Origin of the sequence: Burkholderia lata, from assembly GCF_902499025.1 — a bacterium.
In the GTDB taxonomy this organism is placed as follows: Bacteria; Pseudomonadota; Gammaproteobacteria; order Burkholderiales; family Burkholderiaceae; genus Burkholderia; species Burkholderia lata_C.
Genome location: NZ_CABVPW010000004.1, coordinates 114067 through 171039, shown reverse-complemented (window position 1 = coordinate 171039; position 56973 = coordinate 114067). Strand labels below are relative to the sequence as shown.

The window sequence follows — 56973 nt, the reverse complement described above, 5'->3', positions numbered from 1 at the left end:
GGTGGCGCCCCTTCGGCGCCGCAGCGACGCTGTCGGGCAGCCATTCGGCCCCCACCGTGGCCTGGGCGCCGACCGGCGGACGGATCGGGATGATCTGCTTTACCGCCGATGCGGCGCGGGCGCTGTTCGGCATCGCACTGCCGGACATCCACGACCGCGTACTCGACGCGCACGCGTGCCTCGGCCACGACTGGCACCCGCTGCTCGATGGCCTGCTCGGCGCGGACCGCGATGCCGACGTGCTGGCGGCCATCGACCGTCATCTCGCACCGCGCTGGCAGGCGCTGCGGCCCGCGACACCGCTGGCGTCCCTTCGCAACGCAGGACGCAGCTGGGTCGAACGCCTCGCGCTGCAAGCGCGCGAATGGCGGCACACCCACAGCCCGCGGCAGGTCGAACGGCGAATCAAGACCTACAGCGGCCGATCGCTGCGCGAATGGCAAACGCTCGTCCGGACGGAAAGCGCGTTCTTCGCGGCGCGCGACCGGTTCGAAGCCGGCGCCGCGTTCAACTGGGCCACGCTGGCGCTGGACGAAGGGTTCGCCGACCAGGCGCACCTGAGCCGCGAGGTCAAGCGCATTACGGGTTTCTCGCCGAGCGAATTCACGCAACGTTTCATCGAGGACGAGTCGTTCTGGATGTATCGGCTGTGGGTGTGACGCACGGCGGCGCCACGGCGCCGGTCGCGCGAATGGGGCATACATTCCAATAGTAGAATGTTAGACATTGCGCCCAACCCCGCCGCCGCCCGCATCATTCCAGGAGCCCGTGATTGAACCCGTCGTCGTCGCCAGAACGCAAAGGGGTCGCCCTTTATGCGCGGATTGCCAGCCTGCTGCGCGGACGCATCCACCAGGGCGAATGGAAGCGCGGCGACCAGTTGCCGCCGATTCCCGAGCTGTGCGCGTTCTATCAGGCGGGCACGATCACCGTGCGCCAGGCGCTGGCCGAACTGAGTGCCGAAGGGCTCGTGAGCAGCGCGCGCGGCCGCGGCACGTTCGTCACGGCCGAGGTCGTCTCGCCGGCGGATAACCCGGCGCTGCGTGCCGCGATCAACGATCCGCTGCAACTCGCGCCCGGCCAGACCCTGCGCGTGCTGCTGCGCGAAGCCGTGACCGAATTGCCCGCCGCGCTACAGACCGGCCAGCCGATGCGCGCCGCCTACATGCGGATCCGCACGCTTCATCTGCACGACGGCACGCCTTACGGCGTGATGGACAGCTATGTCGCGCGCGAAACCTACGACCGGTTTCCGAAAGGCAGCGACGCGCGGCACAAGGTCGGCTATCTCGTCCGTCAATACAACCGTCTGCCGCTCGCGAAGGCCCGCCAGGAAATCACGGCCGCCTATGCGGACCAGGAAACGGCCGACCTGCTCGCGTCGGACGGCGCCGACTGCAGCATGGCCGACATGCTGATTCGCATGCGCCGCTGGTGGAGCGACGATGACGGCTGCATCGTCCACGCCGGGCTCTATCTCTATCGCGCCGACCGTTTCGTGCTCGACATCATGCACGATCTCGACGGCGACGACCGCAGTACCGACCTGGTCCCGTCGCCACGCACGGGCACCCGGAAAGGCGCGCGCAAGCCGGCGGCCTGACCCGACCACCGCGTCGTCACGCCGACACGCCGCCATCGTCGTCGCACATCGCACCGTAGACCCAATGCCGCAGGTCGCGACGAATCCGGTACGTCGTCGACGGCAGCAGTTGCGTCATGAACACGACGATCAGCTCCTCGACCGGGTCGATCCAGAAGGCCGTGCTGGCGCCGCCACCCCAGAAGTAATCGCCGACGCTGCCCGGCTGCATCGTCGCGGCCAGATCCTGCGTCACCGCGAAGCCGAGCCCGAAACCGAGCCCCGGATACACGGCCTCGCTGAACGTGGAGCGCGACATCCGGTCGAGAGTCTGGCCGCCCGGCAGATGATTCATCGTCATCAGTTCGACGGTCTTCGGGCTCAGGATCCGGTGCCCGTCGATCGAACCGCGATTCAGCAGCATCCGGCAGAAGCGCAGGTAATCGCCGGCCGTCGACACGAGCCCGCTGCCGCCCGATGCCAGCGCCGGCGGCCGGCGAAACGCGCTGGCCGCCGGGTCGTCCTGCAACACGAGAGCGCCATCGGCACCCGGGCGATAGCACGCGCACAGGCGCTCGGCCTGCTCGTCGGGTACGAAGAAACCGGTGTCGGGCATGCCGATCGGATCGAACAGCGCCTGCTTCAGGTAGTCGGCGAACGGCTGCCCGGAGATCTTCTCGACGAGGTAGCCGAGCACGTGCGTCGCGACCGAATAATTCCATTCGTCGCCCGGCGAGTAGTCGAGCGGCAGCCGGGCCAGATCCGCGATCATGCCGTCGAGACCGCCCGGGTTGCCCGGTTCGCCGAGCGCGAGTTCACGGTACGCGGCATCGACGTTCGTGCGGGCCTGGAAGAAATACGACAATCCGGCCGTATGGCGCAGCAGATCGACCATCAGCATCTCGCGCGTGACCGGCCGGGTCTGGAACCCGCCGAGGCTCCGCGCGCCGGCCACCGCAACGCCCAGCTCCTTCCATGCCGGAATCACGCTCGACACGGGATCGTCGAGCGCGACCAGCCCCTGCTCGACCAGCGTCATGAACGCGACGCTCGTGATCGGCTTGGTCATCGAATAGATGCGGAAAATCGCATCCTCGCGCATCGGCTTCGCCCGCTCGACGTCCATCGATCCGACGACGTTCACGTGCGCCAGCTCGCCACGGCGATGGATCATCGTCACCGCCCCCGGCAAGCGCCCGGACGCCACATACCGCTCGTTCAGCCGCGTGTCGAGCGCCTTCAGCCGCTGCGACGACAAACCCGGATGTGCCACCTTGGTCATGCCCCTGCTCCTGTTTCCACTTCGGTCTCGACACGCCGGAACCCGCGTCACGGTGCTCCATTAAGTGCGCTTGCCCGGCTTAAACATTCTAAAAATAGAACTATATCATTTTGCAGGGCGCTCGAACCACCGCGACTGATCGGCGACTCACGACGTACTCGATGCACGCCGGTTGCCCGATTCGGGACGCGCGGGCATGATGTCGCGAACCCTTGCGGCGGCCCTGTGAACGGCTCACCGCAACGCGCCGTCGATCGCGCCGGCCGGGATCCGCTTCGCACACGGCTGCCTCTGCCCACCTCCGCCCGCCCATGTCATTACGCGCATTCAGAACGCTGGTCGCCATCGCCCGATACCGGACGTTCGCGCGCGCCGGCGAAGCCATCGGCCTCACCCAATCGGCGGTGAGCCTGCAGATCAAGACGCTGGAAAGCGAATACAACGTGCAGTTGTTCGATCGCTCGCGCCGGCAGCCGGTGCTCACCGAGGCCGGCAACATCCTGCTTGCGCAGGCCGAGCAGGTGCTCGCGATGGTCGACCGGATTCCGGATGCGCTCAGCGACGAGAAGAAGCTGGTCGGGCGCCTGCGGATCGGCGCGATCCAGACGGCGCTGTCCGGCCCGCTGCCCGACGCGCTGCTCGCGCTGCGCGCGGCGCACCCGGGGCTGCGCGTGCACGTGTCGGCCGGGATGTCGGCCGAACTGGCGAACCGCGTCGCGGCCGGCGAACTCGATGCGGCGATCACGACAAGCCCGGTGCGCCCGCATCCGGCGGAGCTGACGTGGACCACGCTGTACGAGGATCGCTTCTGGCTGCTTACGCCGCCGGACCATGCGGAACGCGACGCGGTCACGCTGCTCGACGCACTGCCGTTCATCCGCTTCGATGCGCAGGCATGGGCCGGCCGCATGATCGCCGCCGAGCTGCGCCGCATCGGCGTGCGCGTGCGCGAGGAGATGGTGCTGGACAGCGCGGAAACGATCGCGCGGATGGTCGCGAGAGGGCTCGGCGCGGCGATCGTCGCGCTCCCCGATGCGACGCTCGCGCGCCTGCCGCCCGTCACGCGTTTGCCGTTCGGGCAGCCGCAGATGGGGCGCGCGGTCGTCCTGCTCGAACACCAGTCGCGTCCGGCCGAACGTTTCGCGCGCGCGCTGGCAGCCGAAGTCACCGCTTCATCAATGAGAATTTCTCATTGAACGCCCGATAATTAACAATTATTCCTGTTGCTTGCGCGTGTTAACTTGGCGGCATCGTCACTCTTTCGATTGCGTGTCGCCATGTTGCCCGCCGGATGGATTCCCGCCTCGTTCCGCTGCTTTGCGAGCCAGCCGCTCTCGGCGGCCCGCACCGCCCGCACGGCTCACGTGAAGGCACGCCGATGATCGGCCCGATCCTGCTCGCGCTGGCGCCGGTCGCGCTGCTGGTCGCGTTCGGCCACGGCCTGCGACGCACGGGCTTCATTGCCGACGCGTTCTGGCCGCAGGCCGAACGGTTGTGCTACTACGTGCTGCTGCCCGCGTTGTTCGCGGACGGCCTCGCGAACGCGCGGCTGCAATCGCTGCCCGTTTTACCGCTCGCGGCAGCGCTGGTCGGTTCGACCGCACTCGCCGCGGCGCTTCTCCTGCTGGTCCGCCGGTTCGTGCGGGTCGACGGTGCGGGCTTCACGTCGGTGTTCCAGGGCGCCGTGCGCTTCAACAACTATGTCGGCACCGCGCTCGCGGCCGGGCTGTTCGGCGCACAAGGCATCGCGCTCGCAGCCGTGTGCGTCGCGGCGATCGTCCCGACCGTCAACCTGATGTGCGTGCTCGTGTTCGCGCGCTACGGCGACACGCGGCTCGGCGCGGCGGCGCTCGCGCGCCAGATCCTGTCGAATCCGCTCGTCGTCGCGTGCGCGCTCGGGATCGCGATGCAAGCCGGCGGTGTGGCGTTCCCGGCGGCCGTCGCGCCGGCCGTGCGCGCGCTTGGCGTCGCGTCGATGCCGCTCGGCCTGCTGTGCGTGGGCGCGGCGCTGAGGTTCGATGCGGCGCGTGCGTGGCTGCAGCCGGTGTGCGTCGCGTCGGCGTTCAAGTTCATGGCGATGCCGCTGATCACGCTCGCCGCCGGCCGCCTGTTCGGGCTCGGCGACGCGGCGCTGACGGTCGCGCTGCTGTTCCAGGCGCTGCCGACGTCGTCGGCGTCGTACATCATGGCGCGCCAGCTCGGCGGCGATGCGCCGCTGATGGCCGGCATCACCGCGTTCCAGACGATCGCCGCGGCACTCGCGATGCCCGTCGTGCTGACCGCGCTCGCGTCGGCGCCCGTGTTTCGCTGACGACGCAGCGCCCGATCCGATCCCCCTGAATCCAGCCTGCACGCCGGCCATCGCGCGATTTGCCGTCGCCGGCCGCGCGCGTTCGCTCATGCGTTGCCGCAGGCGCTCACCGAGAAACCCCGACACATGAACGCTCCCGCCCCGCCCGCCGCCATCGTCGCCCCCCGGCCGCACGCGACCCTCTACGTGAAGCTCACGCTCGTCGCGCTGTTCTGGGGCGGGACGTTCATCGCGGGCCGGATCCTGGCCGCGACGATGTCCGCGACCGCCGCGGCCACCGGCCGCTTCGCGATCGCCGCGCTGCTGCTGGTCGTGCTGACGTGGAAGATCGAAGGCGGGCTGCCGAAGCTGAGCGGCCGCCAGATCCTGACGACCTTCGGGCTCGGCGCGACCGGCATCTTCCTGTACAACGTGTGCTTTTTCGCGGCGCTCGCGCGGATGCCGGCGGGCCGCACCGCGCTGTTCGTCGCGCTGAATCCCGTCGCCACCGCCGTGCTGCTGTCGATCGTCGTGCGCGGGGAACGCCTGTCGCTGTCGCGCTGGGCCGGCATCGCGGTCGCGCTGTTCGGCGCGCTGGTCGTGATCAGCCGCGGCGAATTGCTGCGGGTGCTGACCGATCTCGGCAACACGTTCGGCGCGGGCGAACGCTTCATGCTGTGCGCGGTGCTGAGCTGGGCCGCCTATACGGTGATCGGCCGGCGCGCGCTCGACGGGCTGTCGCCGCTGGCGGCCACGACGTATGCGGCGCTGTGGGGCCTCGCACTGCTGATCGTCGCGCACCTGTTCGGCTCGCCCGCCGGCAACGACACGCCGCTGACGTGGCAGGCCGTCGCGTCGATGCTGTATCTGGGCGCGATCGGCACGGTGGTCGCGTTCGTCTGGTATTCGCAGGGGATCCGCGAACTCGGGCCGGCCCGCGCGGCCGTGTTCACCAACCTGGTGCCCGTGTTCGGCGTGCTGCTGTCGGTCGTGCTGCTCGGCGAGCCGTTGTCGCCGTCGATGCTGGCCGGCGGTGCGCTCGTGATCGCGGGCGTCGCGTTGACCAATCGGGCGAGGCGCTGACGCACGGGCATGCGCAACGCGCCCTTCGGGGACGGATGCTTAATACCGGTGCGAAGCATGGCGGCGATCGCCATGCCGTTGCGTGACGCATACGCGCGGCCGATACGCCCCCGATGTTCTCGCAGCCCCGCCAAAAACCGCCTATCGTGAATGGAGCGCTCCGTTCGCCGCCATTCGACCCTGCGTCGCTCGCACCTGCGGCGACGGCACCGCGTTCCGGCACCATTCATCGCGATCCTGGCGCACGCTCGCCCGTGCACGATCGCGGCCGCCCACCGGGTTACAGGAGGCCCTCATGAAAGCCGCGCTGCTCGTCAGCTCCGCCCTGCTCGCCATTGCATCCGCTTCGGCGTCGGCTCAAGGCTCGATCACGAAAGTCGAAAACGGCGCGCTCGTCGCCGCGAACGGGATGACCGTCTACGCATTCGACCACGACAAGCCCAACGCCGGCACCAGCGCCTGCACGGGCCAATGCGAATCCTTCTGGCCGCCCTACAAGGCCAGCGCGACCGATGTCCCGGTCGGCCCCTACACGATCGTCAAGCGCGATGACGGCAGCCCGCAATGGGCGTACAAGGGCAAGCCGCTGTACTTCTTCTCGAAGGACATGAAACAGGGCGACCGCAACGGCGACAACTTCAAGAACATGTGGCACGTGGTGGCACCGTAAGCGTTCTTCTGCCTTCCGCCCCATCCGCGCAGACATGAAAAAGCCCGCTCCGATCGTCGATCGAAGCGGGCCTTTGCGCGTCATGCCGGCCGCATGCAGCCGGAACAAACGTCAGCGGTTCGACGGGAAGCTGAACACCGTCCCTTCTCGCACGCCGGCCGACGGCCAGCGCTGCGTGATCGTCTTGCGCTTCGTGTAGAAGCGCACGGCGTCCGGGCCGTACGCGTGCAGGTCGCCGAACAGCGAGCGCTTCCAGCCGCCGAACGAGTGGTACGCGACCGGCACCGGCAGTGGCACGTTGATACCGACCATGCCGATCTGGATGTTATCGCCGAAGTAGCGCGCGGCCTCGCCGTCGCGCGTGAACAGGCACGTGCCATTGCCGTACTCGTGCGCGTCGATCAGTGCCATCGCCTCGTCGAGCGACTTCAGCCGGATCACGCCGAGCACGGGCCCGAAGATCTCGTGCTGGTAGATCGGCATGCCGGCCTTCACGTTGTCGAACAGGCACGGGCCGAGGTAATAGCCGCCGTCGTGGCCGTCGACCTTCACGCTGCGGCCGTCGACGACGAGCGTCGCGCCCGCTTCCACGCCTGCTTCGACGAAGCCCGTCACCTTCTCGAAATGCTGCTGCGTGACGAGCGGGCCCATGTCGACGCCCGCGCCGTTGCCCGGGCCGACCTTCATCTTCTCGATCTCGGCCTTCAGGCCCGCGACGACCTTGTCGCCCGTCTCGTCGCCGATCGCGACGACCAGCGGAATCGCCATGCAGCGCTCGCCGCACGAGCCGTATGCGGCGCCCATCAGCGCGTTCACCGCGTTGCCGATGTCGGCGTCCGGCATCACGACCGCGAAGTTCTTCGCGCCGCCGAGCGCCTGCACGCGCTTGCCGTGCGCGCAGCCGGTCGAGTAGATGTATTCGGCGATCGGCGTCGAGCCGACGAAGCTCACCGCCTTCACGCGCGAGTCGGTCAGCAAGGTGTCGACCGCTTCCTTGTCGCCGTTCACGACGTTCAGCACGCCCGGCGGCAGGCCGGCTTCGAGCGCGAGCTCGGCCATGCGCAACGTAGACGACGGCGTGCGCTCCGACGGCTTCAGCACGAACGTGTTGCCGCACGCGACGGCCATCGGCCACATCCACAGCGGCACCATCACCGGGAAGTTGAACGGCGTGATGCCGGCCGCGACGCCGAGCGCCTGGAACTCGCTCCACGAATCGATCGCGGGGCCGACGTTCTTGCTGTGCTCGCCCTTCAGCAGCTCGGGCACGTAGGTCGCGTATTCGACGTTCTCGATCCCGCGCTGCAGTTCGCCCATCGCATCGGCGAGCACCTTGCCGTGCTCGGCCGTGATCAGCGCGCACAGCTCGTCGGCGTGCTCCTCGAGCAGCGTCTTGAGGCGGCTCATCACGCGGGCGCGCTTCAGCGGCGGCGTGTTGCGCCAGGCCGGGAACGCGGCCTGCGCGGACGCGATCGCGGCTTCGACGGTCAGCTTGTCGGCAAGCGCGACGCTCTTGTGCGATTCGCCGGTGGCCGGGTCGAACACCGGCTGGACGCGACTGCCGCCGTCGACGCGCTTGCCGTCGATCAGGTGGCCGACGGTGGAGGTTACGTTGCTGTCGTGTTTCATTGTTCAGGCTCTTTCGTGAATTCGGTTATCGCTCGGGGCAGGCCACGGCTCAGTCCACTTCGTTCAGTGCATCGGACAGCGCGTTGACCAGGTTGTCGATCTCGCGCTTCTCCGAAATGAACGGGGGCGCCAGCTGGATCGTGTCGCCGCCGTAGCGCACGTAGAAACCCTTCGCCCAGCAACGCATCGCGATCTCGTACGGGCGCCGTGCCGGCTCGCCCGGCAGCGCGGCGATCGTCAGACCGGCAGCCAGCCCGTAGTTGCGGATGTCGGTGATGTGGCGCTGGCCTTTCAGCCCATGCACCGCGGCTTCGAAATGCGGCGCGAGATCACGCACGCGGGCCACCGCGTCTTCCTTCACCAGCAGGTCGAGCGCCGCGACGCCGGCCGCGCATGCCACCGGATGCGCCGAATACGTGTAGCCGTGCGGGAACTCGAGCATGTACTCGGGGCCGCCCGCGGCCATGAACGTGTCGTAGATTTCCTTCGTCGCGATCACGCCGCCGAGCGGCTGCACGCCGTTCGTCACCTGCTTCGCGAAGTTCATGATGTCCGGCACCACGCCGAACGCGTCGGCGCCCGTCATCGCACCGGCACGGCCGAAGCCCGTGATGACTTCGTCGAAAATCAGCAGGATGTCGTGCGCGGTACAGATGTCGCGCAGGCGCTTCAGATAGCCCTTCGGCGGCACGACCACGCCCGCCGAACCGGAGAACGGCTCGACGATCACGGCCGCGATGTTCGATGCGTCGTGCAGCGCGATCAGCTCGAGCAGGCGGTCGGCCAGCTCGGCGCCGTGCTCGGGCATTCCGCGCGAGAACTTGTTCTCGGCGAGTTGCGTGTGCGGCAGGAAATCGGCGTCGAGGCCCTGGCCGAACAGCTTGCGGTTCGGTCCGATCCCGCCGACCGAGATGCCGCCGAAGTTCACGCCGTGATAGCCCTTCTCGCGGCCGATCAGGCGCGTCTTCGTGCCCTTGCCCTTCGCGCGCCAGTAAGCGCGGGCCAGCTTCAGCGACGTATCGGCCGCTTCCGAGCCCGAACCCGTGAAGAACACGTAGTCGAGGCCGGCCGGCGTCAGGTCCTTGATCTTGTTCGCGAGTTCGAACGACTTCGGATGGCCGAACTGGAATGCCGGCGCGTAGTCGAGCTGCGCGACCTGGCGGCTCACGGCTTCGACGATTTCCGTGCGGCCATGACCGAGGCCCGTGCACCAGAGGCCCGACAGGCCGTCGAAGATCTTGCGGCCTTCGCCGTCCGTGTAATACGCGCCCTTGCCCGACACGATCATGCGCGGGTCGGCCTTGAACTGGCGGTTGGCCGTGAACGGCATCCAGTGCGCGTCGAGCCATGCGGCGTCGGTGCGGAGGTTGGTTTCGTCCTGCTGGGCGGTGGTGATGTCGGTCATGTCGGTCGGCGCGGCGCGCCCCTCCTCCTTGTGATGATGTTGCACATTGTCGGGACGCCAATTAGTCTTTTGAATATCGCAATATCAATGTTCACTTGCTCAACTATGCAAGCAAAGAAACCGAAGAGCCGCGCGCTGCTCGGGCAGCTCAGCGACATGGATCTCCGCCTGCTGCGGGTCTTCAAGGGCGTCGTGCAGTGCGGCGGGATGGCGGCAGCCGAACTGGAACTGAATATCGGCATTTCGACGATCAGCCGGCACGTGAAGGATCTGGAAACGCGCCTCGGCCTCGTACTGTGCCGGCGCGGCCGCGCGGGCTTCACGCTGACGCCCGAAGGCCAGACGGTCTATGAGGAGACATTGCGGCTGCTCGCGTCGATGGAAGCATTTCGCAGCAGGATCGACGGCATTCACGATCGGATGGGCGGCGAACTGCACATCGCGGTTTTCGACAAGACGGCCACCAATGCGAACGCGCGGCTCGGCGACGCGATCCGCCAGTTCGCCGACGAAGCGCCCGACGTCGCGCTGAACCTGCATGTCGCGTCGATCAACGAGGTCGAGCGCGGGATCATCGACGGCAGCTATCAGGTCGGGATCATTCCCGCGCACCGCAACTCGGGCAGCCTCGTGTATTCAGAGCTGTTCGACGAACGGATGCTGCTCTACTGCGGCCGCCAGCACCCGCTTTACGATGCGCCGCACGGCAAGCTCACGTGGACGACGATCCGCAACCATGCGTTCGCGGGCCTCGGCTTCCATTCGCCGAACATGGAACTGAGCCACCGCGCGAAGCTCACGCGCAGCGCGACCGCGTCGGACCAGGAGTCGATCGCGACGCTGATCCTGTCCGGCCGCTATCTCGGCTTCCTGCCCGACCACTACGCGGAAAGCTTCGAAAACAAGGGGCTGATGCAGCCGATCGCGCCGCAGCGGTTTAACTACCGGTGCCGGTTCGTGAGCCTGTTGCGGCGCTCGCCGCGGCCGTCGCGGGCCGCGCTGCTGTTTCAGTCGTGTCTCGAAGCCGCGCACGCGGCGGCACGGCCGGCGGCGTAACGATTGTCGCGGCTAAGTGGCTGAGTGGCTGGGTGCTTGGGTGCTTGGGTGCTTGGGTGCTTGGGTGCTTGGGTGCTTGGGTGCTCGGGTGCTCGGGTGCTCGGGTGCTCGGGTGCTCGGGTGCTCGAGCAGCCTGCGCCGGTGTCACAGCCGCTCAGGCCCCGTCGCCCATCCCCGGCTGCGCACGCATCCGCTTCATGAAATGCGTTGCGACGAGCGCCGCGGCAAAACCCGATATCGCGCCGACGCCGAGCGCCCAGCGCGGGCCGAGATGGTTCGCCACCCAGCCTGCCACCGGCGCGCCGATCGGCGTGCCGCCGAGCGCCACCGCGAGACGCAGCGCCATCACGCGGCCGCGCATCGCCGGCTCGGTCGACAGTTGCACCAGGCTGTTGGTCGAGTTCATGAAGGTGATCGCGGCGATCCCGGTCAGCACGAGCGCGGCGCCGAACAGCCAGTAGCCCGGCGCCAGCGCGGCCAGCGTACAGCCGAGCCCGAACAGCGCCGCGCCGATCCACAAATGCCGGAAGCGCGGCCGGTCGCGGCGCGCCGCCAGCAACGCCCCGGTAATCGTGCCGACGGCCATCATCGACGACAGCACGCCGAAGCCACGCGCGTCGACATGAAACACGCTGGCGGCCATCGTCGAGATGAACAACTGGAAATTAAGCCCGAACGTGCCGATCAGGAACAGCATCACGAGGATCGCTTTCAGGTCCGGGCGCTGCCACACGTAACGGAACCCGTCGAGCAGGCTGCCGCGCGTGCGGTCGGCCCGCGCGTGGGCACGCAGCTCGTCGGCGCGCAGCATCGACAGCGACGCCAGCACCGCGACGAAGCTGAGCCCGTTGAGCAGGAACGCCCAGCCGGTGCCGACCGACGCGATGATGAAGCCGGCCGCTGCCGGCCCGATCATCCGCGCCGCGTTGAACGACGTCGAATTAAGCGCGACGGCATTCGCCAGTTCCCGATCGGCGACCAGCTCGGCAACGAACGTCTGCCGCACCGGCGCATCGAACGCCGACGCGCAACCGAACAGGAACGCGAACAGATACACGTGCCACAGCTGCGCGACGCCTGTCACCGTCAGCAGCCCCAGCAAGAGCGCGAGCCCGCCCATCAGCGCCTGTGTCGCCATCAGCAGCTTGCGCTGGTCGAAACGGTCGGCCGCGTAGCCCGTCCACGGCAACAGCAGAAGCTGCGGGCCGAACTGCAGCGACATCACGATACCGACGGCCGACGCGTCGTGATGCGTGAGCTGCGTCAGGACGAGCCAGTCCTGCGCGGTGCGCTGGATCCACGTGCCGATGTTGGACACCAACGAACCGATCGCCCACACGCGATAGTTGAAGCTGCGAAGCGAGCGGAAGACGCCCGCCGCCGGCACGCTCATGGCCGCTCCCGGTCGGGCTCGTTGCCGCCGTGCAGCGCGCCGAAATGCCGCGCGACGAACAGGCCGAGCACGAGGATGCCGAGGCCGAACGCCGCCGCGTCGGCCGTGACCCGGAGGTCGAAATCGCCGACCCGGCACACCAGCACATAGGCAATCACGAGGTTCGCGACGCCCCACACGACATTCACGGTGGACGACGACAACCCGCGCCCGGGCGGATTCGCAAACGGGGTCTGGAACGGCTCGCCGCGCAACCCGCTGACGAGATGCGGCACGACGTTCGCGAGAAATGCGCCGCCGAAGAAATACGACACGAGATGCGGGAGGTTCATGTTCGGGCTGTCCTTTCGGCTAACGGGTCGATGCGGGTGACGGACGCGGCGGTTCCTGGAATTCGGCGAGCCGCTGCAGCAGCTTCACGGCCGACGCGAGCTCGGCCTGTTCGCGCTCCGACAGTTGCGCGTGCAACGCGCGGAACAGCCAGTCGTCCTTGGCCGCGCGGTTGGCCTGCAGCACCTTGCGGAAACCGGGCGTGAGCGCGATCAGCGTCTGCCGGCCGTCGGAGGGATCGGGCTCGCCGCTGACGGCGCCCAGCGTCTCGAGTGTCGCGACCGTCACGCGCATCGACTGCGGGCGCACGCTTTCGGCACGCGCGAGCGCCGACACGGTCGCCGGGCCGTCGCGGTCGAGCCGCAACAGCACCGACTTCTGCGATGACGTGAGGTCGTTCGGGTGGATCTGCTCCCGCATCCGCCGCATCAGTTTTCCGACCGAGATGCGGAGTTCGCCGGCGAGACCGGCCAGTGGGAGCGCTTCGGAGGGAGGCAATGGCGTGTTCATGAATTCAAGATAGCATATATACAGTCAAACTGTACAGTTTGGCTGCATATTTCAAGCTGTAAGGATCGCCTCGCCGCATGCGCTCGGGCCATCATGAAACGTCCCGTTCGGCTGCGCGACCCGGCTCTGCGATAATGCAGGCTCCCCATTTCCGCTCCGCCTCCCGCCATGACGCAGCCGTCCGCCCCGCTCTCCACCGACCTGCCGCCGATCTCGTGCCTGCCCGGCGACGCGCTGCCGTGGCTGCCGATGAGCGCCGACCTGCCGGGGCTCGCGATCAAGTACCTGCACATCAATGCGGCCGAGGACACGCTGACCGCGCTGCTGAAGATGCCGGCCGGCGGCACGCTGCCGCGCCACCGTCACGACGGCGAGGTGTTCGTCCATACGTTGCAGGGGGCGTGGCGCTACCGCGAATACGACTGGGTCGCGCACGCCGGCTCGACGGTGCTCGAACCGGCCGGCTCGGTGCATACGCCGGAAACGCTCGGCGCGCCCGGTGAGGACGTGATCACGCTCAACGTGATGCGCGGCGATCTCGTGCTGCTCGACGACGACGGCCGCGAGACCGCGCGCGAGAACTGCCGCGTCGCGCTGCTGCGCCAGCGCAAGCATGCACGCACGGCGCCGGACGACGCCGCGCCGTTCGTCACGCGCTGAATGCCGGGTGGCCGCGGGGATCGAACGGATCGCTCGTCACCACCGTAACTATTGTCAGGACGGGAACAACAGGCTGATGCCGATGCCGACGACGGTTCAGCCCGTTTCCCGCTCATCCGCCCGCGCGTCGCGCCGCATCGCCTGCGGCGGCACGCCGAAACCGCGCACGAACGCCTCGCGCATATGCCGGCGGTCGCGAAAGCCGTTTTCCTTGGCAATCACGTCCAGCGAATGGCGGCTCTGCTCGATCATCAGCCGCGCAGACTCCAGCCGCAGCCGCTCGATCGCCTTCGCCGGCGACTGCCCCGTTTCGAGCGTGAACACGCGGCTGAACTGGCGCGGACTCAGGTGGACGGCTTCCGCGAGATCCTCGACGGTCAGCGCGCGGCCGAGATGCTGCCGCGCGTAGTTCAGCGCGTTCTGGATCCGGTCGGACTTCGGCGCGAGCTCCAGCATTTCCGAATGCTGCGACTGGCCGCCGGCCCGCCGCTGGTTCATCACGAGCTTGTGGGCGACCGATCGGGCCGCATCGGCGCCCAGATCCTTTTCGACCATCGCGAGCGCGAGGTCGAGGCCGGCCGTCATCCCGGCCGACGTCCAGATCGGGCCGTCGACGATGTAGATCCGGTCCTCCTCGACCCGTATCTCCGGATAGCACCGCTGCATGTCGCGGCCATACGCCCAGTGCGTCGTCGCACGGCGCTGCGCGAGCAGCCCGGCTTCGGCCAGCACGAACGCACCCGTGCAGATACCGGCAATCCGCCGCGCGCGCGCATTGGTGCGGCGCAGGAACGCGACGACGTCGGCCGGCGCCGGCGACGCGATCGGATCGTTGACGCCCGCGACGATCCACGTATCGACGGCGATCCGCCCGCGCAGCGCGCGCGTGGCAACCGGCAGCCCGAGTGACGAGCGCACGTCGCCGCCGTCGACCGAATAGTTGTCCATCACGTAGAACGGCTCGCTCATGCCCATGTTCGCGTACTCGAACACCGACTGCGCGGCGAGCGCCATGATCTGGAAGCCGTCGCTGATCAGAAAGCCGATGCGGTGCATGTGCGTTCTCCCGTCCCGGGCGCGTAGGTCGGCCCGATGTCCTGAATCATACCCATCTACGTCATTTGTGTCGCAGCGTTTCGAGACCAGAATGGCTTCACGCCATCCGGCCATTTCCATCGAAACGGAGCACATCATGACGCAAGCACATCGCGGTACCGCCCTCATTACCGGCGCCTCGTCGGGCATCGGCGCCATCTACGCCGATCGCCTCGCGCGCCGCGGCTACGACCTGATCCTGGTCGCGCGCAGCCGCGACCGGCTCGCCGCCCTCGCCGACCGCATCACGAACGACACGCAGCGCAGCGTCGAGATCACCGACGCCGACCTCAACGACCGCGCCGCGCTCGCCACCGTCGAGGCGAAGCTGAAGCAGGATGCGAGCATCACGCTGCTCGTGAACAACGCGGGCATCGGCACGCATGCGCCGCTGCTCGACAGCGACGTCGACGCAATGACGCGGATGATCGACCTGAACGTGACCGCGCTCACGCGCCTCACCTATGCGGCGGTACCCGGTTTCGTCGCACGCGGCCTCGGCGCGGTGATCAACATTTCGTCGATCGTCGCGATCTCGCCGGAAACGCTGAACGGCGTATACGGCGGCAGCAAGGCGTTCGTGCTCGCGTTCAGCCAGTCGCTGCATCATGAACTCGCCGACAAGGGCGTGCAGGTGCAGGCCGTGCTGCCGGGCGCGACCGCCACCGATTTCTGGCAGACGGGCGGCCTGCCGCTCGAGCACCTGCCGAAGGAAATCGTGATGCCGGCGCCGGACATGGTCGACGCGGCGCTGGTCGGCTTCGATCGTGGCGAACTCGTGACGATCCCGTCACTGCACGCGGGCGACGAATGGGCCGCTTACGAGGCCGCGCGCCGCACGATGGCCCCGCACCTGTCGGCCGACACGCCCGCGCCGCGCTACGCGACGGTACGCTGAGCACGCGGCATCCCGCAGGTCGAAAGCGACGAGCGCGCCGAACCCCGGGATGTGCTGCGGAACACGGCGATACGCGGCGAATCGCCGGCACGCATCCCAGGTTCCGCGGCACGTTTCCGGGCACGTGCCGAACGGTCGATTTGTCTGCGGGAACCCGCACCGGATTATTTCCCGGCCGGCGTAAATGTCGCGCGCCGACCGACGATTCCGGTTCGCTTGCCACGCATTCCGCGCAACAGTAAGCTCTGCGATTGCAGTCCCCAAGCGACCTCGTTCGACCGGTATTCGTCCGATCACGAGGGCAATCGTCCGATGCGGAATTCGACCATGCGGGTCCGTATGTTCATCACCGAGACCGGCGACGCGCCGGCCTCCGCACGCGGTTCGGCCGACCGTCAGCCCGCGCTCCCACCCCTGCCGGAACTGGCCACCGTCTGCCGTGTCGCGCGAGCGCATTTCGGCGCCGCCGGCGCGTTCATCGCGCGCGCCGATGCCGACGCGCCGCGCATGCTGGCCGTCGACGGCGACCTGCCCGACCCGCTGCCCGCCGATTGCCTGCCGCCCCACGCCGAGCCGGATCCGGCTGCCGATGCCCGGTTCGCCGTGCACGGCGCGCACCGCAACGGACAACGCAACGACGGCCCGCCTCACGCGCTGCGGGTGGTCGCGACCAGCGAGCTGGCCGCGCCCGATGGCGCGATCCTCGGCACGCTGTGCGTCGTGGACGATAAAACCCCGGCGCTCGATGCCACGCAACACACACTGCTGCGCGACCTCGCCACGCTCGCCGCCGGCACGCTTGCCCGTGCGATCGAAGCCACCGCGTTGCGCGAACGGCTCGGCATCGTCGAGGAACACAGCACGCTGACCACGCTCGCACTCACCGAAAGCGGCACCGGCGTATGGGATCGCAACGTGGAAACCGGCGAGATCCATTACTCGCCGGCCTGGAAGGCGATGCTCGGCTATGCGCCGCACGAGCTCAGCACCCGGATCGAGGATGCGTACGAACGGCTGCATCCGGACGACATCGACGACGTGAAGGCGGCGATGCTCGCGCACTTCGAGCGGCGCACCGACTCCTACGCGGTCGAGCACCGCATCCGCTGCAAGGACGGTTCGTACAAATGGATCTGCAGCCGCGGCAAGGTGATTACCCGCGACGGCACCGGCCGTGCGCTGCGGATGGTCGGCACGACCACCGATATCACCGCGCTGCGCGAGCTCGCCGCGCGGTTGCGCGACTCGGCCGCGCTCGTCACGAATCTCACCGACCAGGTTCCCGGGCTCGTGTTCCAGCTGCAGCAGGCGCCCGACGGGCGCCGCTTCTTTTCCTACGCGAGCGCGGGTGTCGGCGACATCTACGAACTGACGCCCGAGCAGATCGCACACGGCGCGGAGGCGGTCGAGACGCGGATCCATCCGGCCGACCTGGTCGCCTATCGGCTGTCGCTGCACGACTCGTCGGTGCGACTGACGCCGTGGCGCCTCGAATATCGCGTGCTGCTGCCCGGCCAGGGCCTGCGCTGGCGCGAAGGCGACGCACGCCCGCAGCGCACGGCCGACGGCGGCACGGTATGGCACGGCTTCATCACCGATGCGACCGACCGCAAGCACATCGAGGCCGAACTGCACCGGATGGCCACGACCGACCACCTGACGCAGCTGTCGAACCGTCATGCGTTCATGCGGCAAAGCGAAGCCGCGCTGCGCGCCGTGCGCACGACCGGCCAGGCCGCCGCGGTGCTGATGCTCGATCTCGATCACTTCAAGGCGCTGAACGACCGCTGGGGCCACCCGGTCGGCGACCGCGCGCTCCGCCATTTCGCGCGACTGCTGCTTGCGGAAACCGGGCCGGACGGCATCGTCGGCCGGGTCGGCGGCGAGGAATTCGCGATCGTGCTGCCGGGCGCGGATCTCGACCAAGCACTGGCATTCGCGCAGCGCGTGCAACAACGCGCGATGCAGGCGCGGCTCACGCACGAGGATCAGCAGGTCACGCTGACCGTCAGCATCGGCATCGACGCGATGCGGGCGTCGGATTTCGGCGCGTACCAGCCGCTGTCGCGCGCCGACAAGGCGCTCTATCTCGCGAAGGAGCGCGGCCGCAACCGGATCGAGGTGTTTCGGGCGTAGATTTCGGGCAGACGACGTCCGCTCCTCGCCGAGCTTCCCGCCGCCCCCCGTTGCGCGACATATTCGGGACTGATCGTGTAGGCTAGCGCTCCTGCCCCTACACGCCCCGACTTGCCATGGACACTGCCCAACGAACCGCGCGCATCGCGTCAGGTCTTCTCGTCGTCGCGCTCGTCGAGCTGCTGGCGCTTCTGATCGGCTACGGGTTCGCCAGTTCGATGGACGATCCGTACATGGGCGTTCGCGTGCTCATCACCGCGCTCTTCTGGGCGGCCGGCCTGTCGCTCGTCGGCGTCATCGCGGCTGTCGCCTACCTGTTGATCGACCTGCAGGCGCGCGGCGGCAAGATCTACGGCGCGCTGGCGCTGCACGGCCTGCTCGTCCTGCCCGGGCTGTTTCTGTACTTCCACTGATTCGCGCCGCAGCCGCCCGCGTCACGCCGATTCCGCACGCGGCACCGCCCGCACACCCAGCAGCATCGCGACCGCGCACGCGGCCAGCAGCGCCGCGATCATCAGCATCGCCGGGTCCATGCTGCCGGTTCTGGTGCGGATCAGCCCGACGAGCCAGGGCGTGATCATCCCGCTCGACACGCCGATGCTGCTGATCAGCGTGATCCCGCCCGCCGCGCCCGCGCCGGAGAAATACGCGGACGGCACCGCCCAGAACACCGGATGCGCGGCGAAGATCAGCATCGCCGCGACCGACAGCAGCGCCATCATCGCGACGATGCTCGGCAGGTGCAGCGTCAGCAGCACGAGCGCCACCGCGCCGCCGAACGCGCATGCGGCGAAGTGCCAGCGCCGTTCGCGCTTGCGATCGGAACGCCGCGCGATCGCGATCAGGCCGGCCGCGCCGATCGCGTTCGGCACGACCGACAACAGGCTGATCTGCACGACGTCGTGAATGCCGAATTCGCGGATCATCAGCGGCATCCAGAACAGCAGCATCAGGAGTGCGGTGGTCAGCGAGAAATAGATGAACGCGAACAGGTACGTGCGCGGCTCGGCCAGCACCTGCCGCAGCGAATGCGGCGCCGGCGTCTCGGCACCGGAGTGGTCGGCGGCCAGGTCGGCCGCGAGCCGCTGGCGGTCGGCGTCGGACAGCCAGTTCGCCTGCTCCGGACGATCGCACAGCCAGAACCACGCGATCACGCCGAGCAGGATCGCGGGCGCGCCTTCGATCGCAAACATCCATTGCCAGCCGTGCAGCCCGAGCACGCCCGACATCCCGCGCATCAGCCAGCCCGACAGCAGCCCGCCGACCATCCCCGCCACCGCGACGCCCGCGTAGAAGATCGACAGCACCGACGCGCGCCGCCGTGCCGGATACCAGTACGTCAGGTAGAACACCACGCCCGGAAAGAACCAGGCCTCGAACAGCCCGAGCAGGAAGCGCAGCACGTAGAAATGCTTCGCGCTGTCGACGGTGATCATCGCGACCGACACCGCGCCCCACAGGAACATGATCCGCGCGAAGGTGCGGCGCGCGCCGAAGCGGCGCAGCAGCGCATTGCTCGGTACCTCGAACAGCACGTAGCCGACGAAGAACAGCACCGCGCCGAGGCTGTACATCGCGTCGGTCAGGCCGAGGTCCTGCCGCATCTGCAACTGTGCGAAGCCGATGTTGCTGCGATCGAGGATCGACACGATGTAGCAGACGAACAGGAACGGCACGATCCGCGCGCCGATGCGCCGGTACAGCGCATCGGCGTCGGTTGAAGCGACGCCGGACGCGACGGCACGCGCGGCGTCCGCTTGAAGAGGGGCTGACATCGATCGTCTCCTCGATGGATTCGGGTACCGGGCGAACACGTGACGCCGGTCGCCGCCGCCCGCGAGCGGCGCCCGGCCGTTGCGCGTTCAGTCGCGCGGCGCGGCTTCGCCTTTCACGCCGAGCATCAACGCGACCCCGCTCGCCACCAGCAGCGCGGCCAGCAGATACACGGCGAGATCCATGCTGCCGGTGCGCGTGCGGATCATCCCGATCACCCACGGGCTGACGATGCCGCTCGTGATCCCGATGCTGCTGATCAGCGCGATCCCGGCCGCGGCCGCGTTGCCCGACAGGTAGCGGGTCGGCACGGCCCAGAAGATCGGCAGCGCGGCAAAGATCAGCGTCGCCGCGACCGACAGGCAGGCGAGCATCGCCGCGAAGCTGTGCAGGTGCAGCGTCAGCGCCGCGAGCGCGAGCCCGCCGCCGATCGTGCAGCACGCGAAGTGCTTGCGGCGCTCGCCGGTGCGGTCCGAACGGCGCGCGATCAGGATCAGCCCCACCGCACCGATCGCGTTCGGCACGACCGTGTACAGGCTCACGGCCACGACGTCGGTCACGCCGAAGTCGCGGATCATCAGCGGCATCCAGAAGTTGAGCGTCAGCGACGCACAGGTCAGCGAGAAATAGATGAACGCGAACAGGTACACGCGCGGGTTCGCCAGTGCGGCGACGAGGCTGCGCCCATCGTGTGCGTTGCCGTGGCCACGGCCGTCGGCGCACAGCGCGGCGACCCGCGCCTTTTCATCGGACGTGAGCCACGTGGCGTCCTGCGGCCGGTCGACCAGGAACGTGAATGCGCCGAACGCGAGCAGGATCGCCGGCGCGCCTTCGATCGCGAACATCCACTGCCAGCCGTGCATCCCGAGCACGCCGCTCATGTCGCGCATGATCCAGCCCGACATCAGGCCGCCGAGCACGCCGGCCACCGCGACGCCCGCGAAGAACACCGAGATCGCGGCCGCGCGCCGGTTCGCGGGGAACCAGTAGGTCAGGTACAGCACGATGCCGGGAAAGAAGCCGGCTTCGAACACGCCGAGCAGGAAGCGCAGCACGTAGAAATGCGACGGCTGCGACACGAACATCATCCCGGTCGACGCGATGCCCCACAGCAGCATGATTCGCGTGAAGGTGCGGCGTGCGCCGAAGCGCGCGAGCAGCAGGTTGCTCGGCACTTCGCAGAACACGTAGCCGACGTAGAACACCGCGGCGCCGAGGCCGTACATCGCATCGCTGAAGCCGAGATCGTGCTTCATCTGCAACTGCGCGAAGCCGATGTTGATGCGGTCGAGAAACGAGATGACGTAGCAGAGGAACAGGAACGGCACGATCCGCCAGGCGATCTTGCGGAACAGCAGCGCGTCGTCCGTGGCGGCCGACGCGCTCGCGTGCGCGAGCGTCGCTTCGGCGGGAAGCGATTGAGGCATGTCTCTCTCCAAACAGGCTGCGCGATTCGAGCGCGCAGCCGTCTCCGAGGGCGTACGTGCGCCCTGCTTTTTTGTGAGATCGGATACGGCAGACGGAAAGACGGCGGAGCGCCGCGGCCAGTCGCCGCTTCAGAAAAAAAGCGGAGCGCCCTGTCGGACACCCCGCCTGTGCAAGCCGCTCAGTCCTGCAGCGCGGCCCACATTTCCTTGTCGCGCTGCGCGGTCCAGATGCGCGGATGCGTGATGCCGCTCGCTTCGTCGAACGCACGCGACACGTCGAACGGCAAGCAGTGCTCGTAGATGAACACGTGGCCGAACTTCGGATCCATCGCTTCGCGCGTGAGCGCCATCGACGCCTTCAGGTCGAGCTTCTGCTCGACGGCCTTGCGACCCTGTGCGAGCAGCGTCGTGACGAAATCCTTCGTGTAGTCGAGGCCCTTGTTCACCTCGGCCGGGTTCAGCAACGCCGGGCCGCGGCCCGGCACGAGCTTCTCGGCGCCGAGCGCGCGCAGCGCCTCGAGCGTGGACGGCCACTGCTCGAGCTGCGCATCGCCGCAGTAGCACGCGGCGTCGTATTCGACGAGGTCGCCCGAGAACAGCACTTTCTGCGACGGCAGCCACACGATCGTGTCGCCCTTCGTGTGGCCCGAGCCGACGTGCATGATCTTCACTTCGAGCTTGCCGAGGAACAGCGTGATTTCGCGCTCAAACACGAGCGTCGGCCAGGTCAGGCCCGGCACCGTCTCGACCCCGGCGAACAGGCGCGGGAAACGCTCGATCTCCGACTTCATGTCGGCCTCGCCGCGCTCGACGATCATCTCGTACGTGCCGCGGCTCGCGATCACGTGCTGCGCACCTTCGTCGAAATACGCGGACGCGCCGAGCACGCGCACCGCGTGGTAATGCGACAGCACGACGTGCTTGATCGGCTTGTCGGTCACGCTGCGGATCTTCGCGATCAGGTCCTGCGCCATCGCCGGCGTCGCGGTCGTGTCGACGATCAGCACGCTGTCGTCGCCGATGATCACGCCCGAGTTCGGGTCGCCTTCGGCGGTGTACGCGTACGCGTTCTCGGACAGCTTCGTCCAGGTGACTTTCTTCTCTTCCAGATCGGCTTGGGAGGCGAATGCTTTGGCCATGTTGCGTTCCGTGGCTGCGAGCCATGTGTTGAGGGGAATGAGCGGATCATCTTCCCGCGACCATTATTTGTCAATGACAAAGTCACTTGCTATTGTTTAATGCGGGTAAACCTGCGGGCTGGCGCGATAAATGGCGTCGGATACCATGCGGGGTTTCGTCAACGGAAGAATCATCGCGTGCAGAACCACGAAGTCAGCGCAGACGACGCGTCGCCCAAGGCGCAGCGCGGAATCCAGAGCGTCGAGGTCGGCGGCCGCCTGCTCGACGCGCTCGCGCGCCGGCGCAAGCCGCTCGGCCTGTCGGAGCTGGCCGCGGCGGCCGACCTGTCGACCGCGCAGGCGCACACCTATCTCGTCAGCCTGACGCGGCTCGCGCTCGTGAAGCGCGACGCGATCACCGGTAACTACGAGCCGGGCCCGTTGTCGCTGCGGCTCGGGCTGATGTCGATCGAGCGCCAGCCCGCCTATCGCGCGGCGCTGCCGCACGCGGCGCGGCTCGCGGAAGCGGTCGGCCTGAGCGTTGCGCTGTCGGTGCCGGGCGCGCTCGGGCCGACGATCGTGCGCATCGAGCACGGCGGCTATCCGCTGCACGTGAACCTGCATGTGGGCTCGGTGATGTCGCTCGACACGACGGCCACCGGCCGCGTGTTCCGCGCGTTCGGCGACCCCGCGCAACTCGACGCGATGGCGGCCAGCCAGGCCGGCGCGGGCGACACGCTCGCGGGCGCCGAGCAGCCCGTGCCGGACGCCGGCCTGCCGCCGGCCGAACTCGACGCGATCCGCACGCGCGGTATCGAGCGCGGCGTCGACCTGCCGAGCCCCGGCGTCAGCGCGATGTGCGTGCCGGTGTTCGACGCCGACGGCAAGCTGCAGCTCGCGTTGACAGTGATCGGTTCGACGGGCTCGATCGACGTCGACTGGGACGGCCCGATCGCGGCGGCATTGCGCGACGCGGCTCGTCAGGCCACTGCATCGCTCGGCGCGGCGCACGACGCCCCGCCGCCCGCGGCCAGCCTGGCCACGTCCACCCCGCGCGTACCGCCCGCACTGGCCGACGATGCGAAGACGCAGCGCGGGATCAATGCGCTCGACAGCACCGGCGAGCTGCTGCTCGCGCTGGTGTCGGCGGGCCGCGCGCTGCCGCTGCGCGATCTCGCGGCAGCCGCCGGCATGCCGGCCGCGAAGGCCTTTCCGCATCTCGTCAGCCTGCAGAAGATCGGCCTGCTGAGCCGCGACGACGCGGGCTGCTTCGGCGGCGGCCCGCTCGGGCAGGCGCTCGGCCTGATCGCGATGCAGCGTGTGTCGCCGACCCGCGATGCGGAAGCCGAGATCGTCGCGCTGGCCGGCGCGACCGACATGAGCGTGGCGGCCGCGACGCTGGGGCCGCTCGGCCCGACCGTGATCCGCCTCGAGGAATCGGCGCGGCCGCAGCACGTGAGCCTGCAGGTCGGCACGGTGATGTCGCTCGTCAATACGGCGATCGGACGGATCTTCGCGGCCGGCATGTCCGACGACGTGCTGGCCGACCTGCTCGCCAACGAGCCCGTGCGCCTCGCGGGCCGCGCTGCCGCGCCGGCCGACGACGCCTTCCGCGCACGGCTCGCGACGATCCGCGCGGATGAACTCGATTTCGCATTCGACGCGCCGGTGCCGGGCATCGGGACGGTCGCCGCGCCCGTGTTCGATCACACCGGCAGCATCCGGCTCGTGATCGCGATCATCGGTTCGTCGCGCGGCTTCCCGCGCGGGCCGGACAGCGACCTTGCGCAAGCGTTGCTCGCCGCGACGCGACGGCTGTCGTGGCGGTTCGGGTGGATCGGCGGGTAAGCCACCGCCCGTTTCCGCCAATCTCCCCACCGCGCGAATCCCCTCTCTTGTCCCATGCGAGGCCGTGCCGGCGCGGCCTCGTCACGCCTATGGGTCACGCAAAGCCATCCGATATTCCTGTTGCGAAGCAGCAACATAAATTGTCAGTAATTCTCATATAACGAAATCGCATTTCACAAAGCGGATGGGTTTCGCTATGATTAGGGTTATCCCTAACTCGCCACCTATATGGGGCTTCGTCATGCAAACGTCTAACATTTCCGACCGTTCCACCGAATCCGCTGGCTGGCTCGCACGTATGGGCGAGCTGATTGCAGAAGCTTGGGCACTCCACCTCGAGAACTGCGAAGTCATCGCTGAAGCACACGCACGCCTGCCGCACTAAGCGGCGCGACCGGCCGCCAGCCGCGCTGGCCGCACAATGCCCTGCCTGATCCGCTTGCCCGGACGCGCGCCATGAGGCCGCAGCGTCGGGCAACGGGTTGCATGGCAAGTCACTGGAAACAGGCCGGGTAGTCCCGTGGAATGCGCTCCCCGTATCGGACGCGCGTTGAAGTCGCTCTGAAGTTGCTTTAAAGCCGATGCCGGCGCCGATCAACATCGGCGCGGTTTTGTCTGCCGGTTGCCCGGGCGGGCAGCCGTTATCTCGCCGGCGCGCGAGTACGCCGGATCGTCACGGACGGAAGATTCATCCGTCTTGCCGGCCCAGGCGCCGAACCGCGCTCTGTACGCCTTGCCCCTCGCCCGATTGCCGGCTTTCTCCGCGCAAACGCGCAATCACATGCGCCGTCGCTTCAACGACGGCCGCGTGCTCATCCCCGCCCTCATCACACCTGAATCGACGGCACATCCTTCATGCAGCGCAGCGCGAACATCGAGCGGCTGTGGCGGATGCTCGAGATCTTGTACAGCTTTTCACGCAGGAACCGCTCGTAGCCGGCCGTGCCGTCCACCGCGACCTTGATCCAGTAGTCGTACTCGCCCGACACGAGATAGGCCTCGAGCACTTCGGGCAGTGCAGCGAGTTCCTCGCCGAAGCGGGCAAGCGCGTCGTCCTCGTGGCGATCGAGCGTGACTTCGAGGATCACGATGTCCGCATAACCCAGCTTCCGCTGGTTGACGAGCGCGACGTAACCGTCGATGTAGCCGTCCACCTCGAGCTGCCGCGTGCGGTTCCAGCACGCGGTGGTCGACATGCCGATCTGTTCGGCCAGTTCGGCGTTCGACAGACGCGCATTTTTCTGCAGTGCACCGAGGATCTTGCGGTCCTGGCTGTCGAGCGTTTTCGGCGAGCGTTCACGTGTGGCCATGGCAGGAAGAATCTTCTACTGAAAACCGGGATTCTATCTGAACGACATTCCGGATTTGTGTCGGTTTGTGTGGAAATGCGGAAGCCTTTTAATCCGGCCCCTTGATATATTTTTACCCATGCCAGCTGTCCGGCACGCTCCCCGCGACAACCCCTTCGCACCGGGACGCACGGCCGCAATCACGAGTTGCGGTGCCGGCCAGCAGGCATGCGATTCCCCGCCGCCCGCGCGCCTATCCGGCCGCGCGGCCTCGGCGCCCCTGATCCTGTTCCTGCCCTACCCGTCATGTCGTTCAGGCTTTACCTCTCGTTTCTCGCTGCTTCCGCCGTTCTCGTCTACGCTCCCGGACCCGTCAACCTGCTCACGATGAACCAGGCGCTACGCGCCGGCTGGCGCCGCGCGCTGCCGTGCGTCTGGGGCGGCACGCTCGCCGTGCTGCTGCAACTCGCGCTGACCGCGCTGTGCCTGAATTCCCTCGTGCATCTCGACGAGCGCGCACTGACCGTGCTGCGCTGGGCGGGCGCTGCCTACCTCGTCTGGCTCGGCTGCAAGCAATGGCTCAGCCGCGCGCCGGCCGGCGCACCTGCGGCCTCGACCGGGCCGGCCGGGGCAACCACGCCGGACACCGACTCCCACCGCGCGCTGTTCTGGCGCGGCCTGGCGACCTCGGGCCTGAATCCGAAGACGCTGCTGTTCTTCCCGTCGTTCTTTCCGCAATTCATCAGCCCCAGTGCCGACTGGAGCCTGAATCAGCAGTACCTGCTGCTCGCGGCGACGTTCGCGGTGCTGTTCGCAGGCGGCGTCGCGTCGATGGCGCTGTTCTCGCACCGGCTGAGCCGCGCGCTGCAGCGGCCCGCACGGATGCGCGTGATGAATCGCGTGACGGGCGGACTGCTCGTCGGGATGGGCGCGATCATGGTCGGCTGGAACTGAAAACGACCGGGCGGCCGGCATCATCGCGGCCGCCGCCAAAGTGCGTCGAAAAAGCAGCCGAATGCCGAATGCTTTAGGGTAGCGGCTGTTTCGTTGGACATGCCCGGCCAGCCGGGCCACTGGATGAAGCCCCACACTACCCGCCTGCGGCGCCTGTTCGCGCCGATCGGCCTGCATTGGTACCTCGCTCTCCTCCTCGCGCTCGATGCGCTCATGGTGCTGCGCCCCGTCGTCGAACATGCAAGGCTCGGCGTGCATCGCGCGTGGCTCGCCGATGCGCTGAACCTCGTCGGCAACGCCGGGCTCGTCGTGTTGCCGCAAGTGGTCGTCGCGGCCGGCCTTGCGACGATGGCCGTCGGCATCGTGCTGCGCGCCCGCGTCGCGTGGGTGCTGTCGATCCTGCTGCTGGTCGCGGCCGCCGCGATCAGCGTGCTCGGCGGCTATCGCAGCCACGCGGTGTTCGTCTACACGGCCGTGCTGGCCGTCGCGCTGCTGTACTACTGGCGGCACTTCGACCGCGCGAGCGTCGCCGCGAGCAGCCTGTTCGCGTTGCTGAGCATCGTGTCGCTGCTGATCTACGCGACCTTCGGCGTGCTGTATCTCGGCGACGAATTCACGCCGCCCGTCCACGATCTCGCCACGGCCGTCTATTTCTCGATCGTGTCGATGTCGACGGTGGGCTACGGCGACATCGTTCCGCACGCGCCGACCGCGCGCCTGTTCACCGCGTCGGTGATCGTGCTCGGCATCACGGTGTTCGCGACGTCGATCAGCGCGGTCGTCGGCCCCGTGATCGGCGGCAATCTGAAACGGATCGTCAAGGGAGGCATTTCGAACGTGATCCGCAAGCATCATTACCTGATCGTCGGCGCGACACCCGTCGCGCATGCCGTGCACGACGGGCTGCGCAAGCGCGGCTACGCGGTGACCGTCGTCGTGCCGGCCGGCGTCGAGCACAACTATCCTGCGACGACCGACCTGATCGTCGGCGATGCGACCGACCACGCGGTGCTGGAAAGCGCCGGCGCGGCGACCGCGCGTGCGGTGCTCGCGCTGCGCTCCGACGACGCCGAGAACGCGTTCATCATCCTCGCGATCCGCGAGATCGCGCCGTCGGTGCGCACGGTCGCGCTCGTGAACCAGCAGCGCAACCTCGAACGGCTGCGCCTGCTGAAGCCCGACATGGTGTTCTCGCCCCAGCAACTCGCGGGCGAACTGCTGGCCAGCACGCTCAACGACGAACCCGTCGACAAGTCGGTGATCTCGCACCTGCTGTTCGGGACGGCCGACGCTGCATGAATGTTTGACCGCATGACCGTGTGACCCGGTGCCCCAGGGCGGCCGGCGCGCGCCCGGTACAATCGCGCGATGTCCGAATTGCTCACTTACGGCGGCCTGTTCGCCGTGTCGATGGTCGCCGCGACCCTGTTCCCGCTCCAGTCCGAAGCCGTGCTCGCCGGCCTGCTGCTCGCCGGGCGCGAACCCGTGTGGGCGCTGGTGCTCGTCGCGAGCATCGGCAACGTCGCCGGCTCCGTGATCAACTGGGCGCTCGGGCGCGGCATCGAGCACTTCCGCGAGCGCCGCTGGTTTCCCGTCAAGCCCGCCGCGCTCGCGCGCGCCGAACGCTGGTATGCGCGCTACGGCCGCTGGTCGCTGCTGCTGAGCTGGGCCCCCGTGATCGGCGATCCGCTGACGATGATCGCCGGGGTGCTGCGCGACCCGCTGCCGTCGTTCCTCGCGATCGTGACCGTCGCAAAGGTCGCGCGGTATCTCGTGATCGCTTGGCTCATTACGGGTTGACGCGTCGCCGCTGAATCCGGCACGCGGCACGCGAAGGCCGGCGCGCCCGGGCTACCGCTGCCGCACGCGTACCGCCGGGCCGCGATACCGGCCCGCCTCCCCCGACTCTGCTGCGCCTTGCCGTGCAGCCTCCGGCGCCGCGATCTCGTCGAGCGAGCGGCCATTGGTGCGCGGACCAAACAGCCCGATCGACAGCATCACGACCAGCATGCTTGCGCCGATCAGCACGAACACCGCCGGCACGCCGAGATGCGCGAGGATGAACGCGATCAGGTAGCTGCTCGCCACGCCCGTCAGCCGGCCGAACGAGTGGACGAACCCCAGCGCGCGGCTGCGGATGGCGGTCGGGAAGACTTCGGCCTGATAGGCGGTCGCATTGCTCGCGAGCGTCGTGTTGCAAAAGGTGATCAGGATCCCGAACAGGATCACCGCAAGGGCCGACGACGACATCGCGAATGCCGTCCCGAACAACGCGACACCGAACGCGGTCGCCACGATCAGCCACTTGCGCTCGACGCGATCGGAGAACAGCCCGGCCGCGAACGGCGAGAGCGGATACGCAAACGCGATCAGGAACGCATAGAGCAGGCTTTGCGTCACGGGCGTCCCCCGCGCGGCCAGCAGGCTCGGCAGCCACTGGCTGAACCCGAAGAAGCCGACGCTCAGGCACGCGTTGAACGCGATCAGCATCAGCGTCCGGCCGCGCAGACCTTCATCCCACATCGACACCGCGCGCACGGCTTGCGCTTCGCCCGCCGCGACGAGCGGCACTTCCGGCAGCGGCCCGCCATGCTCGCGCACGACTCGCGCCTCGATCTTTCCGAGCACCGCTTCGGCTTCGTCCACGCGGCCGCGCATCGCGAGCCAGCGCGGCGATTCCGGAATCCGCGATTGCAGCCACCAGACGATCACTGCGCCGCTGCCGCCCATGAGAATCACCCACCGCCAACCCGAGATGCCAAGCGGCGCACGCGGGATCAGCAGCCAGGACGCGAGCGCAAGCACCGGCATCGCGAGATAGCCGATCGCGAAACACACCGCGAACGCGCGGCCGCGCATGCCTTTCGGCACGAGTTCCGTGAGGTATGCGCCGATGGTAATCAGTTCGGCGCCCACGCCGATGCCCGCGACCAGCCGGCACAGATGGATGCCGACCGCCGTCTGCTGCACGCACATCGCAAGACTGGCGAGCGTATAGAGCAGGAGCGAGCCGGTGAAGACCGCGCGCCGCCCGCACCGATCGGCCAGCCGCGCCACGCCGATTTCGCCGATGAACAGGCCGATGAACGTCGCCGCACCGAGCGTTGCCTGGTCGGACAGGCCCAACATCCCCTTCGCGCCGACGTGAAAAATCCCGTCGCTGACGAGGCCGGCCGGCAGGTACGTCATCTGGAACAGGTCGTAGACCTCGAAGAAGCCGCCGACGCTCAGCATCAGCACGAGGCGCCAGATGCTGGCCGTCGACGGCAGACGGTCGATGCGCGCCGTCACGGCAAGCGCGGTTGAGTTGGACATGCTGGTGTCTCCGGATAGGAATGCGGGGTGTCGCGTCGCGTTCAGACGGTCGCGACCGGATTGACCGGCGAACCGACGAGTCCGCGCAGGTGCAGCGGCGGCGCCGTCAGCAGGAAGCGATTGCGCCCGTGTTCGCGCAGCCAGCGCGCGAGCGGCGTGAGGTGCCACAGCTCGCCGAGATGGATGCCGAGCTTGAAGAGGCACAGCGCGTGCAGCGGCATCAGCGGCCCGCGTTCTGCACGCGGCAGGGGCGACCGCGGACGCTCTTCGACCGCGTGGTTGTCCGCGACCAGCGCGGCGAGCCCGGACACGTCGATCCATTCGAGCAAGCGGGGATCGTCACCGTCGAGCACGCAGCACGCGGTGTGCACGTCGAGCGCGCGACCCGGCACCTCGGCGTCGAGCAGCAGGTCGGCGAAGCCGGTATGCAGGCAGACGATGTCGCCGCGCTCGACGACGACGTCGTCGGCCCGCATCACCGCCATGAGATCGTCATACCCGACCTTGCGACGCGCATCGCCGAAATGATGCCGCAGGTCGATCATCACGCCGCGCCCCTGCACGCCGCTCGCCGCCATGTGCTCGATGCCGAGCGCGCGAGCGCCGCCCACCTGCGCGCCGGCCTCGGGTACCCGCACGTGCTCGCCCATCCGGAAGCCGTTGTAGAACACGGCTTCCGCGTCGCCATCGCCATCCGCGTCGAACAGGCCGCCGACGTGCGACAGCGCATCCCATTGGGTCGAGAACTGCGAATGCAGGCAGAACGCGTCGTCGCATACGACGTCCGTGGCATGCGCGACCTGCTCGTCCGCGCGATAACCGAAGTAGGGTTTGTCGTGCAGCAGCGCGGGCATGATCGCGGGCGGCCGCCGCCGCGCGTTGAGCCCGCCGCCATGCGGCACGTCGAGCGGCAGGCTGAGCGAAAACACGTGGCCCTCTCGTACCTCGCGCACGCCCTCCAGTGTCTTCTGCGGCGTGAGCCAGTTGAGGCGCCCTTTCTGGTCGTCGTCGCCAAAATCGCCCCAGTTCGAGCCGGGCGGCCGGTGGTTCCAGCGCGGGTTCATATCGAAGGTCTCCTGAATTTGTTTATGTCGCGGGCCGCCGATGTGCGTGCCCGTCCGTCGTCATCCGTGACAGATCACCCCGCGTTCGGCGAGGCGTGCGAACTCGCGCTCGCCCAGCAACGGCACGAGGATCTCGCGATTGTTTTCGCCAAGCCGAGGCGCCGGACGCCGGAACGTGCCTGGCGTATGCGAGAAGCGCGGCGCGATGTTGTGCATCGGCAGCGTGCCGACGTCTTCGTCCGGCACGCTCACCAGCGCCTCGCGTTCTATCACGTAGTGATCCTGAACAACTTGGCTAATATCATGGATCGGGCCGGCCGTGACGCCCGCCTCCTCGAAGAACGAGAGGTTGTCGGCCAGATCGCGCGCCGCGATGAAGCCACCGACGATCTCGTCGAGTTGCTGCGCATGCTGCACGCGCAGCACGTTGGTGCGATAGCGCGGATCGTCCACGAGATCGGGCCGCCCGATCGCGCAAAACAGGCGCTCCGCCATGGTCTGCGTGGAGCTCGACAGGCACAGCCACCGGTCGTCGCGCGTGCGATAGGCGTTGCGCGGCGCGGTGTTCGTGGAGCGGCTGCCCGTGCGCGGCTTGACCTTGCCGGTCATCGCATAGTTCGCCGCGGACGGCCCGAGGATCGACAGCAGCGGCTCGAACAACGAGACGTCGATCACCTGGCCCGGCGCGTCGTTCGCGTCGCGCGCCCACAATCCGACCATCACGGCGATGGCACCCGACAGGCCGGCCGTCATGTCGCCGAGAAACATCGGCGGCAGCACCGGTTCGCGGTCGGCGAAGCCGTTGATCGCCGCGAAGCCCGAGTAACCTTCCGCGAGTGTGCCGAAGCCTGGCTTGTGGCGGTACGGCCCCGTCTGCCCCCACCCGGAAATGCGGGCGATCACGAGCTTCGGGCGGACCGCCAGCAGCACGTCCGGGCCGAGCCCCATCTGCTCGAGCACGCCGGGCTTGAAGCTCTCGATGAACACGTCGGCATCGCGCACCAGCGCCAGCACGATGTCGATGCCTTCGGGCGTGCGCAGATCGACGCACACGCTGCGCTTGTTGCGCCCGTACACCTTCCAGTTCGTACTGATGCCGCCCGCGCCGACCGCGCGCAGCGTATCGCCCTGCTCCGGCTCGACCTTGATGACGTCCGCCCCGAAATCCGCGAGCTGCACGCTCAGCATGTTGCCGGCCATCAGCCGCGACAGGTCGACCACGCGCACGCCCGACAACGGGCCGGCAGCGTCCGTGTCGAACCGGCGGCCGTGGAGCGGGCCGATACGGCCCGCGTGACTGGCGCTTTCGATTCCGGCTTGCGCCGAGGGTTCCGACATTGCGATTCTCCTGATGGATTAATCCTGCAGTTCGCCCTGCGGGCCGATTGCCGCGGGCACGCTGCCCGACACCGGCAGATCGCCGCCCAGCGTATGGGTCAGTTCGTTCGCCGCGGCCTGCACGCGCGGCAGGTAATCGGCGAGCACCTTCTTGTTGAAGCGATAGCGCGGCACGCCCAGCGAAATCGCGCCGGCGAGCGAACGGCCCACGCCGAATACCGGACAGGCGATCGCTGCACTCTCCGGGTCGCGTTCCGCAATCGACACCGCGTAGCCCTGCTCGGCGACCTTGTCGTAATCGCCGCCACGCGTGCCCGAAAACGCGAGCAGGATCCTGCCGGCCGCCCCGGCCTCGAGCGGGAAACGGTCGCCTTCACGCACGTTGGTGTGGACGGCACGCTGTGCATACGCGCGGAACAGGCAGACGCGCTCGTCGCCGTCGCGCACGTAGAACGCCGAGGTTTCGGCGGTTTCCTCCGATAGCCGCGTGAGTAACGGCACCGCGTGCTCGCGCAGCTGGAACGACTCGCGATACATCATGCCGAGATGGAACGTGGCCGGCCCGAGCACATAGCGGCCGTCGGGCATCCGCTTGACGAACTGGAACATCTCGAGCGATTCGAACAGGCGCAGCAACGTGCTCATGTTGAGCCCCGTCGCCTCGCTGACCTGCGCGAGCATCAATCCGTTCGGCGCATCGCCGAACGCCAGCAGCGCCGACAACGCGCGATTGACGGCCGAAACGCCGCCATCTGCCTGAGCATTCATACCTACCTCGTCAAGAAAAACCGGGCTGGACGGCACCGGGGCGCGTTCGCACAAAAACAAAAGTGACTTTCATTTTTATGGAACAGGATCATCCTGTCAACAGGGAATGAAATCGATCGAGATCTCCCGCTCCTGGAATTCCCTTTGTTTTGCCGGGTAAACCTCGATATTGACGAACCGCCAAGATCCGCACAAAAATGAAAGTGACTTTCATTTTATCGGATCGCCATGAAAAACCTCAATTTCCACGCACCCGGCTGGCGCTCGCTGCTGTACGTGCCGGCCCACGTCCCGCGCTTCGTCGACAAGGCCGCGACATGCGGCGCCGACGCGTTGCTGCTCGACCTCGAAGACAGCGTGCCGGCGGACCGCAAGGCGCTTGCGCGCGATGCGCTGGCGGCGGCCGTACCGCGCCTGAAGGCCGCGGGCAGCGACGTGCTGGTCCGGGTCAACGGCTCGCTGCAATGGCTGGCGCTCGACTTGCGTGCGGCGGTTGCCGCCGGAGCCAGCGGCGTCGCGATCCCGAAGGTTCTCGGCGCGTCGCACCTCGAAGCGATCGACGCGCTGCTCGACGAACTGGAGGACGAACACGGCGTCGCGCGCGGCGCGATCCGCGTGATCTCGATGATCGAGACGCCGGGCGCGTTCGAGGCGAGAGCGCGGATCGCCCGCGCGTCGCCTCGCGTCGCAGCGCTGATGCTCGGCGGCGGCGATTTCGCGCTGCACTGCGAAAGCGACGCGAGCGCGGACGTGCTGAACGTGCCCAAGCAGTTGCTCGTCATCGCCGCGCGTGCGGCCGGCGTGCTGCCGCTCGGTCTCGCCGGCACGCCCGACTCGCTCGACGATCTCGATGCATTCGCCCGCATGGCGCAACGCTCGAAGGTAATGGGATTCGCCGGCGCCACCTGCATCCACCCCGCGCAGGTACCGATCCTGAACCGCGCATTCGCGCCGACGGACGACGAGATCCAGGCCGCGCAGACGCTGATCGACGCGTACGAAGCCGCGTGCACGGATGGATTCGGCGCGCTGCGCGTCGGCGGAAAGATGATCGACGCGCCGGCAGTCGAGCGCGCACGGCGTGTGCTCGCGCGGCACCAGGCGCAGTCGGTCCGCGCGCAGGCGGCGCCCCGCTAGCGCCCGATCACGCATGCGACGTGCCGGCGAACGTGCATCGCTGGCTGCCACACGGCGACGCCCGTCACAGCCCCGGCCGGCGCGCCGCGTCTCGCACGCCGGCCGCTCCATCGATTCACATGACTGACACAACAACATCAAAAAACAGGAGACAACAATGAAGAAGAAGCTGTTCGCCTTGTGCGGCCTCGGGGTGGCCTCCGCCACCGCGAGTGCACAGGGCAGCCTGACGCTGTACGGCGTCGCCGACATCTACCTCGAGACCCTCACGCACCAGAACGCCGCCACGCCGGGCGGCTCCGGGTCGCTCGTGCGGATGGGTTCGGGCGGCAAAAGCGGCTCCCGCTGGGGCATCAAGGGCGCCGAAGCGCTCGGCGGCGGCTGGCAGGCCGTGTTCCGGCTGGAAAGCGGGATCAACCTCAACAACGGCACCAATTCCGGCGGTTTCGACCGTTCCGCGTGGGTCGGGCTGCAAAACGACCGATGGGGCACGCTGCGCCTCGGCCGCCAGTACACGACGCTGTTCGACGTGATGGAACACTATTCGCCGACCATCGCGTACTCGACGATCTACGAGCCCGCCGGCGCGATCGTCGGCGTGAACTTTCGCGAGAACAACATGGCGAAATACCGCGTGACCTTCGGGCCGGTCGCGATCCAGGCGCACTACGCGTTCGGCGGCACGCCGGGATCGTTTCGCAGCGGCGCGGCCTCGGGGATCGGCTTCGAATACACGGGGGCGGCGCTGTCGGTGGCCGCCGCCTACGACAACGTCAACGGCACGCAGCCCGCCGACATTACCCATTTCCGGCGTTACGCGGCCTCCGCGATCTACACGGTGGGTGCGGCGCAACTGATCGCGGGCTTCACCCATGCGAACGGCAATGTGACGACGCCGGGCGTGGTCGCCCGCTTCAACTTCTACTGGCTCGGCACGCGCTACCAGGTCTCGCCCGCGCTGCAGGTGATCGGCGCGTTCTACTACGAGGACATCGGCAAGCAGAATCCCGCGGCCGGCCAGCCGGCCCCCGATCCCGAGAACCCGAAGCAGATCACGGTGCAATTCAACTACGCGCTGTCGAAAGCGACCACGCTCTATCTGACCAGCGGCTACGCATGGCGCGCCGCGCTCGATTTCGACAACTACAACTACCGCTTCCTCAACTATTCGCTCGCCAGCAACCGCAGCAGTTCGCTCGGCATCGCCGTCGGCATGCGCAAGCTGTTCTAGCACGCCGCCCGACTTCCGTCCGCACGTTTTCCGACCACTCCTTCCCGATGCTCCAGAACATGAACCGACGCCACTTCCTGTCCACCCTGACCAGCGCCGCCGTCGCGGGTGCGTTGCCGTTGCGTGCGTATGCGCAGACGCTCGCATCGCCCGACACCCTCGCCCATCGGCTCGCAGACTACGCCGCATCGCTCCGTTACGAGGATCTCGACCCGGCCACAGTCGAAACCGTCAAGGCGCATTTCATCGACGCGCTCGGCTGCGCGATCGCCGCCCACGACGAAGCACCGGTGCGCATCGCCCGGCAGGTTGCACTCGCAACGGGCGGCGGCTCGTCGACGCTGCTCGGCACCACGCAACGCACGACGCCCGATCTCGCCGCCTTCGCCAACGGCGCCGCGCTCCGCTACTTCGATCTCAACGATGCGTACGCGGGCAAGGAAACCGGCCACCCGAGCGACAACGTCGCGCCGTGCCTGGCCGTGGCCGAAGCACAGCGCGGCAGCGGCCGCGACCTGATCCTCGCGATCGCACTGGCCTACGAGATCAATTGCCGGTTGATGGACGCGGTCGCGATCAGCCCGCGCGGCTGGGACCACACGTGCTACAGCCTGCCTGCCGTCGCGCTCGCGACCGGCCGGCTGATGGCCCTGACCCGGCCGCAGCTCGTGCAGGCCGTGAATCTTGCGATCAACGGGCACATGGCTCTCAACCAGACGCGCATCCAGGAGCTGTCGAACTGGAAGGCGCTGGCCGATGCGGACGCCGCGCGCAACGCAATCTTCGCGACGCGCCTGGCACGCGAGGGATTGACCGGCCCGTCACCGATCTTCGAGGGCAATGCCGGCTTCTTCCGGCAGATCTCGGGGGCATTCGACATCGACCTGGCGCAGTTCGGCGGGCGCGGCGGGCGTTTCCGCATCAACGACTGCATCGTGAAGTTCTACCCGGCGCAAGGACTCACGCAGACGTCGATTCCGGCGGCGATCGACGTCGCCGCGCAAGTCGGCGACCTCGGGCGGATCCGCAGCATCGAGATCGCGACGACGCGGGTCGGCTACGTCACCGCGGGCAAGGACCGGCAGAAATGGGCGCCCGAGACCAGCGAGACAGCCGATCACAGCCTGCCCTACATCGTCGCGCGCGCCATGCTCGACGGCGACATCACGACCGCCAGCTATAGCCCGGCGGCGTTGCGCGATCCGAAACTGCACGCGCTGATCGAACGGATCACGGTCGTCGAAGCCCCCGAGTTGACGGCGCGCTATCCGCAGTACGCGCCGAACCGCGTGACCGCCGTGACCGACGACGGCCGCAGGTTCATGCGGGAAGTCGACGACCTGCCGGGCTTTCCGCATCACCCGATGACGCGCGCGGATTTCGAAACCAAGTTCACCAAGTGCGTTCGGCCCTACTGGACGCCCGCGCAAACGCGTGACGCGATCGACTGGCTGTGGCATCTCGACGAACAGCCGGACGTATCGGCACTGCCCGCGAAGATGGCGATCCGTGCCTGACCGATGGAGGCCCGGCGGCACGGCCGCCGGATCGACGACGTGCAACCGCCGGCGCAGCGAGCGCGGCGGCTTACTGCGTCTTCTTGCCCGGCACGTCGCCGCCCGCCAGATCGATCGCCTTGTCCGATCCCACCGCATTGCGCAGCTGGAATTTCTGGATCTTGCCGGTCGATGTCTTCGGCAGTTCGCCGAACCGCACGGCCTTCGGCACCTTGAAGCCCGCAAGCAGCGCCTTGCAATGCGCGACGATCTCTTCCTCGGTCGCGCTCGCGCCTTCGCGCAGCTCGACGAACGCACACGGCACCTCGCCCCATTTCGGGTCGGGCATCGCGACGACGGCCGCGACCGCCACCGCCGGATGGCGGTACAGCGCATCCTCGACCTCGATGCTCGAGATGTTCTCGCCGCCCGAGATGATGATGTCCTTCTTGCGATCCTTGATCCGGATATAGCCGTCCGGCATCAGCACCGCGAGATCGCCGGTATGGAACCAGCCGCCGTGGAACGCCTCGTCGGTCGCCTTCGGGTTCTTCAGGTAGCCCTTCATGCAGATGTTGCCGCGGAACATGATCTCGCCGAGCGTCTCGCCGTCGGCCGGCACCGGCGCCATCGTGTCGGGATCGAGCACCGTCGCGCCTGCCTCCAGGTGATAGCGCACGCCCTGGCGCGCATTGAGCCGCGCGCGATCCTCGTCGCTCAGTTCCTCCCAGTGCGACTGCTTCGCGCACACGGTCGCCGGGCCATACACCTCGGTCAGCCCGTACACGTGCAGCAGGTCGAAGCCGATTTCCTTCATCTTCGCGATCACGGCCGGGGCCGGCGCCGCGCCCGCGACCATCGCGTGCACCGTGTGATCGATGCCTTCGCGGAACTCGGCCGGCGCGTTCGCGATCGCGCTCTGCACGATCGGCGCGCCGCAGTAGTGCGTGATGCGTTCGCGGCGGATCAGGTCGAACACCGTCTTCGCGTCGAACTTGCGCAGGCAGACGTTCACGCCCGCGCGCGCCGCGACGGCCCACGGGAAGCACCAGCCGTTGCAATGGAACATCGGCAGCGTCCACAGGTAGACGGCGTGCTTCGGCATGTCCCATTCGAGGAGGTTGCTGATCGCCGCGAGATACGCGCCGCGATGGTGGTAGACGACGCCCTTCGGGTCGCCGGTCGTGCCGGACGTGTAGTTCAGCGCGATCGCGTCCCATTCGTCGGCGGGCGGGGTCCACGCATAGTCGGCGTCGCCGCTTGCGATGAGCGCCTCATAGTCGGTCGCGCCCGCGAAGCGCGCGGGGTCGGCCGGCATCGCGTCGGCGACGCTGACGATCTTCAGGCCCGGCACCTCGAGCGCCGCGCGATGCGCGAATTCCGCGTATTCGGTATCGACGATCAGCACCTTCGCCTCGCCATGGCGCAACATGAACAGCACCGACGACACGTCGAGCCGCGTGTTGATCGTGTTCAGCACCGCGCCGGCCATCGGCACGCCGAAGTGCGCCTCGACCATCGCCGGGATGTTCGGCAGCATCGCCGCCACCGTGTCGCCACGTTCGATACCAAGGCGCGCGAGCGCGCTCGCCAGTTGCTTCGCGCGCGTGTAGGTCTCGCCCCAGGTGCGCCGCACATCGCCGTGCACGATCGCAAGGCGCTCGCCGTAGACTTCGGCCGTCCTGACCAGGAAGTCGATCGGGGTGAGCGGCACGTAATTGGCGTCGCGGCGGCCGAGTCCGGCCTCGAACATCTGCGTCATGATCCTGTCTCCCTTGTCCTGTCGACCGGGGCGCATCCACCCCGGATCGTTTTGATGTGGTTCAATTGCCGACAGCCTAACGGGCGCTATTGTGAGCCGTCTGTCATCGAAACGACAGAGTGCCTTTCAAGCACCGCGCGTTATCCCTATCCTCGCAAACCCGCACCCATGCACGACCCACTCGCCGCACCGCCCGACGCGCCCGCCGACCCGGCCGACGCCCTGCCCGAACATGGCCCGCTGCCGGCGCTGGCCACGCTGTTCGGCCAGTGCGCATGGTTCCGCACGCTCGCGCCCGAGCACCAGGCGCTCGTGCTCGCGCAGTCGCGCGTCGAGCAGTGCGAAGCCGGCGACGTGATCGCGCATCGGCTCGCGCCGTCCGAATACTGGATCGGCGTGCACCGCGGGCTGCTGAAGCTCGCGATCTTCAATGCATCTGGGCGCGGCTGCACGTTCTCCGGTGTGCCGTCGGGCGGCTGGTTCGGCGAAGGCAGCGTGATCAAGCGCGAGCTGCGCAAGTACGAGGTCGTCGCGATCCAGCGCTCGACCGTGCTGTTCGTGCCGGTCGACACGTTCCACGCGCTGCTCGATACGAGCCTGCCGTTCACGCGCTTCGTGATCCACCAGTTGAACAACCGGATGGGCGAATTCATCGCGTCAATCCAGAACAGCCGTCTGCTGGATGTCGACGCACGCGTCGCGCAGGCGCTCGCGCAGCTTTTCAACCCCGACCTGTACCCGGACACCGGCCCGTCGCTGTCGATCTCGCAGGAGGAACTGGGCATGCTCGTCGGCGTATCGCGGCAGCGAATCAACCAGGCGCTGCAGCAGCTCGAGAAGCTCGGCGCGCTGCGGCTCGCGTACAACCAGATCGACGTCGTCGATCTCGGTGCGCTTGCGCGCGTCGGAATCGAGCAGATCTGAGCGCGGGCCGATGAACGGAATCGCCGTCGACGCAGCTCACACGTCCAGCATGGCGGCCGTGTTCCGGTCGTCACGCCGCGCGGCGTTTCCTCTGCTGATTCGGCAATCGGCCGCCGCGCCCCAACCTGACAATTCCGCCAGTTTCGCGACAGTAACCCGTTCCACGCCGACGCCTATCATTCGGGTTCCATTTACCCACGCCTGATCACCGCCTGTCCCGCTGCCTCCATGTGGATCGTCAATCTCGCGCTCAAGCGCCCCTACACGTTCATCGTGATGGCCATCATGATCGTGCTGGCCACCCCGCTTGCGCTGATGCGCACGCCGGTCGACGTGCTGCCCGCGATCAACATTCCCGTGATCAGCGTCATCTGGAATTACAGCGGCTTCTCCGCGACCGAGATGACGAACCGCATCACGTCCGTGCATGAGCGGATCCTGACGACGACCGTCAACAACATCCAGCACGTCGAATCGACATCGCTGCCCGGCATCGCGGTCGTGAAGGTGTTCCTGCAACCGGGCGCGAACGTGCAGACGGCGATCGCGCAGACGGTCTCGTCCGCGCAGGCGATCGTGCGGCAGATGCCGCAAGGCGCGACGCCGCCGCTCGTGATCACCTACTCCGCGTCGAGCATCCCGGTGATCCAGCTCGGGCTGTCGAGCAAGACACTCAGCGAACAGTCGCTCGCCGACATCGCGCTCAACTTCCTGCGTCCGCAGCTGATCACGGTGCCGGGCGTGCAGATCCCGTTCCCGTACGGCGGCCGCACACGCGTGGTCGCGATCGACCTGGACCCGCAGGCGCTGCTCGCGAAGGGGCTCACGCCTGCCGACATCGTCAACGCGGTCAACGCGCAGAACCTCGTGCTGCCGACCGGCACCGCGAAGATGGGCCAGACCGAATACCGGATCGACACGAACGCGTCGGCCGATACCATCGCCGACATCAGCAGCCTGCCGGTCCAGACCGTCAACGGCGCGACGACCTACCTGCGCGAGGTGGCATCGGTGCGCGACGGCTTCGCGCCGCAGACCAACGTCGTGCGCCAGAACGGCCAGCGCGGCGTGCTCATCTCGATCCTGAAAAGCGGCGACGCGTCGACGCTCAAGGTCGTGTCGGACCTGAAGGCACTGCTGCCGAAGGTGATCCCGACGCTGCCCGAGGGGCTCACGATCACGCCGCTGTTCGACCAGTCGGTGTTCGTCAACGCGGCCGTCCAGGGCGTGATCCACGAGGCGCTGATCGCCGCCGTGCTGACCGCGATGATGATCCTGCTGTTCCTCGGCAACTGGCGCAGCACGCTGATCATCGCGATCTCGATCCCGCTGTCGATCTTCACGTCGCTGATCGCGCTGTCCGCGCTCGGCGAGACCATCAACATCATGACGCTGGGCGGGCTCGCGCTCGCGGTCGGGATCCTGGTGGACGATGCGACGGTGACGATCGAGAACATCGAGCGGCACCTGCATCTCGGCACGAACCTGCACGACGCGATCCTCGAAGGTGCCGGCGAGATCGCGGTGCCCGCGTTCGTGTCGACGCTGTGCATCTGTATCGTGTTCGTGCCGATGTTCTTCCTGACGGGCGTCGCGCGCTTCCTGTTCGTGCCGCTCGCGGAAGCCGTCGTGTTCGCGATGCTCGCGTCGTACGTGCTGTCGCGCACGCTGGTGCCGACGCTCGCGATGCTGCTGTTCCGCCCGCAGCAGGCGAGCACCGGCCCCGACCACTCGACGTCGCGCTTCGCGCGCATCCATCACGCGTTCAACGATGCGTTCGAGCGGCTGCGCGCGTGGTACATCGTGCTGCTCAGCATCCTGCTGGTGCGCCGCCGCTTCTACGCGATGTGCTTCCTCGGCTTCTGCGTGCTGTCGACGGGCCTCGTGTTCGTGCTCGGCCGCGACTTCTTCCCGAATGCCGATTCCGGCAACATCCGGCTGCACATGCGTGCGCCGACCGGCTACCGGATCGAGGAAACCGCGCGCCTCGCGGACCAGGTCGAACGCGTGATCCGCGAAACCGTGCCGCCCGACGAGCTCGGCGCGATCGTCGACAACCTCGGCCTGCCGGTGAGCGGCATCAACCTGTCGTACAGCAACGCCGGCACGATCGGCACGCTCGACGGCGAGCTGCTGATCGCGCTGAAGCCCGGCCACCGCGCGACCCAGCACTACATTCACGCGCTGCGCACGGTGCTGCCCGAGCGCTTCCCGGGCGTGGAGTTCTTCTTCCAGCCGTCGGACATCATCACGCAGATCCTCAACTTCGGCCAACCGGCCGCGATCGACCTGCAGGTGCTCGGCAACGATCTCGCGAGTAACATGACTATCGCGAGCAGCCTGATGAAAAAGATCAGGCAAATCCCCGGCGCCGTCGACGTGCACGTGCTGCAACGCAACGACGAGCCGACCCTGCTGGCCGACATGGACCGTACGCGCATGCAGCAGCTCAACCTCTCCGCGCAGAACGTCGCGCAGAACATGCTGATCTCGCTGTCCGGCAGTTCTCAGACCACGCCGTCGTTCTGGATCAACCCGCGCACCGGCGTCCAGTACCCGCTGCAGATCCAGACCCCGCAATACAGCATCTCGTCGGTTGACGACCTGCTCGGCACGCCGATCTCGGCAAGCGGCCGCACCGGCATGCCGCTGCAACTGCTCGGCAACCTCGTGCAGGTGCGCAGCACCGCGAATCCGGCCGTGATCACGCACTACAACATCCGTCCGGCAATCGACGTGTACGTGAGCGTCGAAGGCCGCGATCTCGGCGCGGTTGCCGGCGAGATCGACCGCATCGTGTCCGACGCGCGCGCGACGCTGCCGCGCGGCACCGAGCTGACGATGCGCGGCCAGATCGAGACGATGCGCACGTCGTACATCGGCCTCGGCGCGGGCGTCGCGATGGCGATCGTGCTGGTCTACCTGCTGATCGTCGTCAATTTCCAGTCGTGGCTCGACCCGCTGATCATCATCAGCGCGATGCCGGCCGCGCTCGCCGGCATCGTCTGGATGCTGTTCATCACCGGCACGCACCTGAGCGTGCCCGCGCTGACGGGCGCGATCATGACGGTGGGCGTCGCGACCGCGAACAGTATTCTGGTCGTGTCGTTCGCGCGCCAGCGTCTCGAGGCCGGCGCGCCGCCGCTCACGGCCGCGCTGGAAGCCGGCGCGACACGGATCCGGCCGGTGCTGATGACGGCGCTCGCGATGATCATCGGGATGGTGCCGATGGCGCTCGGTCTCGGCGAAGGCGCCGAGCAGAATGCGCCGCTCGGCCGCGCGGTGATCGGCGGGCTGCTGTTCGCGACCGTGTCGACCTTGCTGTTCGTGCCGCTCGTGTTCGGCGGCGTACATGCGCGGCTGGCCCGCCGGCGTGCGCGCCAGGCCGGACACTGACTTTCGTCCCACTACCCGGTTGATTTGGTTGAATTCATGGAAGAGAAACATCACAGCTCCGTCGGCATCCAGGTAGACGAACGCGGCATGCACCTGCCGACGCGCACGTCGGTGTCGCGACGCGGGAAAATCGTCCTGATCGTGATCGGCGTGCTGCTGGCCGCCGGCGCCGCACGCACGGTCGTCGTCAACGTGCTGAACCGCAACCGACTCGACGCGGTCGCCGAGCAGAACACGCGCCAGTACGTGACCGTCGTGCACCCGGTCGATGCGGCCACCGGCGGCAAGCTGACGCTGCCCGGCACGCTGCGCGGCTTCGTCGAGGCACCGATCTACGCCCGCGCGAGCGGCTACGTGCTGCGCTGGCAGGCCGACATTGGCGCCCACGTGAAGCAGGGGCAACTGCTCGCCGAGCTCGACACGCCCGAGCTGAACCAGGAACTCGCGCAGGCCACCGCGCAGCGCCAGCAGGCGCAGGCGGCCCTCGCGCTCGCGAAGACGTCGTTCGACCGCGCGCAGCAGTTGCGCCAGCGCGATGCCGTCTCGCAGCAGGAACTCGACGACCGGCAAGGCGCGTTCAACCAGGGCACCGCGAACCTCGCCGCGGCCGATGCGAACATGCGCCGCCTCACCGAGCTGAAAGGCTTCCAGCGGATCGTCGCGCCGATCGACGGGATCGTCACGCAGCGCAACGTCGACGTCGGCGATCTCGTCAGCTCCGGCAACGCCGGACGCTCGCTGTTCACGGTCGTGCAGGCCGACCAGCTGCGTCTCTACGTCCAGGTGCCGCAGGCGTACGCGCAGCAGGTGAAGGTCGGCCAGCACGTGAGCGTCGCGCAGGCCGAGCTGCCGGGCCGCACGTTCGACGGGACGATCACGCGCACGTCCGAGGCGATCGACGTCGCGACGCGCTCGCTGCAGATCGAGATCACGCTGCCGAACCCGGACGGGCGGCTGCTGCCGGGCGCCTACGTGCAGGCGACGCTGCCGATGACGCCGGTCGGGCGCCTGCAGGTGCCGGCCAATACGTTGCTGTTCCGCGCCGAAGGCCCGACGGTCGCGACCGTCGACGCGAACGGCCAGGTGCGCCTGAAATCGGTCACGGTGGTGCGCACGATCGGGCAGACGCTCGAAGTCGACGGCCCGCTCACGCCGAACGACCGCCTCGTCACGAACCCGAGCGATGCGCTCGCGAACGGCGACCAGGTAATCGTCTCGGCACCGGCCGCGAAACCGGCCTCCGGCGCCGCGGAGGCGAAGTCGTGATCGCGATGTGCTTCCGCCGGCGGCCCGCCGCCGTCTCCGTGACCGCCGTTGCGCTCGCCGCCGCGCTCGCCGGCTGCACGGTCGGCCCCGATTACACGCGCCCCGACGTCGCCACGCCGGCCGCGTGGCGGCTCGACCCGGCAGATTCATACTGGCATCCGGCCGCGCCGGCCCGCGCGCCGCTCGACCCGGCATGGTGGACCGCGTTCGGCGATCCGCAGCTCGATGCGCTGGAAGCCGAGGCGCTGCGCAACAACCAGAACCTGAAGGCCGTCGCCGCGCGCTACGACCAGGCGAAGGCGACGCTCGCGTCGGTCGCCTCGGCGCAGTATCCGGCCGTCGGCCTGAATGCGAGCGGCCAGCGCTTCAAGATCTCGGCCGACCGGCCGCAGACCAACTACGCGACGCAAAGCACGTCCACCGTACAGAACGACATCCAGGTCGGCGCGGCCGTCAGCTACGAGCTCGACCTGTTCGGCCGCGTGCGGCGCAGCGTCGAATCGGCGCAGGCGACCACCGAGCAGGCCGGCGACGATTTCGCGAACGCGCGCCTGGTGCTGACCGCCGATCTCGCGTCGAGCTATTTCGCGCTGCGCGAATTCGATACCGAGATCGACGTCGTCAAGCGCTCGATCGACTTGCAGCAGAAGGCGCTCGACTACGTGAGCGCGCGCCACGACCTCGGCGCGGTGTCGGGCCTCGACCTGCTGCAGCAGCGCGCGCAGCTCGACGCGACGCGCACGCAGGCGCAGTTGCTGCTCCAGCAGCGCGTGCAGGTCGAAACCGCGATCGCGACGCTGGTCGGCACGCCGGCCCCCGCCTTCTCGATCGCGCCGCGCGTCGTGCCGATCAACGCGCCGGCGCTGCCGACCGGCCTGCCGAGCGACGTGCTGCAACGGCGCCCCGACGTCGCGTCGGCCGAGCGCGCAATGGCCGCCGCGAATGCACAGATCGGTGTGGCGCGCGCCGCGTATTTCCCGCGCATCATGCTGTCGCCCGATATCGGCTGGGACGCGACGCGATTCGCCAGCCTGTTCACCGTGCCGTCGTTGCTGTGGTCGGTCGGCGGGTCGCTCAGCCAGCCGCTGTTCGAAGGCGGCAAGCTGAAGGCCGGCGTCGATTTCGCGCAGGCCGGCTATGTCGCCGCGCAGGCCAGCTACCGGCAGACGGTGCTCACCGCGTTCCAGGAGGTGCAGAATGCGGTCACGGGATTGTCGGTGCTCGCCGACGCCGCGCAGCAGGCCGCCGCGGCCGTGGACGACGCGCGCAAGCTCGTGTCGCTCGCGCAGGATCGCTACGCGGGCGGCCTGACGCCGTTCATCGACGTGCTGACGGCCGAGCAGCAGTTGTTGACGAGCGAGCGCCAGGCCGTGCAGATCCAGGGCCAGCGCGCGGCGCTCGTCGTGTTTCTCGCGAAGGCGCTGGGCGGCGGCTGGGACGGCCATGCCGCGGGCGGCCCTGCGCCGGCCGAGGTCGCCACCGCAGCCCCGGCGCCGGCGCACCCGAGCCCTTAACCGGATTACCCGGACAACGGATTCGAACATGAAAGTCCTGATCGTCGAAGACGAACCGAAAGTCGTTGAATACCTGAAGAGCGGCCTGACCGAGGAAGGCTGGGTCGTCGACACCGCGCTCGACGGCGAGGACGGCGCGTGGAAAGCCGTCGAGTTCGACTACGACGTGGTCGTGCTCGACGTGATGCTGCCGAAGCTGGACGGCTTCGGCGTGCTGCGTGCATTGCGCGCGCAGAAGCAGACGCCCGTCATCATGCTGACCGCGCGCGACCGCGTCGACGATCGCGTGCGCGGGCTGCGCGGCGGCGCCGACGATTACCTGACCAAGCCGTTCTCGTTCCTCGAGCTGATCGAACGGCTGCGCGCGCTGACGCGCCGCGCGCGCGTGCAGGAATCGACGCTGATCTCGATCGGCGACCTGCGCGTCGACCTGATCGGCCGCCGCGCGACCCGCGACGGCACGCGCCTCGACCTGACCGCGCAGGAATTCCAGCTGCTCGGCGTGCTCGCGCGGCGCAGCGGCGAAGTGCTGTCGAAGACGACGATCGCCGAACTCGTGTGGGACGTGAACTTCGACAGCAACGCGAACGTCGTCGAGACGGCAATCAAGCGCCTGCGCGCGAAACTCGACGGCCCGTTCACGGACAAGCTGCTGCACACGATCCGCGGGATGGGCTACGTGCTCGAGGCGCGCGAGGACGGCGACACCGAGAGGCCGACATGAAGCGCTCGATCGTCCTGCGGCTCTCGGCGATGTTCGGCATCGTGTCGCTGCTCGTGTTCACGCTCGTGGGCTGCGGACTGTTCGTGATGATGGAGCGCCAGCTGTTCGCCGAGCTGCGCGCGACGCTCGACACGCGCACCAAGGTCGCCGAGATGATCGTGTCGCATGCGACCACGGCCATGCGCGGGCGTCTCATGCAGGAAAAGCTCGCCGACCTCGAACCGCCCGACGGCTCGACCCGCTACCAGGTCGACAGCACGAATCCGGACTTCCGCTTCGGCAAGCCCGTCGACGGCGTGCCCGTCGGCGCACCGTTCGGCGCGTTCCAGCAATACGCGCTGAACCACAGCACCTACGACGTGATGACGAAGACCGTCACGGTGGCCGGCAACGGCGAGCGGCCGACGCTGAAGCTGATCGTCGCCAGCTCGTGCGAGCGCACGCAGCGGATGCTGCGCCGCTTCGGCTGGACGCTTGCCGGACTGATCGCGATCGCGACGATCATCACGCTGCTGCTGAGCCGCGCGGTGGCCCGCTTCGGGCTCGCGCCGCTCGACCGGCTGTCGCAGGACGCATCGGCGATCAGCCTCACGAACCGCCGCCAGCGGCTGCAGACCGACGCGCTGCCGGCCGAGCTGCGCGACCTCGCCACCTCGTTCAACGGTGCGCTCGACCGCATCCAGCAAACCTACGCGCGGCTCGAGGCCTTCAACGCGGACGTCGCGCACGAGCTGCGCACGCCGATCAGCATCCTGATCGGCCAGACCCAGGTCGCGCTGACCAGCCGCGACCGCACGGTCGAGCGGATGCAGCAGACGCTGCAGTCGAACCTCGAGGAATTCGAGCGGCTGCGCGTGATCATCAACGACATGCTGTTCCTGTCGCGCAGCGACCGTGGCGAACGCGCGACCGACCTCAAGGACGTGTCGCTCGCCGACGAGGTGCGGCGCATGCTCGACTTCCTCGAAATCCCGCTCGACGAGGCGCAACTGCGCGCCGAGTTGCACGGCGATGCGCGCGCGGCCGTCGATCCGTCGCTGTTCCGCCGCGCGATGACGAATCTGCTGATCAACGCGATCCAGCATTCGGCGCCCGGCGCGACGGTCAGCGTGACGATCGTGCGCCGCGACACGCTCGTCGAAATGTCGGTCGCGAACCCCGGCGAGCCGATCGACCCGGCCCGGCGCTCGCACGTGTTCGAGCGCTTCTACCGGCTCGAGGAAGCCCGCGCGAACAGCAAGGAGAACCACGGGCTCGGGCTGTCGATCGTCAAGGCCGTCGCCGAGATGCACGGCGGCAGCGTATTCGTCGCATGTTCGGGCGGCATCAATACGTTCGGTTTCTCGGTCTCGACGCAACCCTGCGCCGGCGGCCCGCTGCCCGCGGCCGACAGGCGCGAGACCCGGCCGGCGCACGCGCCGCGCGCGTTGCACTGACGGCCGCCGCGCGGCCGCCCGCCGAGGGCAGTTTTCTTCAATACGGGCCGGCGCGGCTCCCGTAGTCTCGATGCGACTTTCGATCTTTCGCATGGAGACATCCAATGAGCATGCTGGTTTCGATGGCCGCGTTCGCGCTCGCCTCGTCGATCCCCCCCGGTCCCGTCAACATCGTCGCGCTCAGTGCGGGCGCGCGCCACGGCCTCGGCGCGAGCCTGCGCTATGCGGCCGGCGCGACGCTCGGCTTCGTCGCGCTGTTCCTGCTGATCGGCCTCGGGCTGCACGCGGCGCTCGCGCGCTGGCCGGTGCTGACGACCGTCACGCAGTGGTCGGGGATTGCGTTCCTGCTGTACATGGCGCTGCGGCTCGCGCTCGATGACGGCCGGCTGTCGGCCGACCCGGACGTGGCCGGCCCGTCGGCGGCGGCCGGCGCGGCGATGCAGTGGCTGAACCCGAAGGCGTGGCTCGCATGCGTCGCCGCGATGGGCGCGTATGCGGCCGATGGCGACCGCGCGCAGGTCTGGCAGTTCGCCGCGCTGTACCTGGTGATCTGTTTCGCGTCGATCGCGTGCTGGTCGTATGCAGGCGCGTCGCTGCGGCACCGGCTGGCGAACGCGCGGCACATGCGCGTGTTCAACCGGCTGATGGCGCTGCTGCTCGCGGGCAGCGCACTCTTCCTGCTCGACGTGTAGCGCTGGCCGTTCAGCTCGTCGCGCTGCGGTACTGGCCGGGCGTCGCCGCCGCGATCCGCCGGAACGCGCGCTGGAAATGCGCCTGGTCGGCAAAGCCCGCGTCGAGCGCGACGTCGGCGATCGGCCGGCCGCGGCGCAGCTCGGTGCGGCCGTACTGCACGCGGCGGTCGATCAGGAACGCGTGCGGCGTCATCCCGTAGCGTGCGTTGAATGCGCGGATCAGGTACGACGGCGACAGATCGGCCGCCGCGCAGATCGCATCGAGCGAGACACCTTCACGGCAATGCGCGGCGATGTAGTCGGCCGCGCGCGCGAGCCTGGCGTTGTCGTCCCCGGCGCGCGGGCCGGGCAGCTCGCGATCGAGCGCGCCGTGCAGCGCCGTGAAGAACTCGACCGCCGCGCTCTCCTTGCCGAGCGGATCGATGCCGGGCGCGACGAGCGTGCGGTAGAAACCGCCAAATTGCGCGAACAGGTCGTGGCGCTCCGTCAACTTCGGCGAAAAGCCGTGAAAATCGCTGTTCGGATCGCGACCCAGCGAATGCTGAAGGCGCGCGAGCCACGGCACGTCGACATAGACCATCCGGTACGCCCATGCGTCGGGGCCGTACGGATTGCACGCATGCACCTGCTCCGGATCGATGATCACCAGCACGCCGCGCCCGACGTGCTCGTTCGTCGCGCCGTTCACGTAGGTGCTCGTGCCGCCGACGATCGCGCCCACCGAAAACGTGTCGTGCGTGTGCTTCGCGTAGCAGATCGCGCGGCCGTCGTCGACGGTGCGCGCCTCGATGAACGGCAGCGCGGCATCCCGCCAGAACGGCGACGGTGCGACGGATCGGTTGGTGGTACGGCTCACGCGGCGGGCTCCCGGTTCGGACGGCGAACGCTCACCGTACAAGACTGTGCGGCGCCGCGCAACCGGATCGCCGGACCGCGGCTTCGACGCCGGATCGCGCCGTTTCGCCTAAGCTTTGAATTCCGTCCGCCGCGACACCTGCGGCGGATCCCGTTCATTCCTCTCCCGTCACGCACATGCATATCGATCTGAAAGGCAAGACCGCGGTCGTCACCGCCTCCACCGCCGGTATCGGGCTCGCGATCGCCGAAGGGCTCGCGCGCGCCGGCGCGCGCGTCGTCGTCAACGGCCGCAGCGATGCGTCGGTGCAGTCCGCGCTCACGCACCTGCGCGCCGCCGTCCCCGATGCGGGCTTCGACGGCATCGCGGCCGACCTGTCCGATGCGGCCGGCGTCGCGCGCATCACGCAGCACACGCCCGCGGCCGACATCCTCGTCAACAACGCGGGCATCTACGGCCTGAAGGCGTTCTTCGACATCGACGATGCCGAATGGGAGCACTATTTCCAGACCAACGTGATGTCCGGCGTGCGCCTCGCGCGGCATTACCTGAAGGGGATGATCGAACGCAATGCCGGGCGCATCGTGTTCATTTCGTCGGAATCCGGCCTGAACATCCCGGTCGACATGATTCACTACGGCTTCACGAAAACCGCGCAGCTGTCGATCGCACGCGGCCTCGCGAAGCTCGCGGCCGGCACCCACGTGACCGTCAACTCGGTGCTGCCGGGGCCGACGATGTCGGACGGCGTGCGGGCGCTGCTGAAGGAAACGGCCGACGAAACCGGCCGCAGCGTCGAAGACGTGGCCGTGGATTTCGTGCGCAACCATCGCTCGAGCTCGATCATCCAGCGGCCGGCGACGCCCGAGGAAGTCGCGAACCTGGTCGTCTACGTGTGCTCGCCGCTCGCTTCGGCGACGACGGGCGCCGCGTTGCGGGTGGACGGCGGCGTGGTCGACACGATCGCTTGACCACGGGCGGGCATGGCCGCCGCGCTAGCGCGACGCGGCCTTGCTCGTCTGGAGCGTGCCCTTGCGGTCGGCGTTCATGCAGGAATCGAAGCCGCGTTGCGTGACGACGCCGGCCTTGTCGAACACGACGAAGTACTCGCGGTGATCGTTGCCGTGCTCGATGAAGTAGTTGTAGCAGACGCCGCTGCCGTTGCGGACCATCCATACGCTGCGCGGATTGCCGGCAGCGCGGACGACATCGGCGCGCGTCGCGCCATGCCGCGACGCGGCCCGCGCAAGCGGCGTGCGCGAATACGAGAACGGCAGCCACGGGTCGAACCACGCGCAACCGTGCAACATCAGGCAGCCGGCGGCCAGGGACAGCGTCGCTGCGGGACGGGACATCGTAATCAATCGCATGCTTGGTGAAATCTGCTGCGCCCTGCCGGCGCGATCGAAAGCCCCATGCTACTCGACCTTTGGGTCCGGATCGAAAAGAAATGTAGAGATCTTTATCCGAATCCTTGCATTGCAGGCTTCGCCACCAGCCGGATCGCCGCCCGTCGCGGCGGCCGATACACGCTTGCACGCGCCTCGGCACCGCCGCGTCATGCCGCAACCTCGGCAGCACGCATCGTCATGCAATCCATTCGGCCCACAGCATCGTCAGCACCGTCATCAGCGCGGGGCCGACGAACAACCCGATCAGGCCGAACGTCTCGGCGCCGCCGAGGATGCCGAACAGCACGAGCAGGAACGGCAGCCGTGCGGAGCTGCCGATCAATACCGGCCGCACGAAGTGTTCGGCGATGAACACGACGACGAAACCGAGCACGGCCACCACGACGGCCCACATGGTCGCACCCTGCACGAACAGCCAGAGTGCCGCGCCGCAGAACACGACGGGCGCGCAGAACGGCAGCATCGCGGCGATCGCCGTGACGAGGCCGAGCAGCGCCGCATGCGGGACGCCGGCCAGCGCATACGCGATGCCGAGCAACGCGCCCTCGCCGAGCCCGACGACGACGAGCCCCGTCACCGTGCCGAACACGGCCGCGACCATCCGCTCGATCAGCTCCGCGCCGCTGCGCCCGAACGCGCGCCGCGCGCCCTGCAGCAACGCCCCCGACAGCTTGTGGCCGGCGCGCAGGATCACGAACAGCGTGACGAGCATGAAGCCGAATTCCAGCAGCGCGTGCGCGAGCTTCGTGCCGAACTGCCGGCCGAACGCGAGGAATTTCTCGCTGTTGACGCCGTGCATCGCGCTGGCCGCATGCAGCGGATGGCCGAGGTTGGCCTGCCACCATTCGGTGACCTGCGCCGCGCCGTAAGGCAGCCGGCCGACCACGTCCGGCACCGGGATGCCGTTGTCCTGGATCGTGCGCAGCCACTCGCGCAGGTCATGCGCCTGCCCGATCGCCTGGGTTGCGGCGACGGCCACCGGCAGCACGACCAGCAACGAGATCGCCGCGGTGATGACGAGCGCGATGAGCGTCGGGCGATTGCGGAACAGCCGGTGCGATTCGAAGCGTTTCAGCATCGGCCACATCGCAATGGCGATCACGCAGGCCCACGCGATGGCGGGAAGAAAATCGCGGATCACCCACAGCGCGATCACCAGCAACGCCGCATACAGCACGGCGCGGGAAACCTGCTGCGTGCGCGGCCGTGCGGCAGGATCGGGAGACGACGGGACATGTGCGCCCATGGCACCTCTGTCGAAATAGAAAAATGGCGGTTCGCGCAGGCAACCGGCCTGCGCGAACCGCCATTCTATCCATCGGCGCCGGATCGGCGGCGCATGTCATGCGCGCGCCGCCCGGGCGCCCCGCCCGCTCAGGCCACCTTGTCGGCGGTCCGGTAACGCTCGAGCCAGTGTGCGTACGGCGCGGGCAGCGTCCACGACGGACGCTCGACGCCGAGCTGCTTGGCCGCGTAGTACGGCCAGTGCGGGTCGGCCAGATGCGCGCGGCCGACCATCACGAGATCGAGCTGCTCTTCCGCCACCACGCGGTTCGCCAGTTGCGGCGTGTCGATCCCCCACGCGGACGACACCGGCAGCCCGGCCTCGCGGCGCACGCGCTCGGCGATCGGCGCGAGGAACGCCGGGCCCCACGGAATCTGCGCGTCTGGCGTCGAGAAACCGACCGACACGCTCAGCATGTCGAGCCCTTCCTGCTTCAGCCGCTGCGTGAGCGCGATCGACTCGGCGAGCGTCTCTTCGTCGCGGCCGTCGTATTCGATCACGCCGAAGCGCGCGGTCAGCGGCAGATGCTCGGGCCATACCTTGCGGACAGCCGCCAGCGTCTCGACGAGGAAGCGGCCGCGGTTCTCGGCCGAACCGCCGTATTCGTCGTCGCGCTGGTTCGCATGCACCGAGAAGAAGCTCTGGCCGAGATAGCCGTGCGCGAAGTGCAGCTCGAGCCATTCGAAGCCCAGGTCACGCGCACGCTTCGCCGACGCAACGAAGTCGGCCTGCACGCGCGCGATGTCGTCGCGCGTCATCGCGCGCGGCGTCTTCGGCAGATGCGCGCCGAACGGGACGGCCGACGGCGCGATGGTCTGCCAGCCGCGCGGATCGCCGTCGGCGATATGGTCGTCGCCTTCCCATGGACGGTTCGCGCTCGCCTTGCGGCCCGCGTGCGCGATCTGGATGCCGGGCACCGCGCCGGCCGCCTTGATCGCCGCGACCGACGGCGCGAACGCTTCGGCCTGCGCATCGTTCCACAACCCCGCGCAGCCCGGCGTGATGCGCCCTTCCGGCGACACGGCCGTCGCCTCGGCGATCACGAGGCCCGCGCCGCCACGCGCGATGCCGGCCAGATGCACGTGATGCCAGTCGTTGACGACGCCATCCTCGGCGACGTACTGGCACATCGGCGGCACCGCGATGCGGTTGCGCAGCGTGACATCCTTGAGTTTGAACGGTTCGAACAGGGCAGACATCCACGACTCCTTTGCTTGGTTCTGCAAAACGACTGGGAACGCGTCGCGCGGTGTGCACGACGGAACGATGAGGCCGTCGACGGGCCGGCCTGCGCCCGGCGACGGAAACGGTACGGCGCCGGCCCGGCCGGCGCGCTCCGCTTAACGGTGGCCGAGCTGCGCGAGCAGCGCCTCGGCCGCAGGCTCCGACGACGCGGGGTTCTGCCCCGTGATCAGCAGCCCGTCGGTCACGACATGCGGCGCCCAGTCGGCGCTGCGCTCGAATTGCGCGCCGTTGGTCTTCAGCATGTCCTCGACGAGGAACGGCACGACTTCGGTCAGTTCGACGGCCGCTTCCTCGCTGTTGGTGAAGCCCGTCGCGCGCTTGCCGCGCACGACCGATTCGCCGGTCTGCGGGTTCTTCACGTGACGCAGCACGCCCGGCGCGTGGCACACCGCCGCGACCGGCTTGCCGGCCGCCAGCGCGCGCTCGATCAGGCCGATCGAATGCAGATCCTCGGCCAGATCCCACAGCGGGCCATGGCCGCCCGGGTAGAACACGGCGTCGTAGTCGTCCACGGACACGTCGGCCAGCTTGCGCGTCGAAGCGAGTTCGGCCTTGACCGCCGCATCGGCTTCGAAGCGGCGCGTCGCGTCGGTCTGGGCCGTCGGATCGTTGCTTTTCGGGTCGAGCGGCGGCTGGCCGCCCTTCGGTGACGCGAGCGTCAGCTCGACGCCCGCATCCTTGAACGTGTAGTACGGCGCGGCCAGTTCCTCGAGCCAGAAGCCGGTCTTCTTGCCGGTGTCGCCGAGCGTGTCGTGCGAGGTCAGGACAACCAGAATCTTCATGATCGGACACTCCTTCGAAAATGGATGACGGGAACGGGGCCGCACTACCGGACAACCCGGCCGGCGCGGCACGCCTGTCGGTTAGTCCGTTATGACGCGTCAACGTGCGACCCGCGTATCCGAATGCGGCATGCGCCTATTAGACCAGTCGTCTAGAACATTTCAAAATAAAACGACGGCGTCTCGCTGCACTGCCAGCATCGCAGCGCGAAATGGCAATTTCGCGTCTTGGTTGCGTGCGCCGCGGACGTCGTCGCATTCATGAAGACGGATGATAGCCTCGGATTAGACCGGTCGTCTAGTAAACGAACAATCGTCCCTGCCGTCGTCATGGCCTTTTCGGCGGAGCGCGATCCGCGAGCGTCGGCTACCGCTCGCGCCCCTCACCTTCCACCGCGCCGGCTAGCCGCGCAACGGGCCGTCCGTGTCGCCTGCCTCGATTGCCGGCGCCTCGAGACGATGCTCGCGCACGCCGTCGCCCAGCAGTCGCAGCATCAGTTCCGCCAGCGCGCGCCCCGACGCGTGGCCGGTCGGCTGCACGACCGCCGTCACGCGATGCGGATGCGCGATGTCCGGCGGCACGCCATCGTAGACGATCAGCGACATGGCCTCGCCCAGGCGCAGCCCGCTGTCCACGAGCGCCCGAAACGCGCCGCCGCCCGCGATATTGTTGTCGACCAGCAGCGCCGTCGGCCGCTCGGGCTGCGCGAGCAGCGCCCGCACCGCCTGCAGCCCGCCGTCGTGCGTAAACGGGCACTCGACGAGCAGCGCCGGATCCGGCTCGATGCCGGCTTCGCGCAGTGCCGACAGATAGCCTGCACGACGCTGCGCGGCGAAATTCAGCGCCAGCGGCGCACTGATCATCGCGATACGCCGATGCCCGAACGCCGTCAGCCGACGCACCGCATCGCGCGCGCCTGCCTCGTTGTCGAAATCGAACCACGCATACGGCTCGGCCACCTGCGTCCGGCCGTAGGCCACGTACGGAAACGCGCTCTCTTGCAGGTACGCGATACGCGGATCGTCGACCAGCGTGCGCGCGACGATCAGGCCATCGACGAGTTTGCCGTCGACGATGCGCCGATAGGTGTCCAGTTCCGCGTTCGGTCGCGCCGACGCGATGATGAAATCGAGATTGCGTTCCGCGAGCCGCTCGGTGATGCCCGCGACGACCTCGCCGAAACGCGGATCGCCGAGATCGCCCGCGCCGAACGGATAGACGATCCCGATCACGTCCGCGCGCCCGGTCGCCAGCCGACGCGCGGTCGGATCCGCCACATAGCCCATTTCCCGGGCAGCCTTTGCCACGCGTTCGCGCGTCGCCTCGCTGACGTCGTCGTAACCGTTCAGCGCGCGGCTGACCGTCGTCCGCGACAGCCCGAGCGCGTCCGATAGCGCCTTCAGATTCACCTTCACCGTCGTTCCTCGCATTCCCTATGCCGCACGGCATACCAATGGGCGGCAATTGTTTCCGTTCGGTAGCGATTACCGTCAAATAATTATCTTTTGACGCCCAAACCGGTTTGAAATAGCATCCAAACCGGTTTGGACATCGATGCCCACTCAGCCGTTCACTTTCACCTTCCCTGGAAACGACGACGAGATGACATACTTTTCCTTTTTCCGCCCGACGGCGGCCCAACGTTTGTTCCTCGCTGGCGGCGCACTCGCCGCCTTCGCGTCCGTCGCGCATGCGCAGTCCGCCGGCACGGGCGCGCCCCTGCCCACGCCCCATACGCAACAGGCCTACGATCCCGAAGGCAACTTCACGATGCGCTGGACGCGGGCGGACATCCGCCAGATCGTCGCGCAGTCGCACACCGCCGGCGCCGACAAGAACTCGCTGCCGCAGGCGCTGACGATGCCGGACATCCCGCAGGATTTCCCGCTGATCAATTCGAACGTGTGGGTGTGGGACACGTGGCCGCTGGCCGACCTGCGCGCGAACCAGCTCAGCTACAAGGGCTGGGAGGTGATCTTCTCGCTCACCGCCGATCCGCATGCGGGCTACACGTTCGACGACCGTCACGTCCATGCGCGCATTGGCTTCTTCTACCGTCGCGCGGGCATCCCCGCGTCGCAGCGCCCCGCGAACGGCGGCTGGACCTGGGGCGGCCACCTGTTCCCCGACGGCGCCAGCGTCAAGGTGTTCGGCACCGCGCCGATGACCAACAACGCCGAATGGTCGGGCTCGGCGCGCCTCACGCACGGCGACAACGTCAGCCTCTACTACACCGCGACGTCGTTCAACCGCTCGGCACCCGGCGGCGCCGACATCACGCCGCCGCAGGCGATCATCACGCGCGCCGACGGCCATATCCACGCCGACGACACGCACGTCTGGTTCAGCGGCTTCGACGATCACAAGGCGCTGCTGCAGCCGGACGGCAACTACTACCAGACCGGCCAGCAGAACACCTACTTCTCGTTCCGCGACCCGTTCGTGTTCACCGATCCCGCGCACCCGGGCAAGACCTACATGGTCTTCGAGGGCAACACGGGCGGCCCGCGCGGCGCGCGCACCTGCACCGAAGCCGACCTCGGCTACGCGCCGAACGATCCGTACAAGGAAGACCTCAACGCGGTGATGAATTCGGGCGCAGTGTATCAAAAGGCCAATGTCGGCCTGGCGATCGCGACGAACCCGCAATTGACCGAGTGGAAGTTCCTGCCGCCGCTCCTGTCGGCGAACTGCGTCGACGACCAGACCGAGCGCCCGCAGATCTACCTGAAGGACGGCAAGTACTACCTGTTCACGATCAGCCACCGCACGACGATGGCGGCCGGCGTCGACGGTCCGGACGGCGTGTACGGCTTCGTCGGCAACGGCATCCGCAGCGACTTCCTGCCGCTGAACGGCGGCAGCGGCCTGGTGCTCGGCAACCCGACCGATTTCTCCGCA

General features: G+C 68.1%; 49 protein-coding genes (2 of these 49 cut by a window edge). 27 read left to right on the top strand and 22 right to left on the bottom strand.

Going from position 1 to position 56973, the window contains the following annotated elements; genetic code table 11:
* Nucleotides 1-659: the 3' portion of a helix-turn-helix transcriptional regulator gene (locus tag BDI24065_RS05580; RefSeq protein WP_175030370.1), read on the top strand. The gene continues 277 nt to the left of window position 1, outside the view; the window shows 659 of its 936 coding nt (coding positions 278-936); its start codon lies beyond the left edge, outside the window; the stop codon is at nt 657-659.
* Nucleotides 660-772: 113 nt separating this feature from the next.
* Nucleotides 773-1603, top strand: a complete 831-nt coding sequence (locus BDI24065_RS05575) for a GntR family transcriptional regulator (RefSeq protein ID WP_175030369.1) — start codon at nt 773-775, stop codon at nt 1601-1603.
* A 16-nt stretch (nt 1604-1619) separates the two neighbouring features.
* On the opposite strand, the gene BDI24065_RS05570 is transcribed toward BDI24065_RS05575, so the two are convergent.
* Nucleotides 1620-2864, bottom strand: a complete 1245-nt coding sequence (locus BDI24065_RS05570; protein WP_175030368.1) for a serine hydrolase domain-containing protein — start codon at nt 2862-2864, stop codon at nt 1620-1622.
* A gap of 311 nt (nt 2865-3175) precedes the next feature.
* On the opposite strand from BDI24065_RS05570, the gene BDI24065_RS05565 reads away from it, so the two are divergent.
* The 4 genes from BDI24065_RS05565 to BDI24065_RS05550 all read left to right on the top strand — a co-directional run bounded on the left by BDI24065_RS05565 (nt 3176) and on the right by BDI24065_RS05550 (nt 6907).
* Entirely contained in the window at nt 3176-4060 is an 885-nt protein-coding gene (locus tag BDI24065_RS05565) for a LysR substrate-binding domain-containing protein (RefSeq protein ID WP_175030367.1), read from the top strand.
* 182 nt (nt 4061-4242) lie between these two features.
* Nucleotides 4243-5175 (top strand): AEC family transporter, encoded by a 933-nt coding sequence (locus BDI24065_RS05560; protein WP_217481803.1) that lies wholly within the window; start codon nt 4243-4245, stop codon nt 5173-5175.
* A gap of 126 nt (nt 5176-5301) precedes the next feature.
* Nucleotides 5302-6237, top strand: a complete 936-nt coding sequence (locus tag BDI24065_RS05555) for a DMT family transporter (RefSeq protein ID WP_175030365.1) — start codon at nt 5302-5304, stop codon at nt 6235-6237.
* A gap of 295 nt (nt 6238-6532) precedes the next feature.
* Nucleotides 6533-6907, top strand: a complete 375-nt coding sequence (locus tag BDI24065_RS05550) for a COG4315 family predicted lipoprotein (RefSeq protein WP_175030364.1) — start codon at nt 6533-6535, stop codon at nt 6905-6907.
* Between the two features lie 111 nt (nt 6908-7018).
* Here BDI24065_RS05550 and BDI24065_RS05545 read toward each other — a convergent pair whose 3' ends face one another.
* Together BDI24065_RS05545 and BDI24065_RS05540 are read right to left on the bottom strand one after the other, a co-directional pair.
* Complete coding sequence (locus BDI24065_RS05545; RefSeq protein ID WP_175030363.1) at nt 7019-8536, bottom strand: CoA-acylating methylmalonate-semialdehyde dehydrogenase; 1518 nt, start codon at nt 8534-8536, stop codon at nt 7019-7021.
* A gap of 49 nt (nt 8537-8585) precedes the next feature.
* Nucleotides 8586-9941, bottom strand: coding sequence for an aspartate aminotransferase family protein (locus BDI24065_RS05540; protein WP_011355300.1), 1356 nt, complete (start codon nt 9939-9941; stop codon nt 8586-8588).
* Nucleotides 9942-10046: 105 nt separating this feature from the next.
* Between BDI24065_RS05540 and BDI24065_RS05535 the strand changes: the two genes are divergently transcribed.
* Nucleotides 10047-10997 (top strand): LysR family transcriptional regulator, encoded by a 951-nt coding sequence (locus BDI24065_RS05535; RefSeq protein WP_175030362.1) that lies wholly within the window; start codon nt 10047-10049, stop codon nt 10995-10997.
* A 154-nt stretch (nt 10998-11151) separates the two neighbouring features.
* Here BDI24065_RS05535 and BDI24065_RS05530 read toward each other — a convergent pair whose 3' ends face one another.
* Genes BDI24065_RS05530 through BDI24065_RS05520 form a run of 3 tightly spaced genes read right to left on the bottom strand, consistent with a single transcriptional unit; the run spans nt 11152 to nt 13230 of the window.
* Nucleotides 11152-12390 carry an MFS transporter gene (locus BDI24065_RS05530; protein ID WP_175030361.1) on the bottom strand — a complete coding sequence of 413 codons (1239 nt, stop codon included), beginning with the start codon at nt 12388-12390 and terminating at the stop codon, nt 11152-11154.
* Complete coding sequence (locus tag BDI24065_RS05525; protein WP_175030360.1) at nt 12387-12722, bottom strand: hypothetical protein; 336 nt, start codon at nt 12720-12722, stop codon at nt 12387-12389. The genes BDI24065_RS05530 and BDI24065_RS05525 overlap by 4 nt, the downstream gene beginning before the upstream one ends.
* 19 nt (nt 12723-12741) lie before the next feature.
* The gene (locus tag BDI24065_RS05520) at nt 12742-13230 is read right to left on the bottom strand and encodes a MarR family winged helix-turn-helix transcriptional regulator (protein ID WP_175030359.1); all 489 of its coding nucleotides are present in this window, start codon (nt 13228-13230) and stop codon (nt 12742-12744) included.
* Nucleotides 13231-13398: 168 nt separating this feature from the next.
* On the opposite strand from BDI24065_RS05520, the gene BDI24065_RS05515 reads away from it, so the two are divergent.
* On the top strand, nt 13399-13890 hold the full coding sequence (locus tag BDI24065_RS05515; RefSeq protein WP_128843224.1) for a 2,4'-dihydroxyacetophenone dioxygenase family protein: 492 nt from the start codon (nt 13399-13401) through the stop codon (nt 13888-13890).
* A gap of 96 nt (nt 13891-13986) precedes the next feature.
* Here BDI24065_RS05515 and BDI24065_RS05510 read toward each other — a convergent pair whose 3' ends face one another.
* A complete protein-coding gene (locus tag BDI24065_RS05510; protein ID WP_175030358.1) occupies nt 13987-14946 on the bottom strand; it encodes a GlxA family transcriptional regulator in 960 nt (319 codons plus the stop codon).
* A 136-nt stretch (nt 14947-15082) separates the two neighbouring features.
* On the opposite strand from BDI24065_RS05510, the gene BDI24065_RS05505 reads away from it, so the two are divergent.
* The 3 genes from BDI24065_RS05505 (at nt 15083) to BDI24065_RS05495 (ending at nt 18432) form a co-directional block, all read left to right on the top strand.
* A complete protein-coding gene (locus BDI24065_RS05505) occupies nt 15083-15883 on the top strand; it encodes an SDR family NAD(P)-dependent oxidoreductase (RefSeq protein ID WP_175030357.1) in 801 nt (266 codons plus the stop codon).
* 327 nt (nt 15884-16210) lie between these two features.
* A complete protein-coding gene (locus BDI24065_RS05500; RefSeq protein ID WP_254609688.1) occupies nt 16211-18019 on the top strand; it encodes a sensor domain-containing diguanylate cyclase in 1809 nt (602 codons plus the stop codon).
* Nucleotides 18020-18135: 116 nt separating this feature from the next.
* Nucleotides 18136-18432, top strand: coding sequence for a hypothetical protein (locus BDI24065_RS05495; protein WP_175030356.1), 297 nt, complete (start codon nt 18136-18138; stop codon nt 18430-18432).
* Between the two features lie 21 nt (nt 18433-18453).
* On the opposite strand, the gene BDI24065_RS05490 is transcribed toward BDI24065_RS05495, so the two are convergent.
* From BDI24065_RS05490 to BDI24065_RS05480, 3 genes are all read right to left on the bottom strand, one after another.
* Nucleotides 18454-19794 carry an MFS transporter gene (locus tag BDI24065_RS05490; protein WP_175030355.1) on the bottom strand — a complete coding sequence of 447 codons (1341 nt, stop codon included), beginning with the start codon at nt 19792-19794 and terminating at the stop codon, nt 18454-18456.
* An 87-nt stretch (nt 19795-19881) separates the two neighbouring features.
* Entirely contained in the window at nt 19882-21219 is a 1338-nt protein-coding gene (locus tag BDI24065_RS05485; RefSeq protein WP_175030354.1) for an MFS transporter, read from the bottom strand.
* Nucleotides 21220-21398: 179 nt separating this feature from the next.
* Nucleotides 21399-22358 carry an MBL fold metallo-hydrolase gene (locus BDI24065_RS05480; protein WP_175030353.1) on the bottom strand — a complete coding sequence of 320 codons (960 nt, stop codon included), beginning with the start codon at nt 22356-22358 and terminating at the stop codon, nt 21399-21401.
* A gap of 177 nt (nt 22359-22535) precedes the next feature.
* Here BDI24065_RS05480 and BDI24065_RS05475 point away from each other — a divergent pair, with 177 nt between their 5' ends.
* Complete coding sequence (locus BDI24065_RS05475) at nt 22536-24185, top strand: IclR family transcriptional regulator (RefSeq protein ID WP_175030352.1); 1650 nt, start codon at nt 22536-22538, stop codon at nt 24183-24185.
* Nucleotides 24186-25012: 827 nt separating this feature from the next.
* Here BDI24065_RS05475 and BDI24065_RS05470 read toward each other — a convergent pair.
* On the bottom strand, nt 25013-25495 hold the full coding sequence (locus BDI24065_RS05470; protein ID WP_021159229.1) for an Lrp/AsnC family transcriptional regulator: 483 nt from the start codon (nt 25493-25495) through the stop codon (nt 25013-25015).
* A gap of 285 nt (nt 25496-25780) precedes the next feature.
* Between BDI24065_RS05470 and BDI24065_RS05465 the strand changes: the two genes are divergently transcribed.
* From BDI24065_RS05465 to BDI24065_RS05455, 3 genes are all read left to right on the top strand, one after another.
* Nucleotides 25781-26428 carry a LysE family translocator gene (locus BDI24065_RS05465; RefSeq protein WP_175030351.1) on the top strand — a complete coding sequence of 216 codons (648 nt, stop codon included), beginning with the start codon at nt 25781-25783 and terminating at the stop codon, nt 26426-26428.
* 123 nt (nt 26429-26551) lie between these two features.
* Nucleotides 26552-27727 (top strand): voltage-gated potassium channel protein, encoded by a 1176-nt coding sequence (kch, locus tag BDI24065_RS05460; protein WP_175030350.1) that lies wholly within the window; start codon nt 26552-26554, stop codon nt 27725-27727.
* 69 nt (nt 27728-27796) lie between these two features.
* Nucleotides 27797-28228: a YqaA family protein gene (locus tag BDI24065_RS05455; RefSeq protein ID WP_175030349.1), complete on the top strand. Its 432-nt coding sequence runs from the start codon at nt 27797-27799 to the stop codon at nt 28226-28228.
* Nucleotides 28229-28279: 51 nt separating this feature from the next.
* On the opposite strand, the gene BDI24065_RS05450 is transcribed toward BDI24065_RS05455, so the two are convergent.
* The 4 genes from BDI24065_RS05450 to BDI24065_RS05435 are packed head-to-tail and all read right to left on the bottom strand — an operon-like array spanning nt 28280 to nt 32913.
* Nucleotides 28280-29743 (bottom strand): MFS transporter, encoded by a 1464-nt coding sequence (locus BDI24065_RS05450; protein ID WP_175030348.1) that lies wholly within the window; start codon nt 29741-29743, stop codon nt 28280-28282.
* A 41-nt stretch (nt 29744-29784) separates the two neighbouring features.
* On the bottom strand, nt 29785-30807 hold the full coding sequence (locus BDI24065_RS05445) for a cyclase family protein (RefSeq protein WP_175030347.1): 1023 nt from the start codon (nt 30805-30807) through the stop codon (nt 29785-29787).
* Between the two features lie 60 nt (nt 30808-30867).
* Nucleotides 30868-32145 (bottom strand): CaiB/BaiF CoA transferase family protein, encoded by a 1278-nt coding sequence (locus BDI24065_RS05440; RefSeq protein WP_175030346.1) that lies wholly within the window; start codon nt 32143-32145, stop codon nt 30868-30870.
* 18 nt (nt 32146-32163) lie between these two features.
* On the bottom strand, nt 32164-32913 hold the full coding sequence (locus BDI24065_RS05435) for an IclR family transcriptional regulator (protein WP_175030345.1): 750 nt from the start codon (nt 32911-32913) through the stop codon (nt 32164-32166).
* A 228-nt stretch (nt 32914-33141) separates the two neighbouring features.
* Between BDI24065_RS05435 and BDI24065_RS05430 the strand changes: the two genes are divergently transcribed.
* From BDI24065_RS05430 to BDI24065_RS05420, 3 genes are all read left to right on the top strand, one after another.
* Nucleotides 33142-34050 (top strand): HpcH/HpaI aldolase/citrate lyase family protein, encoded by a 909-nt coding sequence (locus BDI24065_RS05430; protein WP_175030344.1) that lies wholly within the window; start codon nt 33142-33144, stop codon nt 34048-34050.
* Nucleotides 34051-34207: 157 nt separating this feature from the next.
* A complete protein-coding gene (locus BDI24065_RS05425) occupies nt 34208-35281 on the top strand; it encodes a porin (protein ID WP_175030343.1) in 1074 nt (357 codons plus the stop codon).
* 59 nt (nt 35282-35340) lie between these two features.
* The gene (locus BDI24065_RS05420; RefSeq protein WP_175030342.1) at nt 35341-36798 is read left to right on the top strand and encodes an MmgE/PrpD family protein; all 1458 of its coding nucleotides are present in this window, start codon (nt 35341-35343) and stop codon (nt 36796-36798) included.
* Nucleotides 36799-36868: 70 nt separating this feature from the next.
* Here BDI24065_RS05420 and BDI24065_RS05415 read toward each other — a convergent pair whose 3' ends face one another.
* Nucleotides 36869-38539, bottom strand: coding sequence for an acyl-CoA synthetase (locus tag BDI24065_RS05415; protein ID WP_175030341.1), 1671 nt, complete (start codon nt 38537-38539; stop codon nt 36869-36871).
* 168 nt (nt 38540-38707) lie between these two features.
* Here BDI24065_RS05415 and BDI24065_RS05410 point away from each other — a divergent pair, with 168 nt between their 5' ends.
* The 7 genes from BDI24065_RS05410 to BDI24065_RS05380 all read left to right on the top strand — a co-directional run bounded on the left by BDI24065_RS05410 (nt 38708) and on the right by BDI24065_RS05380 (nt 48491).
* On the top strand, nt 38708-39463 hold the full coding sequence (locus BDI24065_RS05410) for a Crp/Fnr family transcriptional regulator (protein WP_175030340.1): 756 nt from the start codon (nt 38708-38710) through the stop codon (nt 39461-39463).
* A 228-nt stretch (nt 39464-39691) separates the two neighbouring features.
* Nucleotides 39692-42859 carry an efflux RND transporter permease subunit gene (locus BDI24065_RS05405; protein ID WP_175030339.1) on the top strand — a complete coding sequence of 1056 codons (3168 nt, stop codon included), beginning with the start codon at nt 39692-39694 and terminating at the stop codon, nt 42857-42859.
* 36 nt (nt 42860-42895) lie between these two features.
* Entirely contained in the window at nt 42896-44125 is a 1230-nt protein-coding gene (locus BDI24065_RS05400) for an efflux RND transporter periplasmic adaptor subunit (protein WP_175030338.1), read from the top strand.
* 5 nt (nt 44126-44130) lie between these two features.
* On the top strand, nt 44131-45639 hold the full coding sequence (locus BDI24065_RS05395; protein WP_175030484.1) for an efflux transporter outer membrane subunit: 1509 nt from the start codon (nt 44131-44133) through the stop codon (nt 45637-45639).
* 28 nt (nt 45640-45667) lie between these two features.
* Complete coding sequence (locus BDI24065_RS05390) at nt 45668-46363, top strand: heavy metal response regulator transcription factor (protein ID WP_175030337.1); 696 nt, start codon at nt 45668-45670, stop codon at nt 46361-46363.
* Nucleotides 46360-47799: a heavy metal sensor histidine kinase gene (locus BDI24065_RS05385; protein ID WP_175030336.1), complete on the top strand. Its 1440-nt coding sequence runs from the start codon at nt 46360-46362 to the stop codon at nt 47797-47799. The genes BDI24065_RS05390 and BDI24065_RS05385 overlap by 4 nt, the downstream gene beginning before the upstream one ends.
* A 104-nt stretch (nt 47800-47903) precedes the next feature.
* Entirely contained in the window at nt 47904-48491 is a 588-nt protein-coding gene (locus BDI24065_RS05380) for a LysE family translocator (RefSeq protein ID WP_175030335.1), read from the top strand.
* A 10-nt stretch (nt 48492-48501) separates the two neighbouring features.
* Here BDI24065_RS05380 and BDI24065_RS05375 read toward each other — a convergent pair whose 3' ends face one another.
* Nucleotides 48502-49347: an AraC family transcriptional regulator gene (locus tag BDI24065_RS05375; RefSeq protein WP_175030334.1), complete on the bottom strand. Its 846-nt coding sequence runs from the start codon at nt 49345-49347 to the stop codon at nt 48502-48504.
* Nucleotides 49348-49523: 176 nt separating this feature from the next.
* Between BDI24065_RS05375 and BDI24065_RS05370 the strand changes: the two genes are divergently transcribed.
* Nucleotides 49524-50318: an SDR family NAD(P)-dependent oxidoreductase gene (locus BDI24065_RS05370; protein WP_175030333.1), complete on the top strand. Its 795-nt coding sequence runs from the start codon at nt 49524-49526 to the stop codon at nt 50316-50318.
* A gap of 24 nt (nt 50319-50342) precedes the next feature.
* Here BDI24065_RS05370 and BDI24065_RS05365 read toward each other — a convergent pair whose 3' ends face one another.
* The 5 genes from BDI24065_RS05365 to BDI24065_RS05345 all read right to left on the bottom strand — a co-directional run bounded on the left by BDI24065_RS05365 (nt 50343) and on the right by BDI24065_RS05345 (nt 55502).
* Nucleotides 50343-50717 carry a hypothetical protein gene (locus BDI24065_RS05365; RefSeq protein ID WP_175030332.1) on the bottom strand — a complete coding sequence of 125 codons (375 nt, stop codon included), beginning with the start codon at nt 50715-50717 and terminating at the stop codon, nt 50343-50345.
* A 217-nt stretch (nt 50718-50934) separates the two neighbouring features.
* Complete coding sequence (locus BDI24065_RS05360; RefSeq protein WP_175030331.1) at nt 50935-52005, bottom strand: AI-2E family transporter; 1071 nt, start codon at nt 52003-52005, stop codon at nt 50935-50937.
* A gap of 128 nt (nt 52006-52133) precedes the next feature.
* Complete coding sequence (locus BDI24065_RS05355) at nt 52134-53243, bottom strand: NADH:flavin oxidoreductase/NADH oxidase (protein WP_011355338.1); 1110 nt, start codon at nt 53241-53243, stop codon at nt 52134-52136.
* 141 nt (nt 53244-53384) lie between these two features.
* Entirely contained in the window at nt 53385-54071 is a 687-nt protein-coding gene (locus BDI24065_RS05350) for a type 1 glutamine amidotransferase domain-containing protein (RefSeq protein WP_175030330.1), read from the bottom strand.
* A 402-nt stretch (nt 54072-54473) separates the two neighbouring features.
* Nucleotides 54474-55502, bottom strand: a complete 1029-nt coding sequence (locus tag BDI24065_RS05345; protein ID WP_175030329.1) for a substrate-binding domain-containing protein — start codon at nt 55500-55502, stop codon at nt 54474-54476.
* Between the two features lie 172 nt (nt 55503-55674).
* On the opposite strand from BDI24065_RS05345, the gene BDI24065_RS05340 reads away from it, so the two are divergent.
* On the top strand, nt 55675-56973 hold the 5' portion of the coding sequence (locus BDI24065_RS05340; RefSeq protein ID WP_175030328.1) for a glycoside hydrolase family 68 protein. The gene runs 279 nt beyond the window's last position; the window shows 1299 of its 1578 coding nt (coding positions 1-1299); it begins with the start codon at nt 55675-55677; its stop codon lies off the right edge, out of view.

Bases quoted from the DNA above. Each gene is read 5' to 3' on its own strand.
- BDI24065_RS05485 (WP_175030354.1), bottom strand. From the start codon at position 21,219: ATGCCTCAATCGCTTCCCGCCGAAGCGACGCTCGCGCACGCGAGCGCG.
- BDI24065_RS05400 (WP_175030338.1), top strand. From the start codon at position 42,896: ATGGAAGAGAAACATCACAGCTCCGTCGGCATCCAGGTAGACGAACGC.
- BDI24065_RS05560 (WP_217481803.1), top strand. From the start codon at position 4,243: ATGATCGGCCCGATCCTGCTCGCGCTGGCGCCGGTCGCGCTGCTGGTC.
- BDI24065_RS05370 (WP_175030333.1), top strand. From the start codon at position 49,524: ATGCATATCGATCTGAAAGGCAAGACCGCGGTCGTCACCGCCTCCACC.
- BDI24065_RS05345 (WP_175030329.1), bottom strand. From the start codon at position 55,502: ATGCGAGGAACGACGGTGAAGGTGAATCTGAAGGCGCTATCGGACGCG.
- BDI24065_RS05450 (WP_175030348.1), bottom strand. From the start codon at position 29,743: ATGTCCAACTCAACCGCGCTTGCCGTGACGGCGCGCATCGACCGTCTG.
- BDI24065_RS05395 (WP_175030484.1), top strand. From the start codon at position 44,131: ATGTGCTTCCGCCGGCGGCCCGCCGCCGTCTCCGTGACCGCCGTTGCG.
- BDI24065_RS05550 (WP_175030364.1), top strand. From the start codon at position 6,533: ATGAAAGCCGCGCTGCTCGTCAGCTCCGCCCTGCTCGCCATTGCATCC.
- BDI24065_RS05565 (WP_175030367.1), top strand. From the start codon at position 3,176: ATGTCATTACGCGCATTCAGAACGCTGGTCGCCATCGCCCGATACCGG.
- BDI24065_RS05420 (WP_175030342.1), top strand. From the start codon at position 35,341: ATGAACCGACGCCACTTCCTGTCCACCCTGACCAGCGCCGCCGTCGCG.
- BDI24065_RS05445 (WP_175030347.1), bottom strand. From the start codon at position 30,807: ATGAACCCGCGCTGGAACCACCGGCCGCCCGGCTCGAACTGGGGCGAT.
- BDI24065_RS05515 (WP_128843224.1), top strand. From the start codon at position 13,399: ATGACGCAGCCGTCCGCCCCGCTCTCCACCGACCTGCCGCCGATCTCG.
- BDI24065_RS05350 (WP_175030330.1), bottom strand. From the start codon at position 54,071: ATGAAGATTCTGGTTGTCCTGACCTCGCACGACACGCTCGGCGACACC.
- BDI24065_RS05470 (WP_021159229.1), bottom strand. From the start codon at position 25,495: ATGGCCACACGTGAACGCTCGCCGAAAACGCTCGACAGCCAGGACCGC.
- BDI24065_RS05365 (WP_175030332.1), bottom strand. From the start codon at position 50,717: ATGCGATTGATTACGATGTCCCGTCCCGCAGCGACGCTGTCCCTGGCC.
- BDI24065_RS05385 (WP_175030336.1), top strand. From the start codon at position 46,360: ATGAAGCGCTCGATCGTCCTGCGGCTCTCGGCGATGTTCGGCATCGTG.
- BDI24065_RS05465 (WP_175030351.1), top strand. From the start codon at position 25,781: ATGTCGTTCAGGCTTTACCTCTCGTTTCTCGCTGCTTCCGCCGTTCTC.
- BDI24065_RS05570 (WP_175030368.1), bottom strand. From the start codon at position 2,864: ATGACCAAGGTGGCACATCCGGGTTTGTCGTCGCAGCGGCTGAAGGCG.
- BDI24065_RS05545 (WP_175030363.1), bottom strand. From the start codon at position 8,536: ATGAAACACGACAGCAACGTAACCTCCACCGTCGGCCACCTGATCGAC.
- BDI24065_RS05360 (WP_175030331.1), bottom strand. From the start codon at position 52,005: ATGGGCGCACATGTCCCGTCGTCTCCCGATCCTGCCGCACGGCCGCGC.
- BDI24065_RS05440 (WP_175030346.1), bottom strand. From the start codon at position 32,145: ATGTCGGAACCCTCGGCGCAAGCCGGAATCGAAAGCGCCAGTCACGCG.
- BDI24065_RS05510 (WP_175030358.1), bottom strand. From the start codon at position 14,946: ATGCACCGCATCGGCTTTCTGATCAGCGACGGCTTCCAGATCATGGCG.
- BDI24065_RS05455 (WP_175030349.1), top strand. From the start codon at position 27,797: ATGTCCGAATTGCTCACTTACGGCGGCCTGTTCGCCGTGTCGATGGTC.
- BDI24065_RS05380 (WP_175030335.1), top strand. From the start codon at position 47,904: ATGAGCATGCTGGTTTCGATGGCCGCGTTCGCGCTCGCCTCGTCGATC.
- BDI24065_RS05355 (WP_011355338.1), bottom strand. From the start codon at position 53,243: ATGTCTGCCCTGTTCGAACCGTTCAAACTCAAGGATGTCACGCTGCGC.
- BDI24065_RS05530 (WP_175030361.1), bottom strand. From the start codon at position 12,390: ATGAGCGTGCCGGCGGCGGGCGTCTTCCGCTCGCTTCGCAGCTTCAAC.
- BDI24065_RS05525 (WP_175030360.1), bottom strand. From the start codon at position 12,722: ATGAACCTCCCGCATCTCGTGTCGTATTTCTTCGGCGGCGCATTTCTC.
- BDI24065_RS05490 (WP_175030355.1), bottom strand. From the start codon at position 19,794: ATGTCAGCCCCTCTTCAAGCGGACGCCGCGCGTGCCGTCGCGTCCGGC.
- BDI24065_RS05415 (WP_175030341.1), bottom strand. From the start codon at position 38,539: ATGACGCAGATGTTCGAGGCCGGACTCGGCCGCCGCGACGCCAATTAC.
- BDI24065_RS05425 (WP_175030343.1), top strand. From the start codon at position 34,208: ATGAAGAAGAAGCTGTTCGCCTTGTGCGGCCTCGGGGTGGCCTCCGCC.
- BDI24065_RS05430 (WP_175030344.1), top strand. From the start codon at position 33,142: ATGAAAAACCTCAATTTCCACGCACCCGGCTGGCGCTCGCTGCTGTAC.
- BDI24065_RS05390 (WP_175030337.1), top strand. From the start codon at position 45,668: ATGAAAGTCCTGATCGTCGAAGACGAACCGAAAGTCGTTGAATACCTG.
- BDI24065_RS05535 (WP_175030362.1), top strand. From the start codon at position 10,047: ATGCAAGCAAAGAAACCGAAGAGCCGCGCGCTGCTCGGGCAGCTCAGC.
- kch (WP_175030350.1), top strand. From the start codon at position 26,552: ATGAAGCCCCACACTACCCGCCTGCGGCGCCTGTTCGCGCCGATCGGC.
- BDI24065_RS05555 (WP_175030365.1), top strand. From the start codon at position 5,302: ATGAACGCTCCCGCCCCGCCCGCCGCCATCGTCGCCCCCCGGCCGCAC.
- BDI24065_RS05410 (WP_175030340.1), top strand. From the start codon at position 38,708: ATGCACGACCCACTCGCCGCACCGCCCGACGCGCCCGCCGACCCGGCC.
- BDI24065_RS05495 (WP_175030356.1), top strand. From the start codon at position 18,136: ATGGACACTGCCCAACGAACCGCGCGCATCGCGTCAGGTCTTCTCGTC.
- BDI24065_RS05480 (WP_175030353.1), bottom strand. From the start codon at position 22,358: ATGGCCAAAGCATTCGCCTCCCAAGCCGATCTGGAAGAGAAGAAAGTC.
- BDI24065_RS05520 (WP_175030359.1), bottom strand. From the start codon at position 13,230: ATGAACACGCCATTGCCTCCCTCCGAAGCGCTCCCACTGGCCGGTCTC.
- BDI24065_RS05500 (WP_254609688.1), top strand. From the start codon at position 16,211: ATGCGGGTCCGTATGTTCATCACCGAGACCGGCGACGCGCCGGCCTCC.
- BDI24065_RS05435 (WP_175030345.1), bottom strand. From the start codon at position 32,913: ATGAATGCTCAGGCAGATGGCGGCGTTTCGGCCGTCAATCGCGCGTTG.
- BDI24065_RS05540 (WP_011355300.1), bottom strand. From the start codon at position 9,941: ATGACCGACATCACCACCGCCCAGCAGGACGAAACCAACCTCCGCACC.
- BDI24065_RS05405 (WP_175030339.1), top strand. From the start codon at position 39,692: ATGTGGATCGTCAATCTCGCGCTCAAGCGCCCCTACACGTTCATCGTG.
- BDI24065_RS05505 (WP_175030357.1), top strand. From the start codon at position 15,083: ATGACGCAAGCACATCGCGGTACCGCCCTCATTACCGGCGCCTCGTCG.